This window comes from Dawidia soli, assembly GCF_018598185.1.
In the GTDB taxonomy this organism is placed as follows: domain Bacteria; phylum Bacteroidota; class Bacteroidia; order Cytophagales; family Cyclobacteriaceae; genus Ohtaekwangia; species Ohtaekwangia soli.
On the sequence record NZ_JAHESC010000028.1, the window covers coordinates 57672 to 103948 of the forward strand.

A 46277-nucleotide genomic window follows, 5' to 3' on the forward strand; every position below is an offset into this window, starting at 1 on the left:
GGGGACGCGATATTACACATCCCGGTATGCCGTTCAACCAGGCCATGCTGTTCCCCACGGAGCTTACACTGAGAATGAGCGACTCAGGTTATCGCCTGTGCCCTACCCCCATCCGGGAGATCAATACCTTGCACAAGAGCAGCCAACGTGTGAACGATCGCATGGTTACCGCCGGTAGCAATGCCCGTGTAACGGTAAGCCCGGATGCCCCCGTTCACATCGTAGCCGAGTTCGAGCGTGGCAACGTGCCGATGGTGTTGAATATATTCGGATACGAGCTGCGGTTTGACAACGAATGGACCTTTTCCGCCACCACCGGCAGAAACGAGTCGCCTGTACTCTATGCTCCCACGGATGCCACCTTCAAGATCGAGGCTATTGTCGACAAGAACATGCTGGAGTTTTTCATCAACGATGGAGAGCTGTATTACGTAACGGCGTTCACCGGCAGAAAGAACGACAACGTGGAAGCCCAGGCAACCGATCGCGACCCCAACCGCAAGTTCCTTGTCCGGAAGCTGGAGGTTCACGAGCTCAATTCAATTTGGACCACGAAGTGATCAGGATTATAGCATGAGCATTCGTTCTTTAGCATACGGCGAGATCCTGTGGGATATCATCGAGGGCGAGCCCTTCCTCGGAGGGGCACCTTTTAACTTTGCGAGCCACCTGGCGCGGTTTGGTGCCACGTCGGCTATCATTTCACGCCTGGGCCACGATGACCTCGGCCGAAAAGCCGCTGCCAGGGCCGTTCATCACGGTGTAGACACACGCTACATACAGCAAGACGCTGCACTACCGACCGGAACAGTCGAGGTCATCTTACAACACGGCCAGCCCGACTATATCATTTTCGAGAACGTGGCCTACGACAACATCCGGTATCCGGAATTTGCGGAGAAGGTGAATGCCGCCAGCTTCGACGTGTTCTACTTCGGCTCGTTGATCCAGCGAAACGTTGTCTCTGCGCAAACGCTGAAAAACATACTGACCCACCACCGGTTCCCCCACATCTTTTACGATGTCAACCTGCGTAAAGGTGGATATTCAAAAAACATCATTGGCGATTCGCTGGCCAGCTGCACGATCCTGAAACTAAACATCGACGAGGTGCCCGTGGTATCAGACCTGATCTTTGATCGGTCACATGATACGAAGACATTTGCCGAGCAGATCTGCGAAAAATTTGCGATTGCCGTCGTCATCATTACAGCCGCAGACAAGGGGTGTTTTGTTTTTCACCAGGGCGTCTTGCACGCCGTCGAAGGCGTTCAGATCGAGCTCTGCGATGCCATCGGCGCCGGTGACGCATTCAGCGCGGCGTTCGTCTACAGTTATGTAACGGGCAAGAACGTTGCAGAAGCCGCCCGGATCGCCAACCAGATAGGTGCCTTTGTTGCCAGCAGGAAAGGCCCTATACCCGATTATCCGGACGAGATCATTCGACTTGTCACGGGCGCCTGATCTATCGATATAATCAGCGTTCATACATATACCCCGCCATCCGGTGGGGTATTTTTTTTGTACTTACCGCTCATCACCGCTGTTACTCACACCGCTTCGCCGATACGCCAACACGTATTCCCACGCTCCGGCCTCTTACATCTTGCTTCCGGTTTTGTTACTCCGCTTCATGATACAAAACTCCAAGGATGTATCAATTTCAAAAGCCCCGGGCTCCCGAAACAGCAGTAAAACGATTTAGAAAAGAAGATTCTATGCAATCGTTGGCGGTATTTACAGGCGATGCATGCGCTTGATCCAATAGTGAAAAACCTTGATACAAGACGGAACATCGATCGCGGGTGGGTGCTATACTTTTGATCGTCCTAGGTACCCTTAAACACAACCCACAAACTCTAAAACCCATGAATGTAAGAACTCTACTAGCAATGCTTCTCACCTTCGCGATACCGCGCCTGGCCCTGAGCCAGGCGATGGTGACCGGAAGGGTAACAGAAGCCGGCTCCGGTCAGGCTTTGCCGGGGGTGAACGTTTCCATACAGGGAACCACGTCGGGAACGGTGACTGACGCCGACGGAACCTTTGCAATAGCGGCCGCTGCAGACAATGTGTTGTTATTCTCCTTTATCGGCTACAAAACGATAACGGAAAAAGTAGGCGACAGATCGACCATTGACATCGAACTACCCGCCGACGTTTCACAGCTGGACGAGATCGTCGTTACCGGCTACTCCACGCAAGAAAAGAAAGATCTCACCGGCGCGGTATCCGTGGTAAAAATGACGGAGATCAAAGACATGCCCACCGCAAACCCCATGCGGGCGTTGCAGGGCCGCGTGCCCGGCGTGACCGTTACCGCCGACGGTTCGCCGGGTGGTGGTGCCACGGTACGGATCCGAGGTATCGGTACGCTTGGCAACAACGATCCGCTCTATATAATCGACGGTATGCCTACCAAGAATGGACTCGAGCAGATAAACCCGGCGGACATCGAGTCCATGCAGGTTCTAAAAGACGCTTCCGCGGCCACGATCTACGGCTCACGGGCGGCGAACGGCGTGATTATCATCACGACCAAAAAAGCGAAAGCCGGATTCAGTAAAGTAACATTCAATTCTTCGCTGTCCACCCAGCGCTATACCACGCAGCTCGACATGCTCAACACCCAGGAACGCGCCCGCGTGTATTGGCAATCGGCCGTGAACGATGGTGTCGACCCCAGCAATCACCAGATCTACGACTTCGATTGGGAGATGGTAGACGGAGTGCCCGTACTGAACCAGGTCATCCTGCCCGAGTTCATCGACGCCCAGCAAACGATGCGGCCGGCCGACACCGATTGGTATAAAGAGATCGCTCGCACGTCGTTGATCCAGTCGTACGACATCTCCATTGCCAACGGCGGCGATAAAAGCAGTACCTTCTTCTCGCTGAGCTATTTCGACAATAAAGGTATTATCAAAGAGTCTCAATCGAAGCGTTATACCGCACGATTGAATTCAGAATATAATTTCTTTAACAAGAAACTGAAAGTGGGCGAAAACCTCATGGCCACCCATTTTGTGAATACACTTATTCCCATAAACGATGTGATGTATACCGCCCTGGTGCAGCAAACCCTGGTACCGGTGCATACCGTTACGGGCGGCTGGGGCGGACCGGCGCCCGGCATGAATGACCGCCACAACCCCGTACGACTTATCGACGACAACAAACAAAATAAAGGGTACTTCGTCCGGCTGATGGGCAATGCATATGCCGACCTCGAAGTGATCCGCAACCTTCATCTCAGAACAAGTTTTGGTATAGATTACCAGACAAACTATGAACGCACCCTGCGTAAGTCGTATGTGTCAGGTTTTCTTTCAGACCCCTCTAACCAGGTCAATACCAAACAAGATGTCGGCGGCAACTGGGTGTGGCAGAATTCGCTGACCTACGATCTCGACCTCAGCCGGAATACCTTCAATTTCCTGCTGGGCTCGGAAATGATCCGGTATGTGGGGCAGGACTTCTGGGCATCACGCAGAGGATATGCGCTGGAAGAGATCGACTACGCTTACCTCAATCCCGGGTCGTCGAACAAGGATAACGGCGGCGGCGGCTCCAGCAACGCATTACTGTCGCAATTTGCCAAAGTCAACTATTCCTACGACGACCGGTACCTGGCGTCTGTCACCGTTCGGCGGGACGGCTCGTCGCGCTTCGGCAGCGACAACCAGTACGGCATCTTCCCGGCATTCTCTCTTGGCTGGAGGCTAAGCGAGGAACAATTCATCAAAGAGAGCATTCCCGTGGTCAGCAACCTCAAGCTGCGTTACGGCTGGGGCAAGACCGGCAACCAGGAGATCGCCAACAACGCCACCAACACCTTGTATGAGTCTGTCTATGCCACCGACGGTGTCTGGAATTTCGACCGCGGCACGGCCTACGACATCGGCGGCGCCGGTACGGGCCAGCTACCGGCCGGCTTTGCGCTGATCCAGCAGGGCAACAGCGGCCTGAAATGGGAGACATCCATTCAATCGAACTACGGCGTCGACTTTGGATTTCTCGACGAGAAGATCGCGGGCTCGGTTGACTACTTCGTCAAAAAGACCTCCGATATCCTGATCGAGCCCGCCTACCTGGCCGTTATCGGCGAGGGCGGCAAACGATGGGCGAACGGCGCCTCTATGGAAAACAAAGGCATCGAAGTACTGCTCTCCTACAGCGAGACGATCAACGACCTGAGCTTTACCATAACCGGCAACATCTCCACCTACCGCAATAAGATAACAAAGCTCCCCGACGAGATACTGGGCTCCTACCCCGGCAACGGCACCGACAAAACGATCTTAGGGCGTTCCGTCAATTCGATCTTTGGCTATGTGGCCGACGGAATATTCCAGTCTCAGGCCGAGGTCGAAGCACATGCCGCGCAGGTAGGCAAAGGCATTGGGCGCATCCGGTATAAAGACCTCGATGACAACGACGAGATCAACGACCGCGACCGCGACTACATCGGCGTGAAAGACCCCAAGTTCAGCTACGGCCTGAACGCATCGGTTACCTATAAGAACTTCGACCTCAATTTCTTCTGGCAGGGCGTGAAGGGCAACGACGTAGAGAACTCCTACAAAACGCTAACCGACTTCCCTACGCTGTGGGCCGGCAGCAACTGGGGCCGCCGATCACTCGATGCCTGGACGCCGCAGAATCCGAATTCCACCATCCCGGCCGTGACACTCGTCGATTCAAACAACGAGGGCCGCGCGTCTACCTATTTCGTCGAGAAAGGCTCATATCTCAAACTACGGAATGTACAGCTGGGCTATACCGTAAAAGGTCTGGCCGGGAGCGGTGTTCAAAACCTCCGGTTCTATGTGCAGGCCAACAACCTGGTAACCATCAAAAGCAGATCGTATACGGCGCCCGACCCCGAAAATCCGGGGAACGCGTATCCTATACCGGTCATATATACCGGCGGCCTTAACTTATCCTTCTGAAATTAAAGACACCATAGCATGAAAAGAATACTACAGTGGGCCTTTGTCATCACCTGCCTGGTGGTGACGTCCTGCGACGATTTCCTGAATCAAAAACCACAAGGCTTTGTATCGGGCGACGACTTGAACACACCCGAAAACCTCGAGAAAATGGTCATCAGCGCCTACGCCCTGCTCGGCAGCGACCACTGGCCCTTTGTAGCCGCGCTCTGGCCACAGGGCAGCGTGCGAAGCGACGACGCATATAAAGGCGGCGACGGCCCGAACGATCAGGCAGAAATGCATGCCTACGAAGTATTTGCCTTGAACCGGATCGACAACCCGCACATTGACGTAACCTGGTTTCGGTTATATGTAAACATTTCCAGAGCCAACGACGCGTTGAGGCGGTTGAACGAAGTTGAAGAAGCAACCTTTGAGCAAAAAACCATACGGCAGGCGGAAATGCGTTTTCTGCGAGGGCACTTTTATTTCAACCTGAAGATCCTCTTCAAATACATGCCCTATATCGACGAGACCATTCCCAAGGACCAATACAACACCATCTCGAACGATGTCTATTCCAACGACGAGCTGTGGTCCAGGGTAGCGGACGATTTCCGGTTTGCCGCAGAAAACCTTCCCGACGAACAATCAGAACCGGGCCGGGCGAATAAATACGCCGCCAAAGCATACCTCGCCAAAACGCTGCTCTTCCAGGCCTATCAGCAAAATGAACAAAACCAGGTGACCGGCATTGACCAGGCAAAACTGGAAGAAGTAGTAGCGCTGTGCAGCGAGCTGGAAGGCGTATATAGCTTACACGAAGATTTCGCCCAAAACTTTCTCGAGGAATCTGAAAATGGCACCGAGTCGATCTTCGCTATTCAATATTCCAAAGACGATGCAACGCCGCTCGGCAGAATAGACTGGAGTCACAAGCTCAACTACCCCATGAACCCCGAGTTCGGCTGCTGTGGATTTCACGCTCCCAGCCAGAACCTTGTCAACGCTTTTAAGACCGATGCGAACGGCCTTCCCCTGTTCGATACGTTCAACGATGAAGATGTACGGGCAGGAACCGACGATTTCCAAACGTTCACATTCGATCCCCGACTGGATCATACAGTGGCGATCCCCGGCCACCCGTATAAATACTCCCGCTATACGTTCGCCAACGCATGGGTACGCTCGCCGCAGATCTACGGCTATTACATGAGCTTAAAAGAAACCGTGTCTCCCGACGACGCCTCGTTTCAGAAGGCGCCGCCTTTCATGTCGAGCGCTAAGAACTGGGACATCCTGCGTTACGACGAAGTATTGCTCTGGCGAGCGGAAGCACTCATCGAGCTCGGCCGGCAGGACGAGGCCCTGCCCTTTATCAACGCCCTGCGAAAACGCGCCGCAGAAAGCACCGCGTTGCTGGAGTATGACGATAATACGACCTTCTCAAACTACCACATCGACGAATACAAGCCCGGTCTCAACTGTAACTGGACGAAGGACTTTGCCCGTGAGGCCTTGCGTTGGGAAAGCCGGCTGGAACTTGCCATGGAAGAAGATCGATTCTTTTACCTGGTGCGCTGGGGCATTGCGGCCGAAACGCTGAATACTTATTTTGATACAGAGGAAGAAAAAGCGTCATTCCTGAAAGATGCGGTTTTTACAGCCGGACGAGACGAATATCTGCCTGTCCCGCTGGCACAAATGAACCTCAGCAGAAACCTGTACAAACAAAATAACGGCTGGCAATAACAAATATGAAGATTCTCGGAACAATGCTTTTGGGATTGACGCCCTTTCTGGTGATTGCTCAGAAAAGTGAAACTTCCATTACCCATACCGATCTGATCGAACGGGTCTATGACCTCGAGCACCTGGCGATGCCACCGCTGAAAGGCGAGCGCTCAGGCACCTTCACCAGCTACGACCGGGCGGCAAACTATGATGCGAAGACCGACCGCTACGTTCACTGGGAAGCAAACGACGACGGGCGCGGGTACATCCGGAAAGAAGATGGCGGCTACGTTGTCTTCGAGAGCGACGGCCCCGGCGTGATCTGGCGCATCTGGAGCGCGCTGGCCAAAGAAGGAAAAATAAAGATCTACATCGATCATGCCACCACGCCGGTCGTCGACCAACCCTTCCGGGCATTGTTCGAAAGTTTCAACAACACCATGCCTCCCATGAACCTCACCAGCTTCGTCATGACGCTGTCGCGCGGGCGGAATCGGTTTTTACCCATACCCTATAACAAACATTGCAAGATCGTACTGGAAGAAAACTGGGGTGCGTATTATCATATCACGTATTCCACGATGCCCGCCGGCACAGTCCTGCCGGCATTTACGGGAAGCTATGCCCGGGCAGATGCTATCAAGCTTGCCGAAGCGGATCGCTTCCTGTATAACAGGGGCTTCACAAGAAAACAGTACGACGGTGAGCAGGTCGAAAACACAACGGTCACAGCGAAAGCAAACAACACCACCCCCGTCAAGACGATCGTTGGGAACCGCGCCGTCACTCGCCTCGACCTGGCGATCGACGAAACGTACCGGGCCGACACGGCGAAACAACGAGACCTGTTGGAAAATGTCTGGATCAGCATTACCTGGGATACGGATACGCAGCCGTCCGTCATGGCCCCCATCGGGCTGTTCTTCGGGGCGCTGCCGGGCATACAACCATACCGGACGCACACGATCGGCTCGGTCGATGGAAAGTCGCTCTATTCCAACTGGTATATGCCCTTCGCGGAAAAGGCAACGATCACCCTGGTGAACAAAGGCCCCAAAACGCACACACTAAAATGGTCCGTTGTACATACCCCTGTAAGAAAATCCGCCAAAGAGCTGCTGCGTTTCCATGCCAAACAGACGGGTGGCAAAGGCTTCGATAAGATCAAAGCACAAGGAAGAAAGATCGATTGGCCAGTACTGACAACCACGGGAGAGGGCCGGTATTGCGGCATCACGCTGCACGTCGCCAATACCTGGAAGGCCCCGGCGGCCGAACCCCGCATGTGGTGGTACGGCGAGGGCGGCGACAAAACAATTGACTGGTGGTGGGGAGAAGGCGATGAGAAGTTCTTTGTGGACGGTGAGAAATTCCCCTCTTCTTTCGGAACAGGCAGCGAAGACTATATAGGCTACGCATGGTCGGCCGAGCCTCCTTTCCCGCTCTTCGATAGCCCCTTTGCGGCTCAGCCCTATACGCCCGTCACCGGTAACGGTCACACCGTCGTAAGCAGATTCCAGATCGCCGATAACGTTCCGTTCTTTACTTCCTTCGAGGGAACGCTTGAAAAATACAAGGAGGATGCATGGGGTAAGAACGGCGGGAATGTTTGTCTGTACGAATGCGTGGCCTACTGGTATCAAAAGGCCGGGCAACAGGATGGCTATTGAATGCCGGTGATCGGCAACGGGAAATTGAAAATACAGGAGAGGCTGCCCGCAAAAGGGCAGCCTCCTTTATATCCCTGGCTAGTGATCCACAGCAAAACGCCTGGTAATTCGTTCCTTACCTCGGATTATTTCGGCGATATAGATACCATTCTGCATCTGACGTGTGCTGACGGTCACTTTGCGATCTCTGCTTTTGGTCGTGAATACAGACACCTGCTGGCTGTTGTAAACCGTGAGAAGATACGACTCACCCACATCGCCGGATACGTTTTTAGCCGGTGCCGGGCCGAAGAGTACTTCGCCTGTTGCGGCATCCTGACGTTCGTCTCCACCGGTCTCGATATCAATGTAGTCGGCAGCCGGGTTGGGCGACACCGTCAGAGACCATCCGCAAGAGGTGCTATACGTATCCACATAGGCGTAGGCAATGAGAACATTCGAACCGGGTGCCGGCACGCAACAGCGGCTCGCGCTGACAGAACACCAGACATTGGCGTGTACCTCGATCGATCCGCTTCCCCCGGCACCCGTGCTGAATGACAGGCTGAAATCCGACGCCGAGTTGATCGTAAACCCGGGGGGCAGCGTATAGGTAAACCCGGAAGCCGAGCAAGGCGGGCTGACATACAGCGTATAGCTGGTATACGGGCAAAGGTTTGTGTTATTCATCGATCCCATGATATAATAGGAGCCGCCCGATACATACCCGCTGTTTTCACCAAAACATATTTTTCTGAAACTCTTGATGGTCGTTCCGGAAAGCGGGCAATGGATTTCCACGCTGAGGGTCTTATTGGTATTGGGTGAAAAATTGTGGTATATCGACACCGCGCTGGAATTGCCTCCGACAGGCGCGCCCGACAATTTCCAGCTATACGTCGCTCCGGGGATCGCCGATGTCGTAGAATAACCGGGGGTTGAACCGAAAGCACAGACCCGTTGGTCACCGTTCATTTTTACCCGATACCAACCCCGCTGCCAGTTCGATTCCCCCCAAGGGTGTCCATCCAGCGTATGCCTGTACACAGCGCCATACCACCATTTCGACCGCACGATACCGTACTCGGCCGTGGTAATAGCCGTATGTACCGGCACGCTCATATTTGCGCCAAACACGATCATCACGCCTTCTTCCCAATTCTCCTGCGTCAACGGCGCGATCTCCTCCACGGCGTCATTGGTAAAATATTTCCTGACATCGCCATTGATCTCTACGGCCGGGCCGCCGTTGTACTGCGACCATGCCCAACCGTGGCACTGAGACGTTGTGGTAGCCCCACTCTCGACCTGCACCCACCAGCCATGCTGGTTGATCCTTTGTATATTGTCGTTGTTTACATAGTCCCGGTAATAGGCATCCTCGGGATTAACGATCGCAAAAACCGGCTGTCCCATGGGGGTATAAATGGTGGTGGCTACGCCGCCGGGGATCTGCGCATGCAACTGTACAGAAACGATAAGCAATAAAAAGGCCATTAGATTTTTCAAAGAACAATACGTACGGATGGTAGAACTGGCTTTCATACACACGGGGGTTTATGGTTGTTAAAGAGTATAAGACATCGAGTCGGTCACGCCAACGCCTGGTGGCCATCGTTCAGGAGGCACCTATAGACATGAAGGAATATACAATAACTTTCGATGTTGCGCTACAAAAAGACAACCGACGGTTCTCTTTTTATTTCAGAGGCCTCCAGTTCCACATCGTCCACCCAACCATTCCACAAGCGGTTAATGCATTTGATTCTGTCGGCACATCTTTTAATTTCGCTTCATGCTGCACGATTTAAACGAAGACCAACGCGCGTTAGCAGAATTGATGAGCCAGATCTCCGAGAAAGGTTTTTCCGCTGGCTGGATGAATAGAGTAGAATTTGATCTGTGGAATATAGTAACCGGCGGCAGTCCGCAATATGGAAGACATATTGTTACGGAAAGCGAAATCCACCAATTGAGGTCCCTGGCCGACAAATGCGGCTGTTGGATAGTCTTCGACGATGAAAAGGAGGAAACAGCCGTGGACCTGAAAACCTGGAAGCAAATGGTTACATTATAACAAAAAAGGGGCATCCGCCCCTTTCTCTACACGTTGCATTTACCCGCCGGCTACGACTCTACAAACTTCGCATACAGCTTCGGGCAGATCTTCTTCTGGCTCTCCTCGTTATCTTCTTCCCAGGTAAAATCCATCTCTCCTTCAACAGCAACCCGATTCACAACGCCATTTCCTGTTCCAAAAGCTTCAACAATTCGTCTTTACGACTCGGCTGCGGCGCATTAAAATTTACGATCTCACCCTTTTTATTGATGATCACGAACCGGGGTATGAGGTTGGCGTTATACGCTGCTTTTACTTTGCCTTCGCTATCGATCAATTGCAGCCACGTAGGCTTGTCCTTTTTCAGCGCGTTCAGCCACGCCTGTTGGCCGTCGGCTACCGAAATGCTTACAAAGGCAATGCGTGGATCGTTTTTGTATTGATTATACACTACCTCCAGAAAAGGAGTCTCTTCCCGGCATGGCTTGCACCAGCTGGCCCAGAAATCAATGTAAACGACTTTGCCTTTAAAATCTCCCAGGCTATACGCCTGCCCATGTTCGTTCTTTAACGTAAAGCCAGGCGCTGGCTTTCCGATGCTGGTTTGCAAGAGATAGTCCGCCCGCGTGGCAAATTGCTCGGAGATCGATTTTCGATAAAAGTCATCCGTGAAATACGAAAGGTACGGCTGAAAAAGATCGCCCAGGGCGTTCAGTCGTTCAAGGCTCTGGCACGAGCCCACCTCGTTCGACATTTTGCGGTACAGCGAAAGATCTCTGACTTTCCCGGAATATACCTGAGCGCTTTTTTTCAAGGAATAAAGATCTTCCCCTTTTCGCGCGGGCTCTTTCAGGTAATCAAGCCGAACCAGGTAGTTCAGGTACTCGCCAACAATCCAGGTCCTATAGTAGCTCGACGTCAGATAGGCATCGTTGCTCAGACCCGTCACCAGCGCACGATCGATATTCCCACCCATCAGCTGTTCGCGTGTGTAGGTTAGTGGTGTCTCATGGTTCATATCCGTCACCAGTTTACGATCTATATTCCCGTTCACCAGGTCTTCACTTTCTGCAGCATTCAGCTGATAAATATTGGTGTGTGCCAGCAAGTAATAGAGTTGCGCGAAGCTATTATCCAGCATAATGCTGCGCTTAAAGAAATCAACATAAGGATCGTCCTGGGGGGCAAGGCCCGAGAATGCAACACTGGCAAGGGAATCGTGTATTTGTTTTTCCCGTTTAGCATATCGTACCAGGCTTTTCTTTCCCAGATCATACCACGACGTATCGGGTTTGTGGCGCCAGTACCAATCATTCTTAAGCTGCCGGTACCGGTTGCTGGTAGCACCCCTGCCGGTGATCGTAGCCGATGTAAAGAGGGTCTCGAAATTCGTGGCGTCTCCGGTGATCACCAGGTCGTACCCGGGCGCGACAAATATATCGTTGATCTGTGTTTGGTGCTGCTGTATACCGGTTTGCTGGGGGCGTGTACACCGATATGTCTTTAGAAAGAACGTGCCATCGGTATCCAGAAAAATAGTATCGACACTGACCACACCGTGCTCATCATAAAAAAACACCTTGAGTTTTCTTTCCGGGCTGTTGCTAAGTTTACCGCGCAGGATCAGCGGCTCGGTCGTCGATTTATTCGTTTGAGCCGTTGCCGCCAGACTGGCGACGAGCACGAGTAGGATAAACGCATTTCTCATGTCTCAATATCTGAAAAATCATAGATTTTCCAGCCATGCGTCGATCATATCGGCGACATTGACCGGATCCGGTCACCCCTTGCGCCCCATCGATGTCAGGATAAAGTCCACAATGGGCGTCGGATTCGGAAGGCTGTGCGGATGGTGCTTAAACCCAGGCTTGACGATCACCACAATATGGCCCTTCAGACTTCTCACCTTTTTCGCAAAGGGCGAGGTATTCTCGTTCATAGGCACAGCCTCGTCGGCATCGCCACAGACGTGCAACATCGGATACTTTCCCCGCACGATCTGGGGTACCTTGTCGATCGGCCCGACCCGGGCCGTCAGCGCCTCGGCATCCGTCGAAAAGCCATAGTCCTTCTTGAAGGCCTCCCATTCTGTTTTGTCGGCAGCGTTTGTCTTGTACTGCCGTGCCGGCCAGCATTGCAGATCCAGCACTGGATTGTCGACGTATACACATGCCACACGCGCAGGGTTTTCTGCAGCCCAATTATATACATACACCGCGCCCCGGCTCATGCCCTCCATCACCGCCTTCCGGTGAAGCCCACCCCGCGTCAGCATGTCGTAGAACCCGTTCCAGGTCTCCACCGCTTCTTTATTGCCCAACCGTTCGGCCACATCGCAGTATACTACGTGGAAGCCGAGCTCCAGCAACGCAACCTCCGTCTGCGGCTCATGCCCCCAGAATCGTGCACGCCAGATCCAGCGGTGCTCCTTATCGGCCAACTTCGGCTTCACGACCTTGCAATCCCTCCCCTGCCACGTAAACGCCACACATTCATAGCCGTGATACGCTCCCGTCTTCCCCGCAACCTTCATGCGCGCAGGCAAATCGAAGCCCGCATCCCGCGCCTGTCGGATCACCGCCTCGATCTTCTTCGCCATCAGTGTTGTGCCCGCCAGGTTGGGATGGATCTTATCGGGGAACAGATCCGCTTTATCGATCAGAATAGAATGCATGTCCAGTACCTCCACCCTTTCAGCAAAGGCCACGTTCCGCACCCGCGGTATAACACGGTTCACGATCACCGGGTCCCAAATACCGGCGGTATCCGTCACAAACGACGGCGCAGGCAACAGCAAAATAATACGCGGCGCCGACGGCAGCGCTTTAAACGCGGCAATCATCGCACGATAGTCGGCTTCGTACTCATGCAGATAGATCCGGTTGATCAGTTTGCTGTCGTTCCCACCGAGATCGATGATCACCAGGTCGGGACTATCTTGCAACGCCTGTTGATATTCCTGAGTCTTATGATACGGAATGTCTCCATGCTTCAGCAATGTCGCGCCAGGCACACCATAATTTTTTACCACATAGCGCCCGCCCAGCGACGTCTGCAATTGCGCGGGGAATGATTGCCGGGCAGGATCTTCCAGCAGCGAGCCGTAGGTGATGCTCGCCCCGAGGCAAGCCACGCGGATCTTGCCCGGCCCGGCGTGAAGTATGGAGAGGGGCATCGCCAGCAGCACGGCGATATAGAGGGATAAGCGAATGATAACGTTCATGCCAGCGAAAATACAACGGGTGCGATTAACAAGCGCTTAATCGCGCGCTTAACGGCATGCTATGCGTCTGGCCTCGAAGGAAATTATCGCCGTTTATATAACATTGCCTCTTCAACGGGCAATGCATGATGTTGCTTCCCTGCACCGCCTTCATGAGCCCCCACTGTGAATTGAATAATGGGTTGAAAGAAAGATGCTTCGGTCATCACGCGGGAAATACTGCGCCCCATAAGATGAACCGATTCGGCAGCCCGACGCCTTTCAGACGTCGTGTCGAACGAATCCCGGTAGGAGATCACAAACACCAGTAAAAGGATTCCGGTGGTAAGCATAGCGGCGCGATAACGGCGATTTCGAAGGATGATCATGGTTGTAGTCACTTTACAATACAATAGTACCAAAAGACCCCCAAAGGGTTGGAATACCTCCATCTTTATGGTGGCCCTACGACGCCGTGCGCGCCGTCTTCAGAGCTTCCGCCGTTGCCGGCACGGCATCGCTATCCGGCTCGACATGACGCCCGTGCGCCTCTGCGTACACTTGCGTGAATTCGGCGCCAAAGAGCAGGATCAACCCCGCATAAGAAACCCACAGCATGATGAGAATGATCGTTCCCGCCGCACCGTAGGCTGACGCGGGATTCGCATTGCCGAAATAAACACCCAATGCAAACTTGGCAACAACAAAAAGGGCGGCGGTAAGAAGGGCGCCCACCCACACGTCGCGCCAGCGGATCCTGGCATCGGGCAGGAACTTAAAGATCGAAGCAAACAAAAGCGTGATGATCCCAACGGAAACGGCAATATCCAGTACATGAAAGAAAACAGCAAACGCCTCCGATAACATACTGCTCACCCAGTCGCTCACGGCACTCAGCGCCGCCGACAGCAACAACGACACCAGCAGCAGAAACCCGACCACCAGGATCAGGCCGAACGAAAAGATCCGGTCTTTCACCAGCTTTAAGATCTTGCCTTTTGGCTTCGGCTTCACATCCCACATTTTGTTAAGGACCTGCTGCATCTGGTAAAACACACCCGTCGCCCCAAACAACAATGTCGCGACGCTCAGCACAGTTGACAACACGGTGCCTTTGCTTTTATTTCCCTCCAGGATCATCGCTTCAATATCCTTGGCGGTGTCCTGTCCCACCAGGCCGCTGATCTGCCCGCTAACCTGGTGCGTCACGGCCTCCGGTCCAAAGAGCACGCCGGCAAGGTTAATGATAATGACTAAAAGACCCGGCAGGGAAAAGATGGTATAGTAGGCGATGATGACGCTGTTGTTAAAAGGCTCGCGATCACTCCAGCGCTTGAACGTTTGTTTGAGGATCTTCCAGAACAGGGAAACCCGATTCCATAGTCTTTTCATAGCCGGAGTATTATGCGCTTTTGCGTCGTTGCACGAACCCGTCCAGCAGGTCGCTGGTCACGGCGCGCGCGCTCTTCCACAGCGTACGTACACTAATGACATTATCCAGCGACGGCTTGACAGACCGTATAAAAGCATTCTTGAATATACCGAGCAATGCTGCCCCTACGCTTACGTTCGGGTTGTCGAGCGTTCCCTGAAAAGGGATCTTCGTGGCGATCTCACCCTTTCGGTGATTCTTGAGCAACTTGAGCGCCAGGGCCACACCCCGCTCCCACATCTTTTGCAGCAAGCCGCCACGCCCGCCGGAGGCGCCCAGAAAATCAAGGTCCTTGAGGATCGGTTTAATATAGCCCTTGAACGCATTGCGGGCCACACCCAACTCGGCATAAACATCCAGCCTGCCTTTACTGACATCCACGCGGGCATAACGCCGCAGGAAGTTATTCAGCAATACCAGGTTCACACCCTGAAGCTCCAGCGTTACCGCAAAGGTCAACGTATCGGCCAGAGGCATCAGGTTCGCACGCAGTACCGCGTGACCTTCAAACACCGTCGCCGTTGCGTCCACGGGCGAAATATGTTTGGCGATAGCACGGTTGGTCAGATCGTGGATACTGAGGTACAGCGCGGTGATGGGAATATCCGCACGCACATCCGCAACGGGACCGATATACTGAAAGTATCCGTCCCGCACGTCGATGTCCGCGCGAAAAGCCGGTAACTTCCCCAACAAGACTTTCAAATTGGCCGGCTCTTTTTGAGGCTCCGGTGGCGCATCGATATCCTTATCCTGTACGACCATCCGGACGCGAGGCTCGTTCACCCGGATGGTCAGATCCTGCATATGTCGGAAGAGCGCCGCCCAGCGAAAGATGATCGAGATATGGGGAATGAAAACAACAGGCACTTGCCCGGCTGGCGCATGGCGGCTGTCCACCCGAACATCATATACGTTGACCCTGCTGGCAAAGAGGTTGATACGGACACGTGCCACCCGTCCTGTAAAGTCGTCCTGGCTCTCCAGCATCCGGTTAAACCTCCTTCGAACGAAAACCGGCAGCAATACAATTACAGCGACGATGAGTGCGATGAATGCCGTTATGAATAGTGCCCATACCATAACGATCCAGACAAAAAAATACCATGCCCATCGGTTCGCCTCCGGTATCACCGCGGGAAACGAGGGGCACGGATCGCGCGCGTACGATCTACGCAACGCAAGGTCTTACGGGAAGATGCCCCTTACGACTGACGTCGCGTCGGAATATTGAAGCCTGCCGACAAGATGAACTGCGTCGAAAAGAAATGATGCTGCGCACGTCCCCGTTCGTATAGCTTCACGTCGGTATACTTGGCAAACGATTCCTTGATGCACGGCTCCAGGAAGAAGTACTGAAAAAAGTCGTAGTGTATCGCGGCACCGGTGCCGACCACCCAACCCGAAAACCGGAAGGGACCGTCGTTGTGCTTACCCATAATGTACGAATCGGTCTTGGGTACCAGCGCACCGCCCCCCAGGCGCGCCACGGCGCTAAGTTTGTGTTTGTTATTTTTGGACGATGCCAGCACATAGCGCTTCAGCAAACTAATCATCAGGTAGTTGTTGCCATTGGTATGTTCGAGGTGAACAAACTCGGGCGTGACCAGCGTATCACGGTCGTAGTACTGGTCATCGATCCAGCCCTTCATATGCAGCACCTGGTTGTCGCGCACGACATACTTCAAGTGGTTCCAGCTTATCTCGATACCCAGGTCGTGCTTATCGTTAAAGAAATATCCGGCACTGACCTGGTACTGCGGCACGGTAGGCGCTGTCTTAAAGAAATTATTCCAATCCGGCTGATCCTTCGCCCGGGCATGGTAAAACGTGAAATCGTAATTACCCGTCTGCCGGTCCAGGAAACGGATCGTGCTGTTGGTATATAGATCACGGTGATAGCCCCAGTTAAAGAAGAACGTACCGTGTAAGCCTTTTTTAGTCTTCGGCGCAGGCGCTACTTCAAGCTGCGCGTACAGGGACTGGGTGAACGACAAACCGAGAAACAGTGAAATGATTAAAAACCGCATGGAATCAAGCCCTTCATGAAAAACGGGGGCAAAGAAAGGGAAATATTTTCCTCAAAGTGAGATAATTTTCACATCGGCATGAAATTTTAGTGTAGTAAATAACTCAATTTGGGGCAAAAAACCGCTAACGCAAACGTTGCAAACTCCCCTGGTGACGTTAAATGCGGGACGTTTCCAGACGTACCAAAAATAGTGTAATGGGTCGCCACAACGGCCCGGCGACGATCGTTTCCCCCCTGAAAACCGGCGGACACACGTACCGGCATTGTTACCAAGCCTTGCCGTATCTGCGCCAAATACTTGATAATCGCGTGCGGCAAGCGTAATATTAGAAAAAGCTGGCCCATGATCATCCGGAAGAATACCAAAGCCTTCAAATCGATCGTTGAGATTGTCACCGCCTGCGAAGACCGGGCCGACCGCAGCAAGCTGATCCGCCTGTACATCACCAAAGCCGGGCATTCCGTCGACGACCGCATCAGCATCGAAGCGATCGAAGAAGAAACAGACGTTTTTTATAACCTGACGTTCGCCGCCGTACTGGAAAACCTGAAATCCTCCGACCACCAGCTCCACGGCAGCGACGACATTCCCGGCCTGTACTTTTTCCATACCACATCCAACAAGGTATGGGACCAGAATCCCTTCGAATTCGACGACCGTGTGGCAAAAGAATTCGCGGACATAGAAGAGCTCCCCACCACGCGCAAGCGGGGCACCCCCATCAAACCGCCACCGCCCGCCAGGCAAAAAGGCAAAGCCCAAAAGAGAGAAGCCGCACCGGCACGCAAGTCGGCGCCTAAACAACCGGCGTACAAGCTCAAGCAAAAGATCGAGTTTACAGACCTCAACAAAGTGATCTTTAAACGCTCGGGCCTCACCAAACGCGATATACTCGACTACTACAACGACATGGCCGACTATATCCTTCCCTACCTCAAAGACCGTCCACAGCTCATCCGGCTCCGCTCCGAACGCGGCGGCCTCAACGAATACCGATCGGCCGACGAACTCACACCCGATGCCGACGAGCTTCCTGCAGGCCTGCACACTGCCATCACCTCGCCACGCAGCAAAACAAAACAAGACGTGCTCCTGTGCAATACCAAAGAGCATCTGTTGTATTATATCGAACGAGGGGCCGTAGATTTTTACCCGCAACACGTCCGCGCAAGATCGGCAAGCCATCCCGACTACTGCGTGATCGGCATCGAAGCCGGTGGAAATGCGCCCGAGAAAGTGATCGATGTCGCACGCATGGCCCATCATATCCTCACGGCGTTGAACGTTCCTGCCTTTATCAGAACCGACGGCATCTCCGGCTTTCATGTATATATACCGCTCGATGGCAAAAGCAGCATGGACGAGAGCCAGGTACTGGCGCAAAATGTCTGCAAGCTCATCCTGCTAAAGTTCCCCGACCGCGCCATCCTGCGGGAGCCCGGTGAGTACAGTCTCGGAAAGATCATTTTAGATTGCCATCTGAATGAAGATCAACAAACCCTGGTGGCCGCCTACTCCCTGGCCGCCGATACGGCCACCGTGGCGACACCGTTGTTCTGGGAAGAAGTAACAAAAGGATTATCGATCGAAAAGCTCAACTATAAAACGATCCTCAAACGCCTGAAAGAAACCGGCGATCCCTTCGACGATCTTTTCAGAAAAAAGATCAACGCCAAAGAGACCGCCGCACATATCGAAAAGTACTACGCCTTCCTGTTCTGAGGTCACGCCCGTTCCTTCACGAGCGCGTCCAAACTGATCGGGATCAGATTCACCTCAAACTTCCGCACGATCAGGCTCATGATTGGATCGTTCTGGATCTTCTGCATGATCCGTTCCGTCTGAGCTTCCGTCCCGCCCATCACCATCTGATCTTTTAATCCCAGGGCTTTTACGGCAAAGAAAAATCCGGCAATCACATAAGGCCCGAAAGGCGTATGCGGAATATCGAACGAGGTACCTGTCATGTTAAAGACGGTATTGGGAATATACTCGCCGGTGTGCTCGATGTTGCGCAGCCGCATATAATAGTTGGCGGCTTCCGAGCGGGACGCCATGCGCGGATCGCTCATACACAGCAAGCCCGCCAGGGGCTTTTGCTTGCGGTTTTGATTGATGAGGCTTTCCTTGGCAGCGCGATCGTTCTGCGCATGCTTGCGGATCTCTGTCTGCACCGTGTCCCAGAAAGGCACCGCAGGCTCGCCCCCGTCCACGCGGATCAGCGAGTGAATGGCATAATCCAGGATGCCGCAGGTGATCTCGATGTTCAGCATCTTCAGCTCCGGGTCTGTGCTGATAGCCTTCTCCAGGATGGTGCGCTGGTGCCGAGGGTGGGTACGCAGCAGGTCGATGCTGCTGATCCAGTCGCCGGCCAGGTAGCCGTCGTACGCGTAGAACTCTTTCAGCAGGCGTTTGATCTTCGTGTCGCTGTCGATCACCAGGGCCTGGCCGCGGATCTCCACCGTAGGCCGTTCTTCCACCAGCATCTGCTCGATCTCGACACCCACCGAGGAAGCGCCCAGCATACCGCAGTTCAGCGGCGAGCCGTCTACGATCTTCAATTCATGTACGTGGCTGATGTAATGATCGTTGGAATCTTCTGTCAGGTGACCGTGGGTCTGAATGTGCACGAAGTACCGGATCGGCACCCGCAGGTCGGCCCGGCGCTGCGCTTCCTCGAAGATCCGCTTGATGTCCATCACGATGTCCGGCGAAACGAACGAGCCCGCCGCACGCACGGTGTGCAGTTCAACGTTAATACCCTGGCCGGCATACTCGGCCGTAACGCGCTCGATCACATCCAGTTGCAATTGGCTCAGGTCGCGCGCGTCGGCGCAGCCCACCAGTACGTGTACTTGTTCTTCTTTCATTCAGCAGATCTGCTTTTTTTGGCGTGTCAAGATACGGCAAACAGGCCGTCAGTTTTCAAATCAGGCAGGTTATTTCGCAGCGTGGTTCGAAAGCTCGATCATATCCGTCAATATGTTCACAGCTTCTTCCACGTATACATCCTTTTGCAGGTTGGTGATCCACGACCGGTTAAAATCCTTCGCATAATCATCGGCCGCCAGGCGCTGCCGGTCCGCGCTGCCGTTGGTCACGGTAAACACGCGGCTGGCCTGCTCCAGCGACTTCTCCAGTGCGCGGTATTGCTGCTGCATCGCTACTTCGCGCGCGTACAACGCATCCCATAACAGCGACACCGGCTCGTCCCGACGATGGAACTCGTCCGCCAGCCAGCGCCGGCCCTTGACGATATGCTGGAACGTCGCAGACGATCCCACCCGCGCACGGCTCCGCGTCCGCAAGGAATCCAGCGGCAGCGGCGGCAACACCCGGAAGTACGTACGCTTCAGGATCGAATCAGCCGGCAACGCAAACGGCATGGCCGACTCGCGTACCCCCGGTATATCAAATACCTCCGGCAATACAATGTCAGGCTTCACCCCCGCACCCTGTGCGGTACCACCCGTCACCCGGTATATCTTGTCGGTCGTGATGCTGGCAAAACCCGGACCGTCCTGGATCGTTTCGAGCGACGGCCCCTGCTGTTGCGTGGGGTCCAGCGGAAAAAAATTCTGGGCCGTAGCCTTCCCAAACGTGCGCGTGCCCGCGATCACCGCGCGGCGATAATCTTGTAATACCGCCGCCAGAAACTCCGACGCCGAAGCGCTCTGCCCATTCACCAGCAGCACCAGCGGGCCATCATAGACTGTACCGCGATCAATGTCCTTGAGAGTGATAATATCCTGCTGCCGGTTGCGCAACATGCCCAGCGGCCCTTCGTCCAGAAAGATCCCGGCCATCGCCACGGCCTCCATCAACGAGCCGCCGCCGTTGTAGCGAATGTCGAGGATCAGCCCGCGGACGTTCTCCTGCCGTAGCTTCATCACCTCGTTGGCAACATCGCCCGCGCAGCGCGAGCCCTCGCTCTCGTCGTCCCAGCGCGTATAAAAGTCGGGCAGCGCGATATAGCCCATGCGGTGTTTGCCCTCGAGCACATAGCTGCGCACATAGTTCTCTTCCAGCGAGATCTTCTCCTTCTGCAACTTGATCTTCTTCACCACGCCGCCCTGACGGCGCACGGTGAATTCCATATACCGGTGGTTGGCGTCTGCCAGAATAGCGTTGGCCTCGTCCAGCGTAAAGCCCTCTATACTGGTATCGTCCCCACCGTCCCACCGCAAACCGGTCAGTACATCCGACGCATGGATCTCCCCCGACTTCCACGCCGGGCCGCCCGGCGCCAGCGCCGTGATCAGCACATCGCCGCGCTCATTCTCGTCGAGCGTAATGCCGAAGTAATACCCTTCCGTGCTGAGCGTCGACAGAAAGTTTTCCATTTCCGTCACCGGCATGTAGGTCGTATGCGGATCGAACACCGCCGCAATACTTTGGAAATATTGCGCGGCCACATAATTTTCAAACGCACCGGGGTGCTGCAAAATTCGCCGCACCGTGCGAAGCTCGTACGCCGTCATTCGCTGCCGGGCCTCGGACTCATGACGCGTAAAAAATTCCTTCTCCGGCCCGGTGTACCCCGTCCGCACGTCGACCAGGCGCTGCAACGTCTGGTGCTTGAGCCACAGTCGCCACTTGGCTTGCAAAGCCGCCGGGTCTGCCGGCCAGTGTACCGTGTCGAACGAAACATATTCTTTGACGGTGCCGGTAAATGCCGTCTCACCCGTTTGTGAGATCATGCGCTCGGCCCGTACCAGCGCCTGACGGTATAACGTCGTCACCTGCGGCAGGAAATCCCAGCCCGTGCCGCTCAGCTCATCGTCAAGACGCGTTTCGTGGACCGCCAGCGTTTGCAGGTCGGCGGCAGAGAAATATAACTTGTCGGGATCGAGCTGGCTGGTGAACTGCGCAAACACCTGCCGGGAAAAGTTGTCATTCAACGGCTTCGGCGCCACGTGCTGCTCGCGCAGGATCTTCGCCAGCAGCAGCGCCTCTTCGCGGTGGTTGCGGGGCTTCTGCGCATATACCGAGGTGGCGATGAACGCCAAAAAAACAAGAGACAGACGATAGGCCATGACGGGGTAATTTCATGAAATTTTCCATCTTTACCTAAAGCAAAGACGCCTTCCATGAACCGTCATCACAAGGACATCCTTAAACTGATCCAGGACCAGGCGGGCGCGCCCACGCAACATACTTTCCTGGATTCCTACCTGGGCAGCACCCACCCCCGCATCGCCATCGGCGTGCCCTCGTTGCGCCAGATCGCCGGCTCCTGGATGAAAGCCCACCGCGACCTCTCCGCCGACGACGTAGTCGCCTTGTTATCGAGCCTCATCACCGCAAAGTCCTATACCGAAAAATGCATGGCCGGCATCCTCTTGGACTATACCACTACCGGCCAACGCGAGTTCGACCCCGCCATCTTCGACACCTGGCTCGACCACCTCGAAGGCTGGTCAGAAGTCGACACTCTCTGCACCGGCAAATATACCGTCAAAGGCCTGTCCTCCCGCTGGAAAGAATGGAAGCCCCTCGTAACCCGCTTCGCCAAAAGCGCCGGGATCCAAAAACGCCGCGCCTCACTGGTATTATTCTGCGCCCCCCTGCGCGCCGACAAACACGAAGCACTCGCCGCAACAGCCTTGCAAAACATCGACAAGCTGAAAAGCGAAAAAGATATACTGATCACAAAAGCCATCTCATGGCTCCTGCGCAGCATGGAAAAACATCACCGCACCCTGGTAGAAGAATATATCGGGGAGAACAAAGATACCCTGCCAAAGATAGCCGTACGCGAAACCCTGGCCAAGCTCACCACCGGCCGCAAGACCCGCGTCACCAGGAAGTAGTGACTGGCGCAAGTCTCAGCGAAGCGGTGACTTGTGCCTGCACGGTAGGCAGTTTGTAACTGCCGTACCACTAAAACCACAACAACGGATGCCGTACCGGCAAATTCCTCACAACCTCCTCCTCCTTCGGCGCATGCTCCAACCCCCGCCAAACATCAAACCACCCCTTCTCTCCCAACGCCAAAGCCCCAAACAACAACGCCGGCTGCGCCACCGGCCACTGATCGAAGTACATCACATCCGGCGTATAGGGCCACGTCTGTTTATCGCGTAGATAAGGATATAAGAAAGCGATCCCTTTCCCAATCGATCTCCCATCCGCCGTCTGATAACGCCACAGATCGTCTTTAGAGGTCGAAAGGATCTGACAGATCATCACCATCGCATCCGGGTTAAAGATAGAATACCCATAAGGCTTCGTCCGTTTCAGCTCCAATGAAAAACTTCCATCCACCTCCATCTGCCCGGGCAGCAGCACCGTCTTAAACCGCTCCCGGCAAAAACGCAGCAAGCGCTCGTCGCCGGTAAGCCGGGCAAACGACGCCACCTGCATCACCCAACACGTTCCGTGATTGTTCTTCGCCTCCATTTCCTCCTTCCCATACGCATGCGTCGTCAGCCAGACAAGATACGCCTTGAACCAGGCAATAACCCCCTCGCGCGTAGCGGCATCGAACGCCTTATCACGCATCATCACCATCACGCCTTGCGCCACCTCCATCAAATGGATCGTATCGATAATACCGATACCCCTACCGGTAGCATGGCCCTGGATCGCCTGTGCATACAGCAGGTGCGGTGCCATGCGCGTAGCAGGATCGATGAACCACGCCCGCAGGTGCACCCGTGCCTGCTGCACATACCGGGCGTCGCCCGTAATTTTATACGCCGACGCCAACGCCCCCACGATCGTGCTGAAGCGGATCATCGCCCGCCGGTGCGCCGTAAAATTATCGGGGTTGGTCATTCCGTCGCGGCGAACATAAGGAGCCTTCGCATCCGTGGAATCCGGCCACCAATAATCCCCTTCGGAATAAAAGTCGTGTATGCCGCCGGCCGACCGCGGCGAGCGCTCCGCCGTAACCGTCACCGGCGCTTCGCCCAGGGCCCATGCTGCTTCTTGCAAGACCTGCGACCGCAGCACTTCCGTCGCCTCCTGCCGCAAGCGGGCCTGCGCACAGACATCCATCCCCACCAGCCCGAGCAGCATCACGGCAATACCAGCCGCCCTGCCTAAAAAGTTATACCGATCACGCACAACCATCGACATGCTATTTCTCAAAACGTACCGTCACCGGCGACGCCATCCGCTGCGCAAAATCCTGCAGGTAAAGATCCCACGCTTCCGCGGAAGCGACCTCGCCCGCCTTCTTCCAGCCAAAACCGGTATAGTATACCACGGCATCCTGCCGCGGCGCTGCCGCCATGACATACAAATGGCTCATGTCCTTTTTCGTGGTGCGGTAGTCTGCATACCGCAGCACCCGCGCCGGGTCGATCACGATCGCCGTACCAAGCTCCGAATCATCCATCGGCTCCCAATACCGGAACCATCCCTGTGCGCTGTCCGCTTTCACCTCGCCCTTTTTATCGTGCAGCGCAATACCCAGCGTCACATTCGCCAGCGTGCTGTCGGACGTCACATGGGCCTCCATCCGGCACAACTGACTGTTCCGGTCGATCGAAATGACCTTCCGCTCCCGCACCATCGCCCCCGCGGCAGACCACGGCGCATACGTCAGCTCGAACGTAGTCCGCAACGGACCGTTGGCCAATACCCGGTGCGAAACAAAGTTCTTCGACACATACAACGAGTCGCCTATCAGCACGCCCAGGCCGCCGCAACCGCGGCTGGCACCGACGTGGTACGGATCATACCCCTCGCCGTCATCGTGGTGATAACTGCCGCCGGCAGTGTTCTTTTTATACCAAGGATCGATAATAGAATACTCCACACGCTTCAACCAGCAATCTATACCACTCGACAACGTCCCGCCCTTTTCACCCGCGTCCACCAAACGCTGCGCCTCGGGACCGTACGTGCGGAACGCCACCCGGTTGTTTTCCCAGGCAAAGTCGTCGATTCGCTCCGGCACAAATCTGCCATACGTACCTGTCCGCACCGTGTCATGCACAGGGTGCTGCGTTTCTTCCAGGATAAACGTCTTGTGTTCCTTCCCCTTCAACGACGCCTCGAACAGCAACCGCTCGGGCTTGCCGTCGCCGTCTTCATCCACCCATTGCAGGATACTGTGATGGTCGTCGCCCGGGGCCCGCACCGTCAGGTTTCCCGGCGTGAACGACGGGAACAAACTGTCGAGTGTAGCGACCGGGATCGATACGATCTCCGTACGTTCCGTCTCCAACGGATTCTGTACGGTCAGGGACTTCTGCCGCGGCTTGCTGCAGGCCGCCAGGGCCGCTATGGACAATAGAAGAATGCTGTTTTTCATCATGACAAGTTAAAAAAAATGCGACTGACCCAAAGAGCCAGTCGCATCGACTCAACCAATTAACCCAATGTTTATTTTTTTCGGGTGTTATCTTTCAGGCGCTGGTAGCGCAGCAGCCCTTCAATGTAGTAGTAGTCGGCATATACCAGGGGCACGTCGATCTCCGACTTCGCCGGCTTGTGGCCCACCGAGTGCAATAAGATAAAATGATTATTCTCGCCCGGCTTGGCCAGGTACGCCGGCGAACCGAGGCTCGTCAGCATCTGCTCCGCCGCGGCAACGTAAGGCTTACTGTCTTTTACATACGTGCTCAATTCCAGCAGGCCCGACGCTGTAATGGCGGCCGCCGAAGCGTCGCGCTCCTCGTTCGGAATGCCTGACGCGTTAAAGTCCCAATACGGCACCTTGTCCGCCGGCAGGTTCGGATGCTTCAGGTAGAAGGTCGCGATCTTTACCGCCTGATCCAGGTAGCGCTTGTCCTTCGTCTCGCGGTAGGCAACGGTGTAGCCATATAACCCCCACGCCTGCCCGCGGGCCCACGCCGACTCATTGGCAAAACCCTGGTGCGTCACGCGCTGAATGACCTTGCCCGTCAGCGTATCGTAGTCTACCACGTGGTAGCTGCTGTTATCGCTGCGGAAATGATTCTTCAGCGTCGTGTTGGCATGCGTCACGGCAACCTTGTAAAAGCTCGAGTCACCCGACACACGCGTGGCCCAGAACAACAACTCCAGGTTCATCATGTTGTCGATGATCACCGGGAACTGCCACTGGCCATGGTCCCACGACTTGATACAACCCGTCTTCGGGTTGTAACGCGTCGACAGCGACTTCGCACCCTGCAGCATCACCTCTTTATACGCCGGGTCGTTTGTCAGACGGTACCCGTTGCCAAACGGGCAATACAGCATGAATCCCAGGTCGTGCGTGCGCGTATTGAATTTTTCCTTCTCCATGCCCGCCGTCCAGCGACGCGCGGCGTCAGCCCACTTCTTGTCCTGCGTATATTCGTACATATACCACAACGTGGCCGGATAAAAGCCGCTCGTCCATTCCGACGACTTCGTACCGCGATAGCTGCCGTCGGCCTTCGCACCGCGCGGGAACTGCGACAGGTCGGCATAGGCCGTCAGGCTTGTTTCCAATTGAGCCTTGGCCTTGTCCAACGCCGCGCGCGGATCCAGCACAGGCTTGATCGTGCAGGCAAGGAGAGCACCGATGCCCACAGTAACAAAAAGCGCCCAGGGTTTCATACGCATCATGAAAAAGAATTAGTTAATACAGATCGTTTTGAGGCAACAGGTTTGTGTTCAGATCCAGCTCCAGCTGCGGCACCGGAAACACCTGGTGATAATCCTGAATGTTGGTGTTACCGAGGCCGCGTATCGTCGACACCAGCCGGCCCGTACGTACCAGGTCATACCAGCGGTGGCCTTCAAAGCACAGCTCGCGACGACGCTCCAGCAGCACCGAGTCACGGAACTGCTCTTGCGTCAGGTTCTCCAGGTCCGCCAGGCCCGCACGCGTGCGGATGGCATTTACGGCATCGTACGCCTCGTCGTTCGGGCCGATGTCCTCATTCGAAGCTTCCGCAAAGTTCAGCAATACTTCTGCAAAGCGCATATGGGGGAAGTTGTTGTCCGACTGGTAAGCCGTCGTAGCATCGCTGTCCACCCATTTGTTGCAATACCAACGGCCGTCCGTGCCTTTGGTAAAGAACACCTCCAGGCGTTTATCATACGAAGCAAAGCTGTTGTAAATACCATCCGTGGGTTTGAATGAACCAAAGCCGCGGCCCGCCACCGAGTTGTTCTCCTGCGCCCAGAACGCGATCAGGTTGCTGCCCTGCCCACCGGGGCCGCTGACAAACTGTGCATCGAACATCGCTTCCTTGCCAAACTCGTTCTTGACATCAAAGACTTCCTTATACGTATCCCACAGGCCATAGCCGTACGGCCCGTCCATAACTTCCTTCGCCTTGGCGGCGGCCAGGGTCCATTCGTGGCGTGTGAGGTATACCAGCGCCAGGTAGCCCTTCGCCATACCGCTGGTCACGCGGCCCCGGTCTTCGTTCTTGGTATACTTGTCCGGCAGGCCCGTCTCCGCATCCTGAAGATCTTTGACGATTTGCTCGTAGATCACGTCCGCGTCTTCGCGCTTCGGAAATGTCACCTCCGTCGGCAGCTTGGTCTCCTGCAGCACCAGCGGCACTTTGCCGAACAGGCGCACCAGATGGAAATAATAGAAGCCACGCAGGAACTTCGCCTCTGCCACCAGCCGGTTGCGCAGGGTCTCATCCATGGTGATCAGCGGCACACGCTCGATCACTACGTTGCAGCGGGTGATACCCAGGAAAAAGTTCTGCCACGATTCCCGCACAATAACGTTCGCGGCCGTATGGGTATAGGTGTTCAACTGTACCCGGTCGTTGTTGTTGGCCAGCGGCGTGAGGTCATCCGTCGTCAGGTCGCCCAGAATGTTGAAGTTGCGGTTCGTATCGCCGTTCGCTTTGCTTGCCGTATAGGCCGCCGTCACGGCCGCCATCGCATCGGCCTGGGTCTTGTAAAATTGCTCGGTCGGAATGAACGAGTTCGGCTCGTCTTCCAGCACGCTGCACGACGCCAGGCATGCAGTCAAAAGTCCGAGGATATATTTTTTATACATAGTCGTAAATCGTTTAATGAGGATCAGAAACCAATGTTAACACCTATCAGATACATCTTGGCCGAGGGATAGCTGCCGTAGTCGGTACCCTGGCTGAGGGTCTCCTGGCCGTAGCGGCTCACCTCCGGGTCGTAGCCCGAGTAGTCGGTGATCGTCAGCAGATTCTGGCCGCTGACGTAGACCTTGGCCGAGTTCAGCCCGACACGCTCCAGCATGGTAGACGGCAGGTTGTACGCCAGCTGGATGTTGCGCAGGCGGATATACGAGCCATCCTCGATCTGCCGGCTCGTAACCTGATACGAAGTGGTCGTGCTGATCGCGCGCGGAATGGTATTGCTTGGGTTGGTCGGCGTCCAGCGGTTCAGCACCTCGGCCGATTGGTTGCTGATGCCCGTCATAGACTCCAGCTCGTACCGGTTGATGTTGTAGAGGCTGTTGCCCTGCACGCCCTGGAAGAATACGTTCAGATCGAAGCCCTTGAACGAAAAGTTGTTGGTAAAACCAAAGATCAGCTTCGGCTGCGCCTGCCCCAGGATCACACGATCCTGCGAGTTGATTGCACCGTCCTGTTTGACATCTACATAACGACGGTCGCCCGGCTTGGCGTTCTTCTGCGCCGAGTTCGCAATCTCCTCCGCATTCTGGAAAATGCCGTCGAACTCCAGACCATAAAATACACCCACCGGCTCGCCTACACGCAAAATACCCGAGTTGGAGAGCTGCAGGTGTCCGCTGGCGCTGCCGGTCGGAACATCCTTGGCGTTGCCGAGGTCCAGTACCTTGTTGCGGTTGGCCGCAACGTTGAAATTCGTCGTCCACGAAAATGCGCCTTCCACGTTGATCGTCGCGATGCCCAGCTCGACCCCCTGGTTCTGAACCTTCCCGATGTTTTGCAACGATGTAGTATACCCCGACGTCACCGGCAGCGGCACGTTGAACAACAGGTCCTTGGTTTTCTTTCGATACCAATCGGCCGTTACCAGCAGGCGGTCGTTGAAGAAACCCGCATCGATCCCGACGTCCACTTGCGTCGTGGTCTCCCACTTCAGGTCGGGATTGGCCATCCGGCTGGGCGCATACCCGATGAAGAGTTTATTGTCGAAGTTATAGTTCTGTGTGCCCAGGGCGCCGATCGACTGGTAGTTACCGATCTCCTGGTTCCCCGTGATCCCATAGCTGGCGCGCAGCTTCAGATCGCTGACCACCGCGACCTGCTGCATGAACGACTCTTTCGAGATTTTCCAGGCCACGGAGCCCGACGGGAAGAACGCATTCTTATTACCCTTGCCGAACTTGGACGCACCGTCCACACGACCCGTCAACGTCACCAGGTACTTACCGTCGAGGTCATAGTTGACACGCCCCAGGTACGAGCGAAGGCCCCAGTCCAGCACCTCCGACGAACCCGGGTTGGCTTGCTGCGCCGATGCCAGGCTGTTGTTGTTGAGAATGTCGTTGGCAAAGTTCTGCGCATTGGCGCGGAACTCTTCCGACGAGCCCGACTGCAGTGTATACCCCGCCACGATGTTGAACGTGTGGCGGTCACTGATCGTCGTTTTATAATTCAACGTATTTTCGTTCAGCCACTCGGCGCTCTGACGGTTGTTCAGGTACGCGCTCCCCGAAACCTGCAAACCCGAAAACGTCGAGCGCGGCAGGTAAAACCCGATCTTTTCATATACCAGGTTGGTACCGAACAACACTTTCGCCGTCAGGCCTTTCGCCAGGGTATATTCCGCCGACACCGTACCCAGCACACGGCTGGTGGTGTTCTCGTTTTCGATGTCGTTGGCCATCGCCACCGGGTTATTGATCTTGATCGCACCGGGGCGATTGTCGATCGTATACGTACCATCCGGGTTTCGCACCGGCACCGTCGGTGAAAAATTCAACGCGCCGTATACCACGCCCGCGCCCGAGCCGCCGTCGGTATCCGAAGTGATCTGGTTGCGCTTGCTGCGCGAGAAGGTCAGGCTGCTGCTGAACTTCAGCCGCTCGCTCATCTGCCGGTCCAGATTGATCCGGAACGACGCACGATTATAGTTGGAATTGATCACGATGCCATCCTGATCAAAATAGTTACCGGTGATCGCGTACTGCATCTTATCGTCGCCGCCGGTCAACGCCAGGTAATAATTCTGGATCGGCGCCGTCCGGAAGATCTCATCCTGCCAGTCGGTGCCTTTTCCCAATCCGGCGATCTGCTCCTGTGTGAACGCCGGCGCGATCGGAGGCTTCGTAGGATTGTCGGCGTTGGTATTCGCGATACCCTCGTTGATCAGCTCTGCCAGCTGTGTAGCGTTGAGCACGTCGAGCTTCTTCCGGACTTCCTGGAAGCCCAGGTATGTTTCAAACTGTACATTCGCTTTGCCGGGCTTGCCGCGCTTCGTGGTAATGATCACCACGCCGTTCGCGCCGCGCGAACCGTAGATCGCCGTAGCCGAAGCGTCTTTCAGGATCTCCATCGACTCGATGTCGTTCGGGCTGATCGTCGGCCCCGACTCATTATAAAGCGGATAACCGTCGACAACATAGAGCGGCTCGTTACCACCCTGGATCGAGTTACCGCCGCGGATGCGCACCGTCACACCGCCACCCGGCGAGTTCGACGACTGCATTACCTGTACCCCCGCCGCACGACCCTGCAACGCCTGCGAAAGCGACGCCACCGGTACCGAACGGATCTCCTTCGACGATACCGACGATACCGAACCGGTCAGGTCGCTTTTCTTTTGCGTACCGTACCCCACCACCACGATCTCATCGAGCTCGGAAACGTCGGTTTCCATCGCGACATCCAGTGTCGTCTGGCCACTCACCGGACGCTCCAGGGGGCGCATGCCGATGAAGGTAAACACCAGCGTGCCGTCTGCCGGAGCGACGATGGTATATTTTCCGTTTGAATCAGTGGCTGTACCGTTGGATGTGCCTTTCACCAGTACATATACCCCGGGGAGGGGCGAGCCATCATCGGACGTGATCACGCCCGATACCGTGTGGGTCTGTGCCTGCCCTGCCAGCGGTGCCAGCAGCGCGACGACCAGGAGCATGAATAGCCATGCCTGGCGCCTGTAAAGTAGAGCTTTTGTCATAGAACAATAAGGTTTGGGTTTGACATGGTCGGGAAAACCTGCGGTGTGCCGCCAACAGGCTTTCCCCAATCGCCGCACGCGCGAACGCACAGCGGTTTGTTCATATGACGTCGTAAAAAATGCTTACCCCTACATGCAATCGTTTTAATTATTTATGTGTCCCTACACAGGCAGCACCGAAGAAATACCGAGTTCAAGACCGCGCAGTTCAGCCAGTCCCCGCAAACGACCGATGGCCGAATAACCGGGATTTGTTTTCTTCTGCAAGTCGTCCAGCATCTGGTGGCCGTGGTCCGGCCGGAAAGGGATTTGCGTCGCGCGCCGGCGCTGCTCTACGACAAGCGCCCGCATCACGCGAGGCATATCGACGTCGCCGGCCAGATGGTCGGCTTCAAAAAAATTACCGGCGTCGTCGCGGCGTGTGCTGCGCAGGTGTACAAAGTTTATACGATGCCCCAGGCGTTGCACCATGCCCACCAGGTCGTTGTCCGTGCGCACGCCATACGAGCCGGTACAAAAACAGAGACCGTTGTAAGCAGAATCGTACGCCGCGAGTAAACGCTCGGCATCCGCCTCGGTGCTGACGACGCGCGGCAGTCCGAACATCGGGTACGGCGGGTCGTCGGGGTGGATCGCCAGGCGTACACCCGCTTCTTCCGCCACGGGGGCAATCGCGCGGATAAAGGTATATAAATGCTGCCGCAGGCGCGGTTCGTCTATACCGTCGTATTCTTCCAGCACCTTGCGGAACTGGTCTAATGTATAGCCTTCTTCCGCGCCGGGCAGTCCGGCCAGTATATTCCGGCGCAGGGCATCGAGCGCCTCGTCCGTGGCTTCGTCGTAATACCGCTCGGCAGCCTCGATCCGTGCCCGCGTATACTCCCGCAACGCCCCGCGCCGCTTGAGCACAAACAGGTCGAACGCCGCAAACGCCACCGCGTCAAACCGCAGCGCCTTCGAACCGTCGGGCAGCACATACGCCAGGTCCGTACGCGTCCAGTCCAGCACCGGCATAAAATTATAGCATACCGTGCGGATGCCGCAGCGGCCGAGATTGCGCAGGCTTTCGTTATAGTGCGCGATATACCGCTCATAGCCCGGGTTTTGCTTTTTAATATCTTCGTGTACCGGTATACTTTCCACGACCGACCACGTCAGGCCCGCCGCTTCGATCATCTGCTGGCGTTGCAGGATCTCCTCGATCGGCCACACCACCCCGTTCGGCAAATGGTGCAACGCCGAAACGACACCGGTGGCACCGGCCTGTCGTATGTCCTGTAAACTGACCGGGTCGTTCGGCCCGAACCAGCGCCATGTCTGTTCCATCAACATCGTATTCTCGCTTCTTCTATAGTATAGATTGGTATTACCGCAAGCCCCGCGCCTTCAGCTTGCGGCTCACACGATCCAGATCCTCTTCGATCGGTTTTTCATCGGCCGCCCCGTACGCTTCCGCCCAAAGGCCCCGCATCGATTCGAACTCGGCACACCAGGCCGGGTCTTGCTCGCATAATGTTTTTAACTGATGAATGTCTTCCGGGGTCGCTTCGCCGGCCAGGCAGCGAGCCATCAAGGCATAAATTCCGGTAAGCGCGGGTGGTCTGGCCATGTTACAAGGACGCTGAAAACAGCGACACCCCCTACAGCCAGTCCGCGGGCGGATGGATTTTATTTTATACGGATACCGGGCGAACGGCCTGCCGCAGGTGCTTTAACGCTCGGCCCATCTGGGTATCGACGGTTTTTATACTGATCTGCAGCACGTCGGCAATGTCCTTATACTTCATGTCCTGTTCCCGGCTCATGCGAAAGATCGTCCGGCACTGCTTGGGCAGCGACTCGATCGCCGACTCGATCTGGCCGCGCAGCTCCTCGTATACCAGGTGCTCCTGCGCACCCTCGTGCACGCTGGCCACATCCGCCGCGCACTCCAGCTCTATATTCCGGTCGTGCTTCGTTTTGCGCAGGCAGTCCAGCGACTTATTGCGTACCGACGCGAGCAGGTACGCCTGGAACGACGAATTGATCTGAATGCGCTTGCGGTTACCCCACAGGTTGCAGAATACATCGTCTACGATCTCTTCGGCCAGCGCATGGCTCTGCACCATGCGTGCCGACACCCGGCACAGCTGCCGGTACATACGCTTGAAGATCGTCTCGAACGACTTGTAATCGTCCTCGCGGGCTACCCGGTCAAACAGGAGGTCCAGGCCTTCGTTTTGGGGCCGAAGGGCGGCAATCCCGGTAGAATACCGGATGGCTTGGGCGGGGTTGAAGTGGGGTAAAAGTGCCATCTGTGCAATCGATTGTCCAAATATTTAATACGATTGTAGTAAAAAATATGACCAAATAGTTGCTTTTTAAATGATATTTAATAGGGACCGTTCCCGGGAACGGTCCCAGAACTTTAATCTTTATCTTGCATGGCAGTAAAACGATCTATGAGCTCCGGTTCCATCACCATCAACGACATTGCTAAAATGCTGGGCATCTCCAAGTCCACCGTGTCACGCGCGTTGTCCGAGCACTCGGACGTCAACGCCGAAACACGCCACAAGGTCCTCGAGCTCGCACGCAAACTGAACTATACGCCCAACGCTCTCGCCCTCAACCTCAAACAACAACGCACCAACACCATCGGCGTACTCATCCCCGAAACCGTAAACCGCTTCTTCGCCAAAGCCATCGGCGGCATACAACGGGTGGCCAACCTGGCGGGGTACAACGTCATGATCTGCCAGTCCGACGAAAGCTTTGTCACCGAACGCAGCAACCTCCGTTCACTCCTCACCGCGCACGTCGACGGTGTGCTCGTTTCCGTCTCTGCCGAAACAGACCGCACCGACCACTTCCAGATCTTATTGGATAAAAATATACCGGTCGTATTCTTCGACCGCATCACCGAAGAGCTCAACACCTCGCGCGTCTATACCGACAACTACGAAATCGCCTTCGAAGGCACCGAGCACCTCATCAGCCAGGGTTGTCAACGCATCGCCATCGTCGCCGGCCCGCAAAATCTATACAACAGCCGCTACCGCTTGAAAGGCTATATGGATGCGTTACGGAAACACAACCTGCCCGTAAAAGAAAACTATATCGTACAATCGCACTTCCGCGGCGGCACCGTAGAAGACTACACCCGCCAGCTCATCAACTTACCCCAACGCCCGGACGCCATCTTCGCCATCAACGACTTCGCCGCCATCGAGATGATGCACGTCATCAAAAAGAACGGCCTGCGCATCCCCCAGGACATCGCCATCCTGGGCTTCAACAACGAGACTATCTGCCGCTTCGTCGAGCCGGCCCTCACCAGCATCGACATGTCCGCCTACGACATGGGCTCCGAAGCCGCCGCCCTCCTCCTCGACCAGATCAAAGGCAACCGCGACCCCCAGCTGCGCCTCATCAAAAGCCGCCTCGTCATCCGCGAATCAACCCACCTGAAAGGTTAAAAATTAAAAGGCTAAATCATTAATATTCTGTGTCCACGCATTTCGGGCACTATTTTCTTCCTAACCACATCAACGCATTGATCAAAAACATATTCTGCTCCACACTCCCAAACGACGACGACAACGTCTTATTCGTCTTCCCCTCATAATCGATATCGTTATGCCCCATATTGATATACATCATCCGGTACTTCGTATTCGTCCACGCCACGGGATAATCCCCGCTATGCCAAATCTCATGCGGCTTCGGCCCCGTCCCTAATGGAAAGCTCGAAGGGTCTACCGACAGCAACACTTTTATATCCTTGTTCTTCCGCAGATCGTTCTTCCAGCAATACCACTCGTTCGGCGCCGCCCCGATCGTAGCGCCCAGCCCCTTCGTAGCAGGATGTTTACGGTCCTCTACACGCAGCACCGCTTTTGTCGGCCGCCACGTGTTGCTTTTATACTCGCCGGTACCCAGGAACTCCTGGTGATACCAGTCCCAGTCCTGCGGATACGCCGACGGCGTCAGCGCAAACCCCGCGAAGTGAAAGCCGATCCATGCGCCGCCGTTCTTCATATACATTTCAAAGGCCGCCCGCTGGGCGATCTCCTCAGGACGCGTATCCAGGAATAAGACCACCTGGTAGTGGGCCAGGAAGGTAGCGTTCAGGTTGTTCCAGTCCTGGGTAGAGTCGTACACAAAGTTATGGCGCTTCGCGGCAGCCGCCAGCCATTGGTTCGCTTCGTGCACGAAGCTGATGTGCGCCTGGTCGTTGCGCGCGGTAAAGAAACCGATGACGCGAAAGGCGGGCTTGTCCGTTTGTGCTTGCGTGCACAACGGCACACACAACAGGCAGAACAGAAGCAGGTATATATACGTGCGCAGGCGGGTGAGCGTAGTCATGGGTGTAGCGGGTTGTATCACAGGAAAGGTACCGGTTTGTTGTTTGCCGGCAAAATGCTTTTCGTTCCCCGGCGCGGGTATTATATTGCTACGGCAGAAACACGCCACGAACCGCCAGCACCATGATCATACCCAATCAAAAAGAGCTCTACACGCTCCCCGACGAAGTAACGTACCTCAACTGTGCGTCCCTCTCACCGCTCCTCCGGTCGGTGGAAGAAGCGGGCACGTGGGGTCTCTACGAACGCCGCCACCCGTGGGAAATTGCCGCCGCCCAATGGTTCGAGCCGGTAGAGACATTGCGCGAGCTCTTCGCCCGCATCATCCGCGCTGACCGTGACAACGTCGCCCTGGTACCCGCCGTGAGCTACGGCATTGCCGTGGCAGCAAAGAATATACCGCTCACAAAGCACCAGACCATCGTCGTGCTCGATCAGCAATATCCGTCCAACGTCTACGCATGGCGCGAGCGCTCGTATGAAACCGGCGCGGCCATCGTCACCGTCAACCGTCAACCCGGCCAATCGTGGACCGACGCCATCCTCGCCCACATCGACGAACGCACCGGCGTCGTGGCCATCCCCAACTGTCATTGGACCGACGGCAGCCTCATCGACCTGGAGATCGTCAGCCGCCGTGCAAAAGACGTAAAGGCCCGGCTCGTCGTGGATGCCAGCCAGTCCGTGGGAGCGTATCCGTTGGATGTGAATGCCGTCCGCCCCGACTTCCTGGTCAGCGTCGGGTATAAATGGCTCATGGGACCGTACGGACTGGGATACCTGTATGCGTCGCCCGAATTCGGCGAGCGCGGCGTACCCCTGGAGTATTCGTGGCTGAATAAAAGCGGCGCCGAAGACTTCACACGCCTGGCCGACTATCGCGACGACTACAAGACCGGCGCACGCCGCTTTGATGCCGGCGAGTCACCCAGCTTTATACACGTGCCCATGGCCATCGCCGCGCTTCAACAGATCCTGGAATGGGGCGTCGCCAACATCCATGAAACACTCTCGCAGCGTACAGCACAAATACGTACGCGCGCACGGCAGCATGGCTTCACCGTGTCGTCTGCCGATGCGCCGAACGTCGGCCACATCGTAGGGCTGGACTTCACATTCGATCAGATCCCCGCGCTGGGCCGGAAGCTCGCGGACCACCAGGTATATGTCGGCTTCCGCGGCGAGAAGATGCGCATCGCGCCGTACCTGTACAACAGTGCAGACGACGTGGACCGGTTGTTCGAAGCACTTTTACAATAACATCACCTACGCAACAGTTGCACCCGTTGTGCAACACAACAACGCACCTTTCTACAAACGCCACCGGGCACGGTAGTTTAGGCTCTACAGCACAAGATGTTAAACACCGTTTATGCTGTAAAACCAGAAAGGAGGCAATTATGAAAAAGATACTTTTGTTAACCGCTGTGTTACTGGCGGCTGGAACACTGACACTTCAGGCACAAGACCAAGATTATCCACACGGATTTTACCTCAAGCCCACCGGCAGTTATTTCATCAAAGTAACACCGGTTGAATTTCCCGCCATCGGCGGCATGCCCGCCCGCGACCGGAGCTTTACCATCAACCCGCAGACCGGAGAGACCACTACGATTTCCGAAAAAGCCTTGACAGGATCTTTTGGCGAAGGCTGGCGTGCCGGCCTCACACTGGGGTACCGGTTTAACCGCATCCTCGGCGTCGAGCTCGGGTTGAACATGTATCAAAGCACCGAGCAGGACATGATGCGACAGAACGGAACGGTCGGCGGCAACACCGTATTGAATCTGAACACCGTCGGCAAGATCCGCGCGTACGACGTGGCCCCGGCGCTGGTCGCACACTTTCCGTCGGAAGGCATGATCCGTCCCTATGCCAAAGTAGGTGTCATTGTGCCCGTCGGCGGCTACCTGCAGATCAATACATCCCTCGATGACAAGACAGGCCAGTTCGCCGAGGAAGCCGGCTTTACCTCGCCGGTTCCCGACACACACATCGCCCTGCAGCTGGAGCGCGAAGAGCGCATCAACCCCCGCCCTACTGTAGGGTTCCAGTCGGCAGTCGGTGTGGACTTTATGCTCAGCGACCATTGCAGCGTCTTTGCCGAAGTAGAGTACCGCAACATCTCCGTGGGCGGTAAAGACAAAGAGCTGAAAAAATACTCGGGTACCGCCACCGTGGTAAGCGATGCTACGCTGCAACCCGTACCCGGCGTGCCGCAAACGCCCATCACCATGGAGAATGCCACCCCCGCTACGAAAGACGTGACCTATCACGAAACACTCACATCGGGCATGAACGTAGAAGGCTGGGAAGATTTCGACCGCAGCCGCCCGGCCGACGACCTCCGCTCCTATGTCAACATCGGCGGCCTGGGTCTGAACGCGGGCTTGAAATTTTATCTGAGCCGTTAACGGCCGACTATTCCTGGCGAAGCAGGAGCACGGGATTAACCTGCGCAGCACGGTATACCCGTGTTCCTGCCAGCGCCAGCGCGACGGAAAGCATGACACCGCTCGTAATCAGTACCGTCATTCCACCGGGTGATCGATGATAGAACCACAACAACCGCATCACCCATCCCACCACGCTTATCGCCGCCGCGATACCGGTGGCAGTCGCCAGCAGCAGGATCAGCGCAAACTCCCGGTGTGTAGACCACATCACCTGGGATGTCGTAGCACCCAATACCTTTCGGATGCCCACTTCCTTGGTACGCCGCACGATGTTCAGCGAGATCGTAGCGTATAGCCCCGCAACGGACAACAGGATTGCCGTAATAGCCAGGAACGAAAAGATATAGGTGACATTGCGATTGATCTCCCCCGACACGCGCATCAGCTCGTTCATGGCCGCCCCGCGGTAAGGCGTATGGGGGAAAAGAGCATGCCAGATCCCCGGAAGCGCGTCACCGACCTGTGCTGCTTGTTCAGGGCGGGCACGCACCAGCATGCGGTCATACGCACGCGCATCGGTCAACCGCAGCACCATCGGCCGACGCGGATGAAAGGTACCCCGGTTATAAATATCCGCCATCACACCGACGACGCGTACGGGTACCGTGTCGCGCAGCATCAGGCGTTGCTCCAGGGGAGTTTTCAAGTCCAGTGCCTGTATCAGATCCTCCGTGATAATGACGGCATCATGCTTATCGCCGGGCAGGAAGTCGCGCCCCTGTAACAGCCGAAGGCCCATGAGCGATGCATAGTCGGCGCCGACATCCAGTACATCCACCTGCGCCGACTGCACAGGTGTCGCCAGCGACATGCTGGTAGACGACGCGAGAATATGGTCATGGGTTCCGCTTACCTGTTCGATTGCCGGGTGCTGTTCCAGCGCCTGCCGCAGCCGTGCGAAGCTAAGCGAATCGGGCATGCCGAGTACAAATATATCGTCGTGCCGGAAACCCAGCGCGAAGTGGCGCTGGTAACGCGCGTTTTGATAAAATGCCACCGAAAAGAAGATCGCCAGCACAGAAGCCGCGAACTGCAATCCCAGCAGCAGCTTGTTGAAATAACTGATATTGCCGACCTCGACCGTGCCCTTCAGGATCTCTCCCGGCTGAAAACGACTGATATAATACGCGGGATATATACCCGAAACAACACCCGTCATCACCACGACAACCGCCATAAACAGCAGGATATCGAAGTTGCTCCCCAGGCTCAGCTCCAGCCGCAGGAAGGGCCACAGCTCGTTCCAGCCCGCCATCATCAGGTCACAGACCGGCAGGGCCAGCAACACCGCCAGGAAGCAAATCAACACAGCCTCCCCCATGAACTGGGCCATCAGTTGCCCGCGGCTGCCGCCGATCACCTTGCGCAACCCTATTTCTTTCAAGCGACGTGCCGCCAGTGCCACCAGCGTGTTGGTCAGATTAAAACAGGCGATCAGCAGGATCAGGATCGACATCACCACCAGGGCGAGCACGATAGGCAACGGCGTGGCACCACGCGTATAGGTACCCGGTAATATATGAGCAGCATCGCGTTGCGCCATGCTATCGAATGGGTCCAGGTGAAACGAAACCGGCGGGCGCTCCTGCCCCTTGCCCAGGATCGCGGCATAGGCCTGCAGCTCCCGCTCAACGGTCTTGATCATGCCGGCATTCTCTACTGTAATAAACAGGTTGTTGTCGAGCCCGCGCGGCGTTCCCTCCTGGCCTGCGGGTTGTATAAACTGGTTATATGAAACAAATGCATCGAACTGGAAGCTCGACGTAGCCGGCAGCGCGCGAAAAACACCCGCCACCTCGTAGGCACGCAGCGCGCCCGAAGGCAGTACCTGCTCGATCGTCTTGCCGATCGCCTCCGTCGTCTGGAAAAACTTTTGCGCCAGCTCCTCCGATATAAATATTGCCGCCGGTTGTTGCATGCCGCGCGGGCTCCCCGCGATAAGCTCCAGGGGAAATAGCGAAAGGAATTCCGGGTCAACGTACCCGACCATGTCGTCAAACAACCGGTCCCCCACCATCAAACCCGACAAGTCGGTAGCGTACCGGATGATCTTGCCCTTAAAGCGATCGTTCTCACGTAACATATCCCCCAACGGCTCCGGCGCAGAAGCATACTCCACCACATCCCCACTCGACTGCCGCAACGTATTCACCCGGTATAACACACGCCGCGCCTCATGGTGCTCGCGGTCAAACACCAGGTTCTTCTTCCAGACCAGGTAAGCAATGATACTACAAGCAACTGCGATGGCCAGGCCACCCACATTGATGCCAACAAAAACGCGGTTACGGAACAAATTCCGAAACGAAATAAGCATGTAGTTGCACAGGATCATATAAGCGTAGCCCGATGGTTGACCTCCTGAAAAGCCAACGGCATGCCAGGAGAAAGATCCTCGAAAATAGCGCTTTTTACGCTAAACACCGTCCAGTTCCGCTGCACAATGTCCGCCTACGGACACGTAATGCCGGCCTTTCCTGGCCCTTGATCGCGTCGTGACGGCATCCGCCAGTCGTCGCAGGTCTCGCGGCAGCGTATATAAAGACGTTGCTTACCGTACAAGATACTCCGGTTTAAGCCGCACCTGTACGGCGGCAAACGTTAGCTTATTATCCGCTTACACATCCGATAAAAAAACGTACTGCAAGAAATGGTCACGGCTAAATATACCATCACGGCTGTGCAGAAGCATATCCTTTCACCAACGACCGTTAACAAATTAAAGCTGTATTTGTTCCCCTGTTCGTTGATATTTTATACCTACTCCTTTTATGTTATGAGCAGTCATACGCATCAAAAAAGTATTTTTTACTATAGCTGTACGCACGACACACGTGTGCAAGGACTAACGGGCCATAACTTCGATGGTAGAACATATTTCCCCGGTGAGTGCCGCACGTATTCTTGTACCGTAACACATCTTACCGTAGCTTTGCTCTCGCTTACCTGTGTGGTGCAGATCTAATTGATTCTTATGATCATATTTGACCGTACACCCGCAACGTACCAGGAAGGTTGGGCTATTATCAAACAACTTCTCGAGAAATGGCACCAGGTGACACTCGACTGGAATGAAGCCGACCACCGTCTTATCGTAGCCGACCTCGAAGAAAAATCAAGCGCATCGTTGCCCCCGTCGCTCCGGCAATGGATCTACCTGAATGAGACCATGATCAAATCCGGCCAGTGGCTGTTGCGTGATTTCCATGACATCAACTATCGCACCGACATCGATGCTGTCACACTCATGATCCAGGGCGAAGAAGATTACTACTGGGCCGTCAAACGCGAACACCTCACGCAACCCGACCCGCCCGTCGACGGCTATAGCATCGACTACCAGGGCCGTGTACAATGGGACAAACCTGTAAGCCCTACGTTAACGGAGTTCCTGATCACATACCTGCTCGACTATCACATGATGTTCGAAGGCACCGGCGGCTACAACGCCACCGTCGCCGACAAGGCAGCCTTGATCGAAGCCTTCACGGCCGGTCTACCGCACACCGTCGTCATCGGCGGCTACCACATCTTCGAGTCCGAGCACGTACTGGCCTTCATCCAGGATGCCTTCAGCGACCGTACCAAAGCCGACCTCAGCGTACACTACAGCGGCTCCCCCGATCACCTCCCCGACTGCATCCGAAACAACTTCCGCCACCAGGGCAGCTACTACGGCCCCGCGATCACAAAAAAAGAGCAAGTATAATTGCCCCAGCGAACACACGCGCAATGCCACGGGTGGCGCAAGGTACCGTCATAAAAAAAAATCGTCGGCCTAAAATTGCCGACGATTTTAATGGCACAACGATATTTACATAGTCCGGATCAGCACCGAAAGGGGCGTAACATATCAGCCCAGGCTAAAGGCCTGGGGTAATAGTGCGGGTACAGGCATTTAGCCCTGAAGGGGCGTAACACGGCGGCTGAAGCGTAGATCATATATCGAACCTGAAAGGAAGCAACAAATCAGCCCGCTGCACACCGAGCGACCGGCCGGCATTAACCCAGCCTGCCTGCCGGACCCAGCGCAGGTACGAACCTATATTATTTCTTTCCAAGTCCCTTCAAAAAATCTTCCTCATACCCCACAACCGTCTTTTCAATAACCCCCTTCTCGTCAATCAGAAAAAAAGTCGGATACGCCCACACGCCATACATCGCCCCCACGGCGCGCGCATCGGCCACCACCGGAAAAGAAATGTGACTCTTCTGCGCATAGCTCGCCACACGATCGGCCTTGTCGACAGGATTGATATAAACCGCCACCATATCGTCCGGCAGCACAAAATCCTTACGATTCATGTAATCTATCGCCAGCTTACAATACCCGCAGTTGATCGTAGAAAAATTCAAGAGCACCTTTTTCCCCCGCAGCAACTGCAGGTCCACGGGCTTACCTTGCAGATCCGCCAGCTGAAATACCGGCGCTTCTATGCCGGCTTGCAACACCTGTGGTCCTTGGGTTGCACCCGACACCTCAGACGTATACCCTGCAGGCAGCGTATACACCAGCGGCTCTATCTTACGCGACAGCGCATAGTCGGTAAACTTAAACTCGATCCGCTGTCCCCGCTGCCCTTTAAAATAACCCTGCCGCACATACCACTCCGGCAACTTCGACTCTTTCCCGATATAGAGCCACAGCTCGACATACACCCGATTGCCGTTCACCACCGTGTCCAGGTCTATCGTGCGGTATCCGGCCAACGAATGAGCGATCGTGGTATCGCGCACATATTGCCACGAACGGTCCAGCAAGAGAATCGGCGAGTACTTCAGAAAACTGTTCGTAAACGTCCGTATAGCCTTGTCCTCGTCGGGATACAATTCCACCTTCTTTTCATCGTGCACCACCTCCCGGTACGTTCCATCGATATACGTCATATCCCGCTGGCCCTCCTTCGTCACAAAATCATATCGAAACCCCTTCTGTTTCCCCACCACAAACTTACACGCTCCCCGCAGCGTATCCACCTCCCCCACCGGGTTCGGCCAATACGCCGTATACGCATAAGCGATGGAACGCTGTTCTTGTACATGCTTACGACTCATTTCCAAAAGGCCCGAAGCATCCTGGGCATTCCCCAGAACGGTCATCAACAAAAGAAGAATGGCAAGAACACAATGCATAGGATGTTTCATATCAGATACCTTACAGATGCTGAAGCACACCGATTAGTTTTAGCCCAGCCAAAAAAAGATCGGCATGAGCACATTTCATATAACAGAGCCTGGGTAACCACACAGACGAATTCTACGAGCTGTCTCAAAAGTCTCTTCCTGAAAAAATGCCCATAGACAATTTGTCTATAGGGCATTTCATTTAGTGATTTAGTTCTTAATTTGGTTTAACCATATGTTAGCGATATAGTGTATGGCGTCACGAAATCAAAATGACTTCTGAGACAGCCTCTATGTATTCGATTATACCGTAGTCCCAGATCTGCAGCCCGCGCTGATATGTCATGCCCTTCAGGGCTAAAGTCTGATTGCTACTCTCCGTTTTCTTTCATCCCAATCAGCCCTGAAAGGGCGCAACACAATAGCCCAGGCAGGAGCGCCAGCGAGGGCCTGGGCTACGATACCAAACAATACAGTAGCCCTGAAAGGGCGTAACAAATTCAAGGCACGAACATAAGCTATTGCTGACGATTGTACTCGTTACAGATTTGTACTGACACGCGTCACAACGCCAGCTTCCTCACATGACTCTCATCCGTCAACCCAAACTCCACCGCAATGCTCTTCAAACTATACTGCCCGCTCGCGATCCGCTTCCGGATCAACCCACCGCGATACTCCCTAATATACTCCCGCAACGTCACCCCCGCATGCCGCTTAAAATACGGCCCGATATAATCCGCCGTCGTATGAAAGTGAGTGGCCATGACCCCGGCCCGGAGCTTCCCCGGCGCATAGATATACTTATGAATATAACAGAACATCGCCTGCATATCGCGCGCGGGCTTCGTTGCCGCGACAAGCTCCGGCAGGTTGCGCTGCAAGATCATCGCCAGCGCCAGCACCTGCGTCCACACAATGGGTTCGGCCCCCGCCACATCCTGTTGCAACGATGACACTACCCCAAAGATCGCATCCACCGTACGCCGGTCCGCCACCGGCAACGTAAACCCCGCCAGGTGCGCGTCCCGCCGCTTGATGAGATACTCCAGCGACTGCACACCGGGTGTCGCCGCGGCCCCCTGCCGGTGTATAAATTGATCGGTGAACTTCAAGTAGATAAAACGCGTGCGCGCCTGCACGTCGAACGCATGCGCCTCTTCCGGCCCCAGCAAAAAGACATCACCCGCCTTATAGGCAATGCGGCCGCCGTCAATGGTATGCCAACCCTTTCCGGACTTGATATAGATCAGCTCGTAATGATTATGATTGTGCACCGGGTGGTGCCACCGCTCCACGGTAAAGTCGGAGATCATCACCGGGGCCAGCTGACGGTAGCGCTTCATAGCGGAAAGATACCAATTCCTGACGGAAATCTACCTCTGTGTCCGTACGGCGCACCGTAGCTTCGCATCATGAAAACAGTCACCCACACAGCCCTCGTGGTCGGCGCCAACGGCGTGATCGGCACGAACCTGATAGAATACCTCGCCACGCTCGGATCGTGGAACATCATCGGCCTCTCGCGCAAAGGCGGTCGGGACAGCGCGCGCGTTCGCCACATCGCCGTCGACCTGCTCGACGCCGCCCGGTGCCGCGAACAGCTGGCAGCGCTCACCGACGTCACACACATCTTTTACGCCGCCTACCAGGATCGCCCCACCTGGGCCGAGCTCGTACCACCCAACCTGGCCATGCTCGTCAACGTGGTGGACGCCATCGAGCCGGTCGCGACAAACCTGCAGCACATCAGCCTGATGCAAGGCTACAAAGTATACGGCGCCCACCTCGGCCCCTTCAAGACACCCGCCAAAGAAAGCGACGCCGGCCACATGCCCCCCGAGTTCAACGTAGACCAGCAACAATTCCTGGAGCAACGCCAGGTGGGCAAACCGTGGACCTGGTCAGCCATCAGACCATCCGTTGTAGGTGGCACCGCGCTGGGCAACCCCATGAACCTGGCGCTGGCCATCGCCGTCTACGCGTCGGTTTCGCGCGCCCTGAACCTGCCGCTGCGCTTTCCCGGCAAACCCGGCGCCTATAATACATTGATGGAGATGACCGACGCAGGCCTGCTGGCAAAAGCGACGGTCTGGGCCGCAACCACACCCGCCTGCGCCAACCAGGCCTTCAACATCACCAACGGAGACCTGTTCCGCTGGAACGACCTCTGGCCCAAACTGGCCGCCTACTTCGGCCTGGAAGCCGCACCACCACTAACCATGCCGTTGCAAACCGTCATGGCCGACAAAGCCCCATTGTGGCAGACCCTGCAAGAAAAAAACGGCCTTGTAAAGCATGATTATACACAACTGTCCGCCTGGCCGTTCGCAGACTTCGTCTTCTCGTGGGACTACGACTTCTTCGCCGACGGCTCCAAAGCCCGCCGCTTCGGCTTCCACGAATACGTCGACACCGAGCAGATGTTCTATCAGCTATTCGACACGCTGCGCCGTGAACGTGTGATCCCGTGAACGACGGTTGTTCTTTCACAATATTCCGGACAACGTATTCCGCTTGATAACTATCTATATACGTTGTATCGCTATGAAAAACGTGTGTTACCGGCGCCGCTGGCTTTGAACGGGCTATAAAAACGTTTTGCACAGTACATAGGTAACTGGTATATTGGTGGTGCTATACTATCCATTCGGCAAGAGCAAGCCGACGGCCGCGCGAAGTGGAACAACGCGTTCAGTGATCTGAACCTGATGGCTACCGGCGGCTGGCGCTGGCGTGCGTCGAGCATCCCGACCATGCTCGCGCTGACCCTGAGCTGGGAGTATTAATAAGAGACCGATTGGCCGATTTTTGAGGAAATACATCCGTACATTGCTGTAAAAACATTTCCCAAAAATTCAAGACCGAGGCCTCTCACCAGGATCCACACACCCCGGAGCTGTCCGGGGCCGCCAGCCGGCATCCTTTCAATCCTTGCCGAATTTCCCCAATCCTACACCCAGCTCCGCATTACAACCGTCCAAGCTCCGGGCATCCGCCTATTCAAAACCTGGTCAAATCCTTCTATAACTAAGAGATAACCCAGTAATAATATACTCATATCCCACTCTATACCCAGACCTATAAAGGTCTGGGTTATGTATTGTTTGTGGATCGATTGTGAAAAAATTATATCTTTTTAAGATTGGGAGTATAGCCAAAGTAGCTACCTTGTTCGTATAAGTATGGATGGAAGTCGTTATGACCCTGACGACGTTGACTAATTATTTCGTTAACTCATGTAACCTAACAGTATGGCATTCTTAGAAGAACTCCAATTCACCGG

Annotated in this window: 34 protein-coding genes (1 of these 34 only partly in view); 13 read left to right on the forward strand and 21 right to left on the reverse strand. The window is 55.3% G+C overall.

The window, feature by feature from the left end; genetic code table 11:
* The 5 genes from KK078_RS18635 to KK078_RS18655 all read left to right on the forward strand — a co-directional run.
* Positions 1 to 560, forward strand: the final stretch of a protein-coding gene (locus KK078_RS18635) for a glycoside hydrolase family 32 protein (RefSeq protein WP_254091817.1). 1174 nt of this gene lie to the left of the window's left edge; only the last 560 of its 1734 coding nucleotides appear in the window; its start codon lies beyond the left edge, outside the window; its stop codon occupies positions 558 to 560.
* A 13-nt stretch (positions 561 to 573) separates the two neighbouring features.
* A complete protein-coding gene (locus KK078_RS18640) occupies positions 574 to 1464 on the forward strand; it encodes a PfkB family carbohydrate kinase (RefSeq protein WP_254091818.1) in 891 nt (296 codons plus the stop codon).
* 428 nt (positions 1465 to 1892) lie between these two features.
* A complete protein-coding gene (locus tag KK078_RS18645) occupies positions 1893 to 4952 on the forward strand; it encodes a SusC/RagA family TonB-linked outer membrane protein (protein ID WP_254091819.1) in 3060 nt (1019 codons plus the stop codon).
* An 18-nt stretch (positions 4953 to 4970) separates the two neighbouring features.
* Positions 4971 to 6686 (forward strand): RagB/SusD family nutrient uptake outer membrane protein, encoded by a 1716-nt coding sequence (locus tag KK078_RS18650; protein ID WP_254091820.1) that lies wholly within the window; start codon positions 4971 to 4973, stop codon positions 6684 to 6686.
* A 5-nt stretch (positions 6687 to 6691) separates the two neighbouring features.
* Entirely contained in the window at positions 6692 to 8338 is a 1647-nt protein-coding gene (locus KK078_RS18655; RefSeq protein ID WP_254091821.1) for a glycoside hydrolase family 172 protein, read from the forward strand.
* A gap of 78 nt (positions 8339 to 8416) precedes the next feature.
* Here KK078_RS18655 and KK078_RS18660 read toward each other — a convergent pair whose 3' ends face one another.
* On the reverse strand, positions 8417 to 9862 hold the full coding sequence (locus tag KK078_RS18660) for a T9SS type A sorting domain-containing protein (RefSeq protein WP_254091822.1): 1446 nt from the start codon (positions 9860 to 9862) through the stop codon (positions 8417 to 8419).
* 250 nt (positions 9863 to 10112) lie between these two features.
* Between KK078_RS18660 and KK078_RS18665 the strand changes: the two genes are divergently transcribed.
* Entirely contained in the window at positions 10113 to 10394 is a 282-nt protein-coding gene (locus KK078_RS18665) for a hypothetical protein (protein ID WP_254091823.1), read from the forward strand.
* Between the two features lie 157 nt (positions 10395 to 10551).
* Here KK078_RS18665 and KK078_RS18670 read toward each other — a convergent pair whose 3' ends face one another.
* From KK078_RS18670 to KK078_RS18695, 6 genes are all read right to left on the reverse strand, one after another.
* Complete coding sequence (locus KK078_RS18670) at positions 10552 to 12084, reverse strand: TlpA family protein disulfide reductase (protein WP_254091824.1); 1533 nt, start codon at positions 12082 to 12084, stop codon at positions 10552 to 10554.
* A gap of 72 nt (positions 12085 to 12156) precedes the next feature.
* On the reverse strand, positions 12157 to 13599 hold the full coding sequence (locus KK078_RS18675) for a GDSL-type esterase/lipase family protein (protein ID WP_254091825.1): 1443 nt from the start codon (positions 13597 to 13599) through the stop codon (positions 12157 to 12159).
* An 83-nt stretch (positions 13600 to 13682) separates the two neighbouring features.
* On the reverse strand, positions 13683 to 13967 hold the full coding sequence (locus KK078_RS18680) for a hypothetical protein (protein WP_254091826.1): 285 nt from the start codon (positions 13965 to 13967) through the stop codon (positions 13683 to 13685).
* A 76-nt stretch (positions 13968 to 14043) separates the two neighbouring features.
* A complete protein-coding gene (locus KK078_RS18685) occupies positions 14044 to 14970 on the reverse strand; it encodes a YihY/virulence factor BrkB family protein (RefSeq protein ID WP_254091827.1) in 927 nt (308 codons plus the stop codon).
* Positions 14971 to 14980: 10 nt separating this feature from the next.
* Positions 14981 to 16093 (reverse strand): DUF748 domain-containing protein, encoded by a 1113-nt coding sequence (locus KK078_RS18690; RefSeq protein WP_254091828.1) that lies wholly within the window; start codon positions 16091 to 16093, stop codon positions 14981 to 14983.
* A gap of 122 nt (positions 16094 to 16215) precedes the next feature.
* The gene (locus tag KK078_RS18695) at positions 16216 to 17040 is read right to left on the reverse strand and encodes a hypothetical protein (protein ID WP_254091829.1); all 825 of its coding nucleotides are present in this window, start codon (positions 17038 to 17040) and stop codon (positions 16216 to 16218) included.
* 345 nt (positions 17041 to 17385) lie between these two features.
* On the opposite strand from KK078_RS18695, the gene ligD reads away from it, so the two are divergent.
* Positions 17386 to 18765 (forward strand): non-homologous end-joining DNA ligase LigD, encoded by a 1380-nt coding sequence (gene ligD / locus KK078_RS18700; protein ID WP_254091830.1) that lies wholly within the window; start codon positions 17386 to 17388, stop codon positions 18763 to 18765.
* Between the two features lie 2 nt (positions 18766 to 18767).
* Here ligD and KK078_RS18705 read toward each other — a convergent pair whose 3' ends face one another.
* Positions 18768 to 19913: a hypothetical protein gene (locus tag KK078_RS18705; protein WP_254091831.1), complete on the reverse strand. Its 1146-nt coding sequence runs from the start codon at positions 19911 to 19913 to the stop codon at positions 18768 to 18770.
* Between the two features lie 69 nt (positions 19914 to 19982).
* Positions 19983 to 22079, reverse strand: a complete 2097-nt coding sequence (locus tag KK078_RS18710; RefSeq protein ID WP_254091832.1) for a carboxy terminal-processing peptidase — start codon at positions 22077 to 22079, stop codon at positions 19983 to 19985.
* A gap of 54 nt (positions 22080 to 22133) precedes the next feature.
* Between KK078_RS18710 and KK078_RS18715 the strand changes: the two genes are divergently transcribed.
* Positions 22134 to 22856 carry a DNA alkylation repair protein gene (locus KK078_RS18715; RefSeq protein ID WP_254091833.1) on the forward strand — a complete coding sequence of 241 codons (723 nt, stop codon included), beginning with the start codon at positions 22134 to 22136 and terminating at the stop codon, positions 22854 to 22856.
* A gap of 70 nt (positions 22857 to 22926) precedes the next feature.
* Here the strand turns inward: KK078_RS18715 and KK078_RS18720 are convergent, their stop codons facing one another.
* The 8 genes from KK078_RS18720 to KK078_RS18755 form a co-directional block, all read right to left on the reverse strand.
* The gene (locus KK078_RS18720) at positions 22927 to 24126 is read right to left on the reverse strand and encodes an alginate lyase family protein (protein WP_254091834.1); all 1200 of its coding nucleotides are present in this window, start codon (positions 24124 to 24126) and stop codon (positions 22927 to 22929) included.
* 1 nt (position 24127) lies between these two features.
* Positions 24128 to 25312: a DUF4861 family protein gene (locus KK078_RS18725; protein ID WP_254091835.1), complete on the reverse strand. Its 1185-nt coding sequence runs from the start codon at positions 25310 to 25312 to the stop codon at positions 24128 to 24130.
* Between the two features lie 68 nt (positions 25313 to 25380).
* Positions 25381 to 26562, reverse strand: coding sequence for a glycoside hydrolase family 88 protein (locus KK078_RS18730; protein WP_394370576.1), 1182 nt, complete (start codon positions 26560 to 26562; stop codon positions 25381 to 25383).
* Between the two features lie 22 nt (positions 26563 to 26584).
* Positions 26585 to 27973, reverse strand: a complete 1389-nt coding sequence (locus KK078_RS18735; RefSeq protein WP_254091837.1) for a RagB/SusD family nutrient uptake outer membrane protein — start codon at positions 27971 to 27973, stop codon at positions 26585 to 26587.
* A gap of 23 nt (positions 27974 to 27996) precedes the next feature.
* On the reverse strand, positions 27997 to 31065 hold the full coding sequence (locus tag KK078_RS18740; RefSeq protein ID WP_254091838.1) for a SusC/RagA family TonB-linked outer membrane protein: 3069 nt from the start codon (positions 31063 to 31065) through the stop codon (positions 27997 to 27999).
* 162 nt (positions 31066 to 31227) lie between these two features.
* On the reverse strand, positions 31228 to 32397 hold the full coding sequence (gene uxuA / locus KK078_RS18745) for a mannonate dehydratase (RefSeq protein WP_254091839.1): 1170 nt from the start codon (positions 32395 to 32397) through the stop codon (positions 31228 to 31230).
* 34 nt (positions 32398 to 32431) lie between these two features.
* Positions 32432 to 32674 carry a hypothetical protein gene (locus KK078_RS18750; RefSeq protein WP_254091840.1) on the reverse strand — a complete coding sequence of 81 codons (243 nt, stop codon included), beginning with the start codon at positions 32672 to 32674 and terminating at the stop codon, positions 32432 to 32434.
* A gap of 64 nt (positions 32675 to 32738) precedes the next feature.
* Positions 32739 to 33359, reverse strand: a complete 621-nt coding sequence (locus tag KK078_RS18755; protein ID WP_254091841.1) for an RNA polymerase sigma-70 factor — start codon at positions 33357 to 33359, stop codon at positions 32739 to 32741.
* 129 nt (positions 33360 to 33488) lie between these two features.
* Here KK078_RS18755 and KK078_RS18760 point away from each other — a divergent pair, with 129 nt between their 5' ends.
* The gene (locus tag KK078_RS18760; protein WP_254091842.1) at positions 33489 to 34523 is read left to right on the forward strand and encodes a LacI family DNA-binding transcriptional regulator; all 1035 of its coding nucleotides are present in this window, start codon (positions 33489 to 33491) and stop codon (positions 34521 to 34523) included.
* Positions 34524 to 34572: 49 nt separating this feature from the next.
* Here the strand turns inward: KK078_RS18760 and KK078_RS18765 are convergent, their stop codons facing one another.
* Positions 34573 to 35412, reverse strand: a complete 840-nt coding sequence (locus tag KK078_RS18765) for a ThuA domain-containing protein (RefSeq protein ID WP_254091843.1) — start codon at positions 35410 to 35412, stop codon at positions 34573 to 34575.
* A 122-nt stretch (positions 35413 to 35534) separates the two neighbouring features.
* On the opposite strand from KK078_RS18765, the gene KK078_RS18770 reads away from it, so the two are divergent.
* Both KK078_RS18770 and KK078_RS18775 read left to right on the forward strand, forming a co-directional pair.
* The gene (locus KK078_RS18770) at positions 35535 to 36671 is read left to right on the forward strand and encodes an aminotransferase class V-fold PLP-dependent enzyme (RefSeq protein WP_254091844.1); all 1137 of its coding nucleotides are present in this window, start codon (positions 35535 to 35537) and stop codon (positions 36669 to 36671) included.
* 140 nt (positions 36672 to 36811) lie between these two features.
* On the forward strand, positions 36812 to 37825 hold the full coding sequence (locus KK078_RS18775; RefSeq protein WP_254091845.1) for an outer membrane beta-barrel protein: 1014 nt from the start codon (positions 36812 to 36814) through the stop codon (positions 37823 to 37825).
* 7 nt (positions 37826 to 37832) lie between these two features.
* On the opposite strand, the gene KK078_RS18780 is transcribed toward KK078_RS18775, so the two are convergent.
* Positions 37833 to 40184, reverse strand: a complete 2352-nt coding sequence (locus KK078_RS18780) for an ABC transporter permease (protein WP_254091846.1) — start codon at positions 40182 to 40184, stop codon at positions 37833 to 37835.
* Positions 40185 to 40841: 657 nt separating this feature from the next.
* Between KK078_RS18780 and KK078_RS18785 the strand changes: the two genes are divergently transcribed.
* Positions 40842 to 41576, forward strand: coding sequence for a hypothetical protein (locus KK078_RS18785; protein WP_254091847.1), 735 nt, complete (start codon positions 40842 to 40844; stop codon positions 41574 to 41576).
* A 338-nt stretch (positions 41577 to 41914) separates the two neighbouring features.
* Here the strand turns inward: KK078_RS18785 and KK078_RS18790 are convergent, their stop codons facing one another.
* On the reverse strand, positions 41915 to 43000 hold the full coding sequence (locus KK078_RS18790) for a TlpA disulfide reductase family protein (protein ID WP_254091848.1): 1086 nt from the start codon (positions 42998 to 43000) through the stop codon (positions 41915 to 41917).
* Positions 43001 to 43554: 554 nt separating this feature from the next.
* The gene (locus tag KK078_RS18795; protein ID WP_254091849.1) at positions 43555 to 44337 is read right to left on the reverse strand and encodes an AraC family ligand binding domain-containing protein; all 783 of its coding nucleotides are present in this window, start codon (positions 44335 to 44337) and stop codon (positions 43555 to 43557) included.
* A gap of 69 nt (positions 44338 to 44406) precedes the next feature.
* Between KK078_RS18795 and KK078_RS18800 the strand changes: the two genes are divergently transcribed.
* Positions 44407 to 45465: an SDR family oxidoreductase gene (locus KK078_RS18800; protein WP_254091850.1), complete on the forward strand. Its 1059-nt coding sequence runs from the start codon at positions 44407 to 44409 to the stop codon at positions 45463 to 45465.
* The last annotated feature ends 812 nt before the right edge of the window (positions 45466 to 46277 follow it).

Coding starts and splice junctions, on each gene's coding strand:
- KK078_RS18660 (WP_254091822.1), bottom strand. CDS start 9,862: ATGAAAGCCAGTTCTACCATCCGTACGTATTGTTCTTTGAAAAATCTA.
- KK078_RS18790 (WP_254091848.1), bottom strand. CDS start 43,000: ATGCATTGTGTTCTTGCCATTCTTCTTTTGTTGATGACCGTTCTGGGG.
- KK078_RS18750 (WP_254091840.1), bottom strand. CDS start 32,674: ATGGCCAGACCACCCGCGCTTACCGGAATTTATGCCTTGATGGCTCGC.
- KK078_RS18775 (WP_254091845.1), top strand. CDS start 36,812: ATGAAAAAGATACTTTTGTTAACCGCTGTGTTACTGGCGGCTGGAACA.
- KK078_RS18740 (WP_254091838.1), bottom strand. CDS start 31,065: ATGACAAAAGCTCTACTTTACAGGCGCCAGGCATGGCTATTCATGCTC.
- KK078_RS18770 (WP_254091844.1), top strand. CDS start 35,535: ATGATCATACCCAATCAAAAAGAGCTCTACACGCTCCCCGACGAAGTA.
- KK078_RS18730 (WP_394370576.1), bottom strand. CDS start 26,562: ATGAAACCCTGGGCGCTTTTTGTTACTGTGGGCATCGGTGCTCTCCTT.
- KK078_RS18670 (WP_254091824.1), bottom strand. CDS start 12,084: ATGAGAAATGCGTTTATCCTACTCGTGCTCGTCGCCAGTCTGGCGGCA.
- KK078_RS18640 (WP_254091818.1), top strand. CDS start 574: ATGAGCATTCGTTCTTTAGCATACGGCGAGATCCTGTGGGATATCATC.
- KK078_RS18645 (WP_254091819.1), top strand. CDS start 1,893: ATGCTTCTCACCTTCGCGATACCGCGCCTGGCCCTGAGCCAGGCGATG.
- KK078_RS18800 (WP_254091850.1), top strand. CDS start 44,407: ATGAAAACAGTCACCCACACAGCCCTCGTGGTCGGCGCCAACGGCGTG.
- KK078_RS18755 (WP_254091841.1), bottom strand. CDS start 33,359: ATGGCACTTTTACCCCACTTCAACCCCGCCCAAGCCATCCGGTATTCT.
- KK078_RS18695 (WP_254091829.1), bottom strand. CDS start 17,040: ATGCGGTTTTTAATCATTTCACTGTTTCTCGGTTTGTCGTTCACCCAG.
- KK078_RS18685 (WP_254091827.1), bottom strand. CDS start 14,970: ATGAAAAGACTATGGAATCGGGTTTCCCTGTTCTGGAAGATCCTCAAA.
- KK078_RS18720 (WP_254091834.1), bottom strand. CDS start 24,126: ATGTCGATGGTTGTGCGTGATCGGTATAACTTTTTAGGCAGGGCGGCT.
- KK078_RS18655 (WP_254091821.1), top strand. CDS start 6,692: ATGAAGATTCTCGGAACAATGCTTTTGGGATTGACGCCCTTTCTGGTG.
- KK078_RS18795 (WP_254091849.1), bottom strand. CDS start 44,337: ATGAAGCGCTACCGTCAGCTGGCCCCGGTGATGATCTCCGACTTTACC.
- KK078_RS18675 (WP_254091825.1), bottom strand. CDS start 13,599: ATGAACGTTATCATTCGCTTATCCCTCTATATCGCCGTGCTGCTGGCG.
- KK078_RS18785 (WP_254091847.1), top strand. CDS start 40,842: ATGATCATATTTGACCGTACACCCGCAACGTACCAGGAAGGTTGGGCT.
- KK078_RS18725 (WP_254091835.1), bottom strand. CDS start 25,312: ATGATGAAAAACAGCATTCTTCTATTGTCCATAGCGGCCCTGGCGGCC.
- ligD (WP_254091830.1), top strand. CDS start 17,386: ATGATCATCCGGAAGAATACCAAAGCCTTCAAATCGATCGTTGAGATT.
- KK078_RS18690 (WP_254091828.1), bottom strand. CDS start 16,093: ATGGTATGGGCACTATTCATAACGGCATTCATCGCACTCATCGTCGCT.
- KK078_RS18680 (WP_254091826.1), bottom strand. CDS start 13,967: ATGATCATCCTTCGAAATCGCCGTTATCGCGCCGCTATGCTTACCACC.
- KK078_RS18650 (WP_254091820.1), top strand. CDS start 4,971: ATGAAAAGAATACTACAGTGGGCCTTTGTCATCACCTGCCTGGTGGTG.
- KK078_RS18780 (WP_254091846.1), bottom strand. CDS start 40,184: ATGCTTATTTCGTTTCGGAATTTGTTCCGTAACCGCGTTTTTGTTGGC.
- KK078_RS18765 (WP_254091843.1), bottom strand. CDS start 35,412: ATGACTACGCTCACCCGCCTGCGCACGTATATATACCTGCTTCTGTTC.
- KK078_RS18735 (WP_254091837.1), bottom strand. CDS start 27,973: ATGTATAAAAAATATATCCTCGGACTTTTGACTGCATGCCTGGCGTCG.
- KK078_RS18710 (WP_254091832.1), bottom strand. CDS start 22,079: ATGGCCTATCGTCTGTCTCTTGTTTTTTTGGCGTTCATCGCCACCTCG.
- KK078_RS18760 (WP_254091842.1), top strand. CDS start 33,489: ATGGCAGTAAAACGATCTATGAGCTCCGGTTCCATCACCATCAACGAC.
- uxuA (WP_254091839.1), bottom strand. CDS start 32,397: ATGTTGATGGAACAGACATGGCGCTGGTTCGGGCCGAACGACCCGGTC.
- KK078_RS18705 (WP_254091831.1), bottom strand. CDS start 19,913: ATGAAAGAAGAACAAGTACACGTACTGGTGGGCTGCGCCGACGCGCGC.
- KK078_RS18665 (WP_254091823.1), top strand. CDS start 10,113: ATGCTGCACGATTTAAACGAAGACCAACGCGCGTTAGCAGAATTGATG.
- KK078_RS18715 (WP_254091833.1), top strand. CDS start 22,134: ATGAACCGTCATCACAAGGACATCCTTAAACTGATCCAGGACCAGGCG.